This is a genomic window from Paenarthrobacter sp. NPDC091711 (assembly GCF_044756605.1).
Taxonomy (GTDB): Bacteria; Actinomycetota; Actinomycetes; order Actinomycetales; family Micrococcaceae; genus Arthrobacter.
Genome location: NZ_JBIVTF010000001.1, coordinates 55759 through 112154, shown reverse-complemented (window position 1 = coordinate 112154; position 56396 = coordinate 55759). Strand labels below are relative to the sequence as shown.

54 protein-coding genes, 2 tRNA genes, 1 pseudogene and 1 riboswitch (2 of these 58 only partly in view) are annotated in these 56396 nt (G+C 61.1%); of the genes and pseudogenes, 14 read left to right on the top strand and 43 right to left on the bottom strand.

The features are described from left to right. The 3 genes from ACIQH5_RS00585 to ACIQH5_RS00575 form a co-directional block, all read right to left on the bottom strand. On the bottom strand, positions 1-1716 hold the start of the coding sequence (locus ACIQH5_RS00585; RefSeq protein ID WP_400399375.1) for a DNA polymerase III subunit alpha. 1785 nt of this gene lie to the left of the window's left edge; the window shows 1716 of its 3501 coding nt (coding positions 1-1716); the start codon lies at positions 1714-1716; its stop codon lies beyond the left edge, outside the window. A gap of 4 nt (positions 1717-1720) precedes the next feature. After that, on the bottom strand, positions 1721-2065 hold the full coding sequence (locus tag ACIQH5_RS00580; RefSeq protein WP_400399373.1) for a DUF6504 family protein: 345 nt from the start codon (positions 2063-2065) through the stop codon (positions 1721-1723). A gap of 113 nt (positions 2066-2178) precedes the next feature. Then, a complete protein-coding gene (locus ACIQH5_RS00575; RefSeq protein WP_400399371.1) occupies positions 2179-3234 on the bottom strand; it encodes an FAD-dependent monooxygenase in 1056 nt (351 codons plus the stop codon). A gap of 52 nt (positions 3235-3286) precedes the next feature. Here ACIQH5_RS00575 and ACIQH5_RS00570 point away from each other — a divergent pair, with 52 nt between their 5' ends. Together ACIQH5_RS00570 and ACIQH5_RS00565 are read left to right on the top strand one after the other, a co-directional pair. Further along, a complete protein-coding gene (locus ACIQH5_RS00570; RefSeq protein WP_400399369.1) occupies positions 3287-3823 on the top strand; it encodes a TetR/AcrR family transcriptional regulator in 537 nt (178 codons plus the stop codon). 46 nt (positions 3824-3869) lie between these two features. Then, the gene (locus ACIQH5_RS00565; protein ID WP_024816866.1) at positions 3870-4259 is read left to right on the top strand and encodes a hypothetical protein; all 390 of its coding nucleotides are present in this window, start codon (positions 3870-3872) and stop codon (positions 4257-4259) included. 38 nt (positions 4260-4297) lie between these two features. Here the strand turns inward: ACIQH5_RS00565 and ACIQH5_RS00560 are convergent, their stop codons facing one another. Then, the gene (locus ACIQH5_RS00560) at positions 4298-5044 is read right to left on the bottom strand and encodes an SOS response-associated peptidase (protein ID WP_400400222.1); all 747 of its coding nucleotides are present in this window, start codon (positions 5042-5044) and stop codon (positions 4298-4300) included. Positions 5045-5214: 170 nt separating this feature from the next. Here ACIQH5_RS00560 and ACIQH5_RS00555 point away from each other — a divergent pair, with 170 nt between their 5' ends. From ACIQH5_RS00555 to ACIQH5_RS00545, 3 genes are all read left to right on the top strand, one after another. Beyond that, entirely contained in the window at positions 5215-5472 is a 258-nt protein-coding gene (locus ACIQH5_RS00555; protein ID WP_018777778.1) for a mycoredoxin, read from the top strand. Between the two features lie 143 nt (positions 5473-5615). After that, positions 5616-6701 carry an S-(hydroxymethyl)mycothiol dehydrogenase gene (locus tag ACIQH5_RS00550; RefSeq protein WP_400399366.1) on the top strand — a complete coding sequence of 362 codons (1086 nt, stop codon included), beginning with the start codon at positions 5616-5618 and terminating at the stop codon, positions 6699-6701. Then, positions 6698-7336 carry an MBL fold metallo-hydrolase gene (locus ACIQH5_RS00545; RefSeq protein ID WP_400399364.1) on the top strand — a complete coding sequence of 213 codons (639 nt, stop codon included), beginning with the start codon at positions 6698-6700 and terminating at the stop codon, positions 7334-7336. The genes ACIQH5_RS00550 and ACIQH5_RS00545 overlap by 4 nt, the downstream gene beginning before the upstream one ends. 40 nt (positions 7337-7376) lie before the next feature. On the opposite strand, the gene ACIQH5_RS00540 is transcribed toward ACIQH5_RS00545, so the two are convergent. From ACIQH5_RS00540 to ACIQH5_RS00530, 3 genes are read right to left on the bottom strand one after another with little or no spacing between them, the layout of a single operon-like run. Further along, the gene (locus tag ACIQH5_RS00540; protein WP_400399362.1) at positions 7377-8126 is read right to left on the bottom strand and encodes a biotin/lipoate A/B protein ligase family protein; all 750 of its coding nucleotides are present in this window, start codon (positions 8124-8126) and stop codon (positions 7377-7379) included. Then, positions 8126-8929 carry a thioesterase family protein gene (locus ACIQH5_RS00535; protein ID WP_400399360.1) on the bottom strand — a complete coding sequence of 268 codons (804 nt, stop codon included), beginning with the start codon at positions 8927-8929 and terminating at the stop codon, positions 8126-8128. The genes ACIQH5_RS00540 and ACIQH5_RS00535 overlap by 1 nt, the downstream gene beginning before the upstream one ends. Before the next feature lie 31 nt (positions 8930-8960). Then, positions 8961-9449: a DedA family protein gene (locus tag ACIQH5_RS00530; RefSeq protein WP_400399359.1), complete on the bottom strand. Its 489-nt coding sequence runs from the start codon at positions 9447-9449 to the stop codon at positions 8961-8963. A gap of 80 nt (positions 9450-9529) precedes the next feature. On the opposite strand from ACIQH5_RS00530, the gene ACIQH5_RS00525 reads away from it, so the two are divergent. Beyond that, positions 9530-10492 (top strand): hypothetical protein, encoded by a 963-nt coding sequence (locus ACIQH5_RS00525; RefSeq protein WP_400399357.1) that lies wholly within the window; start codon positions 9530-9532, stop codon positions 10490-10492. Here the strand turns inward: ACIQH5_RS00525 and ACIQH5_RS00520 are convergent. Both ACIQH5_RS00520 and ACIQH5_RS00515 read right to left on the bottom strand, forming a co-directional pair. After that, a complete protein-coding gene (locus ACIQH5_RS00520) occupies positions 10489-11994 on the bottom strand; it encodes an FAD-dependent oxidoreductase (protein WP_400399355.1) in 1506 nt (501 codons plus the stop codon). The two genes, ACIQH5_RS00525 and ACIQH5_RS00520, sit on opposite strands and share 4 nt — an antisense overlap. 75 nt (positions 11995-12069) lie before the next feature. Next, positions 12070-12552 carry a DNA alkylation repair protein gene (locus ACIQH5_RS00515; protein WP_400399353.1) on the bottom strand — a complete coding sequence of 161 codons (483 nt, stop codon included), beginning with the start codon at positions 12550-12552 and terminating at the stop codon, positions 12070-12072. Positions 12553-12625: 73 nt separating this feature from the next. Between ACIQH5_RS00515 and ACIQH5_RS00510 the strand changes: the two genes are divergently transcribed. Continuing rightward, on the top strand, positions 12626-13714 hold the full coding sequence (locus tag ACIQH5_RS00510) for a YhcG family protein (protein WP_400399351.1): 1089 nt from the start codon (positions 12626-12628) through the stop codon (positions 13712-13714). A gap of 1 nt (position 13715) precedes the next feature. On the opposite strand, the gene ACIQH5_RS00505 is transcribed toward ACIQH5_RS00510, so the two are convergent. Continuing rightward, positions 13716-14708 (bottom strand): dienelactone hydrolase family protein, encoded by a 993-nt coding sequence (locus ACIQH5_RS00505; RefSeq protein ID WP_400399349.1) that lies wholly within the window; start codon positions 14706-14708, stop codon positions 13716-13718. 145 nt (positions 14709-14853) lie between these two features. Here ACIQH5_RS00505 and ACIQH5_RS00500 point away from each other — a divergent pair. Continuing rightward, positions 14854-16367: pseudogene (locus tag ACIQH5_RS00500) on the top strand (HNH endonuclease). Positions 16368-16424: 57 nt separating this feature from the next. Here ACIQH5_RS00500 and nrdF read toward each other — a convergent pair. The 4 genes from nrdF to nrdH form a co-directional block, all read right to left on the bottom strand. Next, the gene (gene nrdF / locus ACIQH5_RS00495; protein ID WP_011775019.1) at positions 16425-17399 is read right to left on the bottom strand and encodes a class 1b ribonucleoside-diphosphate reductase subunit beta; all 975 of its coding nucleotides are present in this window, start codon (positions 17397-17399) and stop codon (positions 16425-16427) included. Positions 17400-17520: 121 nt separating this feature from the next. Further along, complete coding sequence (gene nrdE, locus ACIQH5_RS00490) at positions 17521-19662, bottom strand: class 1b ribonucleoside-diphosphate reductase subunit alpha (protein WP_337340370.1); 2142 nt, start codon at positions 19660-19662, stop codon at positions 17521-17523. Positions 19663-19673: 11 nt separating this feature from the next. After that, positions 19674-20144 (bottom strand): class Ib ribonucleoside-diphosphate reductase assembly flavoprotein NrdI, encoded by a 471-nt coding sequence (nrdI, locus tag ACIQH5_RS00485; protein ID WP_400399347.1) that lies wholly within the window; start codon positions 20142-20144, stop codon positions 19674-19676. 62 nt (positions 20145-20206) lie between these two features. Next, complete coding sequence (gene nrdH / locus ACIQH5_RS00480) at positions 20207-20449, bottom strand: glutaredoxin-like protein NrdH (RefSeq protein WP_011775022.1); 243 nt, start codon at positions 20447-20449, stop codon at positions 20207-20209. A 396-nt stretch (positions 20450-20845) separates the two neighbouring features. Between nrdH and ACIQH5_RS00475 the strand changes: the two genes are divergently transcribed. Beyond that, positions 20846-21811 (top strand): LysR family transcriptional regulator, encoded by a 966-nt coding sequence (locus tag ACIQH5_RS00475; protein WP_062069345.1) that lies wholly within the window; start codon positions 20846-20848, stop codon positions 21809-21811. A 50-nt stretch (positions 21812-21861) separates the two neighbouring features. Further along, positions 21862-22368: a DUF2004 domain-containing protein gene (locus ACIQH5_RS00470; protein WP_062069343.1), complete on the top strand. Its 507-nt coding sequence runs from the start codon at positions 21862-21864 to the stop codon at positions 22366-22368. Positions 22369-22385: 17 nt separating this feature from the next. Here ACIQH5_RS00470 and ACIQH5_RS00465 read toward each other — a convergent pair whose 3' ends face one another. From ACIQH5_RS00465 to ACIQH5_RS00440, 6 genes are read right to left on the bottom strand one after another with little or no spacing between them, the layout of a single operon-like run. Further along, positions 22386-23093, bottom strand: coding sequence for a hypothetical protein (locus ACIQH5_RS00465; RefSeq protein ID WP_400399344.1), 708 nt, complete (start codon positions 23091-23093; stop codon positions 22386-22388). Then, positions 23090-24106, bottom strand: a complete 1017-nt coding sequence (locus ACIQH5_RS00460; protein WP_400399342.1) for a VWA domain-containing protein — start codon at positions 24104-24106, stop codon at positions 23090-23092. The genes ACIQH5_RS00465 and ACIQH5_RS00460 overlap by 4 nt, the downstream gene beginning before the upstream one ends. After that, positions 24088-25059 carry a VWA domain-containing protein gene (locus tag ACIQH5_RS00455; protein ID WP_400399340.1) on the bottom strand — a complete coding sequence of 324 codons (972 nt, stop codon included), beginning with the start codon at positions 25057-25059 and terminating at the stop codon, positions 24088-24090. Before ACIQH5_RS00455 ends, ACIQH5_RS00460 begins: the two co-directional genes overlap by 19 nt. Next, positions 25050-25520 (bottom strand): hypothetical protein, encoded by a 471-nt coding sequence (locus ACIQH5_RS00450; protein WP_400399338.1) that lies wholly within the window; start codon positions 25518-25520, stop codon positions 25050-25052. Before ACIQH5_RS00450 ends, ACIQH5_RS00455 begins: the two co-directional genes overlap by 10 nt. Next, positions 25510-26439 (bottom strand): DUF58 domain-containing protein, encoded by a 930-nt coding sequence (locus tag ACIQH5_RS00445; protein ID WP_400399336.1) that lies wholly within the window; start codon positions 26437-26439, stop codon positions 25510-25512. Before ACIQH5_RS00445 ends, ACIQH5_RS00450 begins: the two co-directional genes overlap by 11 nt. A gap of 12 nt (positions 26440-26451) precedes the next feature. After that, complete coding sequence (locus ACIQH5_RS00440; RefSeq protein ID WP_400399334.1) at positions 26452-27459, bottom strand: AAA family ATPase; 1008 nt, start codon at positions 27457-27459, stop codon at positions 26452-26454. An 86-nt stretch (positions 27460-27545) separates the two neighbouring features. Here ACIQH5_RS00440 and ACIQH5_RS00435 point away from each other — a divergent pair, with 86 nt between their 5' ends. Next, the gene (locus ACIQH5_RS00435) at positions 27546-27779 is read left to right on the top strand and encodes a hypothetical protein (RefSeq protein ID WP_105692993.1); all 234 of its coding nucleotides are present in this window, start codon (positions 27546-27548) and stop codon (positions 27777-27779) included. A 7-nt stretch (positions 27780-27786) separates the two neighbouring features. Here ACIQH5_RS00435 and ACIQH5_RS00430 read toward each other — a convergent pair whose 3' ends face one another. The 5 genes from ACIQH5_RS00430 to ACIQH5_RS00410 all read right to left on the bottom strand — a co-directional run bounded on the left by ACIQH5_RS00430 (position 27787) and on the right by ACIQH5_RS00410 (position 33499). Continuing rightward, the gene (locus ACIQH5_RS00430) at positions 27787-28605 is read right to left on the bottom strand and encodes a carbohydrate ABC transporter permease (RefSeq protein WP_400399331.1); all 819 of its coding nucleotides are present in this window, start codon (positions 28603-28605) and stop codon (positions 27787-27789) included. Further along, the gene (locus tag ACIQH5_RS00425) at positions 28602-29471 is read right to left on the bottom strand and encodes a carbohydrate ABC transporter permease (RefSeq protein WP_400399329.1); all 870 of its coding nucleotides are present in this window, start codon (positions 29469-29471) and stop codon (positions 28602-28604) included. Before ACIQH5_RS00425 ends, ACIQH5_RS00430 begins: the two co-directional genes overlap by 4 nt. Beyond that, entirely contained in the window at positions 29468-30826 is a 1359-nt protein-coding gene (locus ACIQH5_RS00420; protein WP_400399327.1) for an extracellular solute-binding protein, read from the bottom strand. The genes ACIQH5_RS00425 and ACIQH5_RS00420 overlap by 4 nt, the downstream gene beginning before the upstream one ends. 131 nt (positions 30827-30957) lie before the next feature. Next, a complete protein-coding gene (locus tag ACIQH5_RS00415) occupies positions 30958-32157 on the bottom strand; it encodes an ROK family transcriptional regulator (protein ID WP_400399325.1) in 1200 nt (399 codons plus the stop codon). Between the two features lie 220 nt (positions 32158-32377). Further along, the gene (locus ACIQH5_RS00410) at positions 32378-33499 is read right to left on the bottom strand and encodes a class I SAM-dependent methyltransferase (RefSeq protein WP_400399323.1); all 1122 of its coding nucleotides are present in this window, start codon (positions 33497-33499) and stop codon (positions 32378-32380) included. A 209-nt stretch (positions 33500-33708) separates the two neighbouring features. Between ACIQH5_RS00410 and ACIQH5_RS00405 the strand changes: the two genes are divergently transcribed. Next, positions 33709-34086 (top strand): cupin domain-containing protein, encoded by a 378-nt coding sequence (locus ACIQH5_RS00405; RefSeq protein WP_400399321.1) that lies wholly within the window; start codon positions 33709-33711, stop codon positions 34084-34086. Positions 34087-34149: 63 nt separating this feature from the next. On the opposite strand, the gene ACIQH5_RS00400 is transcribed toward ACIQH5_RS00405, so the two are convergent. Beyond that, positions 34150-34222: transfer RNA gene (locus tag ACIQH5_RS00400), tRNA-Ala, on the bottom strand. Between the two features lie 385 nt (positions 34223-34607). Between ACIQH5_RS00400 and ACIQH5_RS00395 the strand changes: the two genes are divergently transcribed. Continuing rightward, entirely contained in the window at positions 34608-35198 is a 591-nt protein-coding gene (locus tag ACIQH5_RS00395) for a ScbR family autoregulator-binding transcription factor (RefSeq protein ID WP_400399319.1), read from the top strand. 383 nt (positions 35199-35581) lie between these two features. On the opposite strand, the gene ACIQH5_RS00390 is transcribed toward ACIQH5_RS00395, so the two are convergent. From ACIQH5_RS00390 to ACIQH5_RS00330, 13 genes are all read right to left on the bottom strand, one after another. Next, positions 35582-36037, bottom strand: coding sequence for a hypothetical protein (locus tag ACIQH5_RS00390; RefSeq protein ID WP_400399317.1), 456 nt, complete (start codon positions 36035-36037; stop codon positions 35582-35584). Positions 36038-38327: 2290 nt separating this feature from the next. Next, positions 38328-38403, bottom strand: a tRNA-Ala gene (locus ACIQH5_RS00385). A 116-nt stretch (positions 38404-38519) separates the two neighbouring features. Next, positions 38520-38924 (bottom strand): ribosome silencing factor, encoded by a 405-nt coding sequence (gene rsfS / locus ACIQH5_RS00380; protein ID WP_024816897.1) that lies wholly within the window; start codon positions 38922-38924, stop codon positions 38520-38522. A gap of 94 nt (positions 38925-39018) precedes the next feature. Further along, a complete protein-coding gene (locus ACIQH5_RS00375; RefSeq protein WP_400399315.1) occupies positions 39019-40239 on the bottom strand; it encodes a hypothetical protein in 1221 nt (406 codons plus the stop codon). Positions 40240-40246: 7 nt separating this feature from the next. Then, positions 40247-40867: a nicotinate-nucleotide adenylyltransferase gene (nadD, locus tag ACIQH5_RS00370; protein WP_400399314.1), complete on the bottom strand. Its 621-nt coding sequence runs from the start codon at positions 40865-40867 to the stop codon at positions 40247-40249. 55 nt (positions 40868-40922) lie between these two features. After that, positions 40923-41162 (bottom strand): hypothetical protein, encoded by a 240-nt coding sequence (locus tag ACIQH5_RS00365; RefSeq protein WP_017200576.1) that lies wholly within the window; start codon positions 41160-41162, stop codon positions 40923-40925. Positions 41163-41245: 83 nt separating this feature from the next. After that, the gene (locus tag ACIQH5_RS00360; protein WP_400399313.1) at positions 41246-42610 is read right to left on the bottom strand and encodes a glutamate-5-semialdehyde dehydrogenase; all 1365 of its coding nucleotides are present in this window, start codon (positions 42608-42610) and stop codon (positions 41246-41248) included. Then, positions 42607-43788 (bottom strand): glutamate 5-kinase, encoded by a 1182-nt coding sequence (gene proB, locus ACIQH5_RS00355; RefSeq protein WP_400399312.1) that lies wholly within the window; start codon positions 43786-43788, stop codon positions 42607-42609. The genes ACIQH5_RS00360 and proB overlap by 4 nt, the downstream gene beginning before the upstream one ends. Then, entirely contained in the window at positions 43778-45364 is a 1587-nt protein-coding gene (gene obgE, locus ACIQH5_RS00350) for a GTPase ObgE (RefSeq protein WP_062069293.1), read from the bottom strand. Before obgE ends, proB begins: the two co-directional genes overlap by 11 nt. Before the next feature lie 154 nt (positions 45365-45518). Continuing rightward, a complete protein-coding gene (gene rpmA / locus ACIQH5_RS00345; RefSeq protein WP_003803426.1) occupies positions 45519-45782 on the bottom strand; it encodes a 50S ribosomal protein L27 in 264 nt (87 codons plus the stop codon). 62 nt (positions 45783-45844) lie between these two features. After that, entirely contained in the window at positions 45845-46153 is a 309-nt protein-coding gene (rplU, locus tag ACIQH5_RS00340; RefSeq protein ID WP_024816904.1) for a 50S ribosomal protein L21, read from the bottom strand. Between the two features lie 399 nt (positions 46154-46552). Next, complete coding sequence (gene thiD, locus ACIQH5_RS00335) at positions 46553-48088, bottom strand: bifunctional hydroxymethylpyrimidine kinase/phosphomethylpyrimidine kinase (protein ID WP_400399310.1); 1536 nt, start codon at positions 48086-48088, stop codon at positions 46553-46555. Continuing rightward, a riboswitch (TPP riboswitch) is annotated at positions 48079-48177 on the bottom strand. Its footprint overlaps the gene before it by 10 nt. 183 nt (positions 48178-48360) lie before the next feature. Next, on the bottom strand, positions 48361-51525 hold the full coding sequence (locus tag ACIQH5_RS00330; protein WP_400399308.1) for an Rne/Rng family ribonuclease: 3165 nt from the start codon (positions 51523-51525) through the stop codon (positions 48361-48363). 471 nt (positions 51526-51996) lie between these two features. Between ACIQH5_RS00330 and ACIQH5_RS00325 the strand changes: the two genes are divergently transcribed. Further along, complete coding sequence (locus ACIQH5_RS00325) at positions 51997-52665, top strand: vitamin K epoxide reductase family protein (RefSeq protein WP_400399306.1); 669 nt, start codon at positions 51997-51999, stop codon at positions 52663-52665. Between the two features lie 79 nt (positions 52666-52744). Here the strand turns inward: ACIQH5_RS00325 and ndk are convergent, their stop codons facing one another. The 4 genes in view from ndk to ileS are tightly spaced (at most 56 nt apart) and all read right to left on the bottom strand, a layout consistent with a single transcriptional unit that may run on beyond the window. Next, positions 52745-53164, bottom strand: coding sequence for a nucleoside-diphosphate kinase (gene ndk / locus ACIQH5_RS00320; protein ID WP_062069281.1), 420 nt, complete (start codon positions 53162-53164; stop codon positions 52745-52747). A gap of 56 nt (positions 53165-53220) precedes the next feature. Beyond that, entirely contained in the window at positions 53221-53673 is a 453-nt protein-coding gene (locus tag ACIQH5_RS00315) for a DUF4233 domain-containing protein (RefSeq protein ID WP_062069278.1), read from the bottom strand. Between the two features lies 1 nt (position 53674). Next, positions 53675-55036, bottom strand: a complete 1362-nt coding sequence (locus ACIQH5_RS00310) for a bifunctional folylpolyglutamate synthase/dihydrofolate synthase (RefSeq protein ID WP_400399303.1) — start codon at positions 55034-55036, stop codon at positions 53675-53677. Positions 55037-55039: 3 nt separating this feature from the next. Then, positions 55040-56396, bottom strand: the 3' end of a protein-coding gene (ileS, locus tag ACIQH5_RS00305) for an isoleucine--tRNA ligase (RefSeq protein ID WP_400399301.1). It continues 1940 nt past the right edge of the window; only the last 1357 of its 3297 coding nucleotides appear in the window; the start codon falls outside the window, past its right edge; the stop codon is at positions 55040-55042.

Sequence of the window (56396 nt, the reverse complement as noted above, 5' to 3'; positions counted from 1 at the left end):
ACCCAACCCGCTGGGCTGGACGGGAGTTCGATCCAGGAGCGTGGCATCTCCCAAAATCACGCCGCAAGGATGCATGGAGATATGCCGGGGCAGGCGATCCAGCCTTTCGGTAAGATCCACCAACAAGTCCAACTGCTGGTTCTCCTCCAACGCACCTTGCTCCACCCGCCCGGCAAAATTCCGAAGCTCAGGCTTCTCCACCAGCGCTTCCCGGAACTTGCGGGCAGAGAATCTCCACAGTTGCTTGGCGATTTCACCGACCTCTTCGTCCGGCATGCCCAGGGCCATCCCTGCGTCACGGACTGCACCCCGCGCCCGGTAACCGTTTTGCATGCTCATGAGGGTGACCCGCTCGGCGCCGAATCGATCAAAGATCCGGCGGTAGACGTTGTGCCTTTCGGCACTTTCAACGTCGATATCAATGTCAGGAAGGGTTGACCGGCGTCCCGAAAGGAACCGTTCAAAAATGAGGTCATGGCTGATGGGATCAACCTGGCTGATGTCGATCAGGTAGTTGACCAGGCTGGAAGCGCCGGACCCCCTGGCAGCAACCCTGACACCCATATCAAGGATCATCCTGGACACCTCAGCCACCGTGAGGAAGTAGGAAGCAAAACCCAGTTTGGCTATGATCCCGAGCTCATGCACCAACCGCGAGCGCACCCGTTTCTCAGTTTCCCCGTTGATGCCGGGGAACCTTTTGGTGATTCCGGCTTCGCAGCGCTGGGTGAGTTCCACCATGGGGTCACGGTCGATGCCGATGATGGAGGCTTCCGGGACTACTGGTTTCTTCCATCCCATGTCCAGGATGGGATCGATGCGGCATTTGTCGGCGAGCGCCTCTGTGTTGGCGAGAAGTTTGTTGAGGTCGGCTTTCCCCTGGCCTGCCGCGTTCATGATTTCTTTGCCGAGTTGGAGCATGTGGTGTGCGTTTTTCAGCCAGCCCTGCCCCGTCGGTTGGAGCATGGGTGCGGCTGAGAGTTCTGGTAGGGATTTGAGGGTGCGTGCGGAGTCGAGGACGTCGGCGGTTGCAGCTCCGTCTTGGGCGCAGTAGCGGACGGCGTTGCTGAGAATGGCGGGGATGTTGTGTTCCAGCGCAAGCTTGAGCATTCGTACTGCCTGGGCGGTACTCAGTGATTCTCCGGGTGCGCTGAGGTGGGAAACTGCTTCGGCCACGATGGTTCCCGGTGGCATGGCGTCGATCCATTGCTTGAAAAGGGTTCTGGGCCGGAGGTATTTACGTCCACCCATGGCTTGGCCAACATCAGAGTCGGGTCCGATCAGTACGGTCAGCACTGGCTTGAGGGTTGCGGGATCAAGGGTTCTTGATGCCAGCTCTCCCCTGGTTACTGCCACGGGGACCGTTCCCCCGGCTTTTCCTGAGGTTCTTGCGTGTGCGTCGGAGACCAGGCGGCAGAGTGCCTTGTAGCCTGCACCGTTGTTGTTGCCGTGGGCGAGGACGACGACGCGGCCCGCGACTTGGGTGCGGTGGTCGCCGTCGTCGTCGAAGACTGAAAGGTCAACACCCACGATGGGGTCGATGTTTGCTTCCATGCAGGCTTTGAGGTGTTTGATGGTGCCGTACAGGCCGTCACGGTCTGTGCAGGCGAGCGCCGTGGCGCCGTCTGCTGCGGCGGCTTGGGCGAGTTCTTCGGGCCAGGAGACGCCGTAGTGTGCGCTGAAGGCTGTGGAGACGTGCAGATGGGTGAAGCTCAAGGTTTCACGCTGCTTCGTCGGGTTCTACTGCACGTGCTGGTGCGGCGTCGTGGATGCGCAGGAGTCTCCACCGTCCGCTGCCCAGGTGCCGGACCAGATCGAGGGTGATGGAGTGGCTGGTTTCCGGTTCAGCGGAGGAGGGCTGCAGTTGTACCCGCCAGATCTCGTGGTCAACCAGGCCGGCTCCGCTTCCCAGGGGTGCGCGGCTTTCTTCAAGCCACCATTGGCGTCGTTCATACCAGCGCACAGGTTCGTTGGTGACTGTGTACTGCGTGCCTTTCCATTGGACTTCCAGCGGCTGGCCGGTGTCTGTGCAGCTCACACTTACTGATTCACTGAACAGCCCCATCTCTTCACCTCTTCACGCGGAAACTATTCGAAAGTATGTTCGAATAATTCAGTTTACGCCGCGATCCGGGCAAAACCTATCCATGGTTCAAGTCGTCGCCGGCCCACGGTCCCCTACATACCGCTCCGAGCGTCGGTCCGCTTGGAACGCTTGCCCGCCTGTTTCACCAGTGCATCGCGAAACGGTTGTGCACCCTGGGCGAGGGCGACGCCACCCATGAGCGAAGAAGCAACCCGGAGGAGTTGGGTGCGCAACACCCGCTCCCGGTTATAGGCTGCGAGAGCTTCCTTCAAGGGCTGCTCGTTCAACAGCTTGCCCAGGTTCACAGCATCGATCAGGGCTTCGCAGGCACCCCGGCCGAGATTGGGGGTCATGGCGTGTGCGGCGTCCCCGAGTAACACCACGTTGCCCTGCGCATAGCGCCTAAGGGGAGGTGCAGTCCAGATCCTCTGGGCCAGCGAATTGCCCGGAGTTGCAGTGGAAAGAACACTCCGAACAGCTGGAGAGTACTGCGCATAACGCGTCCGTGCCACCTCAAGTGCTTCTGCAACATCAACCCTGTCCGGACCAAGGGAAGACCTGAAGGAGGCATACCAGTTGGTTCCATCACCCGCGGGTGCCAAGCCAAAAATCTCGCCCCTCCCCCAGTACTCGCCAACGTCTTCAGCGGACGGGGTTCCGGGAATGACTCCGCGGACAGCAAGGAATGGGGTAGGCCTGGCGGCACTCCGCTGGCCCCAGAAGTCGCGTCGGACAATACTCTTGACCCCATCCGCACCTACAGTCAGCCAGGCGCCGGACGGTAGGCGGTCCACCCGCCCGGTCTCCCTGGACACCGTGTCCGGAACTGCGGAATCCAGCAGCCTCAGCAGTTCGGGCCGGGACACCCCAACCAGCCCCTCTCCCTCCATGGAGAGCATGGGATCCCCGGAGGGGCTGCGGAGGGCGCCGGCCTTGATGATGGACCCACGACTCCTCACGGCCCCCAGGATCCCCAGCTCGGCCAAGGCCCTTTGGGCAGCCGGCCACATGGCCAGAGTTGTCCCGACTGCCGGGAGTTCGGGGCGTTGCTCATACACGGTGACGTCAAACCTGCCCGGGTCCAGCCTCCCAGCGAGCGCCAGTCCGGCAATTCCTCCACCAATGATGTCCACTCTTTCCATGAGCACACTGTACTACTACATTTGTAGTGGTGATAGGGGGTGAAGCTAGACTTTCGCCATGCCAGACCGACGCACTCAACTTGCCGATGCCGCGCTCGCCGTCGTCTCCGCCAAGGGCCTCAAGGGGCTCACCCACCGGGCCGTCGACGCCCAAGCCGGCGTCGCCGTCGGAACTACCTCGAACTATTTCCGCAACCGTGCCGCGCTGATGGGCGCCGCCGTCGACCGCGTTGAAGAACGTGACCGCCTCCTGCTGCAGCAAGGCGGAACGAACATCCCGACGTCGGTAGTGACGTTGGCGGAGCAGATCGCCGGAGCGGTCATGGGACTCGCGCGGGAAAACGCCGAACTCACCCGGGCCCGGTTCGTTTTCGCCCTCGACCAACCCGAAGTGGTCGCTGCCGGGCACGAGCGGCTGGTACAGGCCCTGGCGCAACTGCTCGAGTCGATGGGCATAGCTGAAGCACGCAGCCGGGCGGAAGCAATCTCCGACTACAGTGACGGCCTGGCCCTCCACCTGCTGACAGCCAGGAAAGGGCAGGACATTGACACCGCCGCAGTGGCACGCACCATCCTGCGCCTCTTGGAGGGCTGAAAGTCAAGGGGTGGACGGCAGCCTGTCCACAGAGCAGGATTGTGGAATGAGCACCAATGACGCACTCCTGAAGCAGGTCAACATCTCCGCCGAAGAAGACAACCTTGTGGCAAGGTTCGAAATCGACGGCAACATACCAGGCTCCGGCGCTTACGTCGTGGGCCTTGTTGCTGCCAGCGAGGACTATTCCTCACAACGCAGGCTCGGCATCGAATTCATGAACGGCGAGGCGATCTCGTTCTACTCCTTCAACCACTCCCTCAGTGCCGAGGAAAACTATGACATCAAGGGTGTGGAGCACTCGGGCAACGTCATCACGGGGAACTTTCCCATGTCGGCCATCCATGGGCTGAGCAAAGGTCACGTCATGACGGGCTTCAGCGAAGCGGACGGCCGGGAGTTCCAGTCCGGAGTACCGGTCACCGAGGCGCTCTAAGTTCTGAGCTCTGAGTTCTGAGTTCTGAGTTATGAGCTCTAGAAGAGGCCTTCCACCGGCTCAATGAGTTCCGGTGAATTGTTCCGGACATTTCCCACCGCGGCACCCACCGGGTCCAGTGTCCACGCAGCTGCGGCATCGTGTGCCCTGGAGCGGACCAGCTCCACCAGCCCTTCGGCGTCCTTCTCGCGCGGATCCAACCAGGCTTCCATTGTCTCTGTGCTCATAGGCAAAGGAACACGGTCATGGAGGGCGGTCAGTTCATCAAAAACTGAAGCGCTGCGCCGGGACCTGGCCGACTCGGCCGTAGGAGTGTCCGCGGTCAGGATGGACATGGACAACAACCAACGGGCAGGGTCATCATCAGAAGCTGACTGGTCACGCCACCACTCGTACAAGCCTGCGAAGACCAAGCCTTGGCCGTCTCCCGGGTGCACGTAATACGGCTGCTTGTTCTTGCCCTCGCCCTTCTTCCATTCGTAATAACCATCAGCAGGAACCGCGCAGCGCCTGGCCACCGCGGCCTTCTTGAAGGAAGGCTTCTCCAACAGCGTCTCGCTTCGAGCGTTGATCAGCCGGGCACCGCCCTTGGGATCCTTCGCCCACGAGGGCACCAGCCCCCACTTCGCCACATGGAGCTGCCGTTTCACGTCCTCGTCAATCAGCCTCTCCAACACGATGGGAACGGCATCAGTCGGAGCCACATTCCAGGACTTCTCCAGGGCAATTTCCTTCTCGAGTTCGGCGTCAAAATCGGCGAGCAGATCCCCCACCGCACGGGCCATCACATAACGTCCACACATGGCAACAGTCTGCCCTTTCCTCGCAGAACGCACCAGCACAGGCATGTGACGTAACCCTGCTTCGCGTCTGAACGGGAATTATTCGGACGCGGGTTACCGTTGATACCAACGAAACATCCAGTGCACAACGAACCACAACCGAGGAGAGCTCTGTGGACTTCACTCCCGACTCCGGCACCATCACCATGTTCTCGACCACCTGGTGCGGTTACTGCAACCGCCTGAAGAAGCAGCTGGACGCCAAGGGCATCGGCTACACCGAGATCAACATCGAAGAAGTAGATGGCACTGCCGAACTCGTCGAGCAGCTCAACGGAGGCAACCGCACCGTCCCCACCGTGCTTTTCCCTGACGGAACCGCGGCCACCAACCCGTCCGCTTCCGAGGTTGAGAGTCGCCTCGCCGCATAAACAGCCGCGGCCATGCTGTTGGGCCCGCACGGAATAATCCCACTCTGTCTGCCACCTGTGATAGACAGAATGGGAATCCGTAGCGGGCCCCTTTTGCTTTAAAGCAGGACCCGCTCCCCCGTTAGCCCGAAGGGAACATCTCCATGGTCCACGCAGTCAAAGGTGTCGTCGTCCGCTCCAAAGGCGCGCCCGCAACACTAGAAACCATTCTGGTTCCCGAGCCCGGCCCCGGCGAAGCCTTGGTGGACATTCTCACCAGCGGCGTCTGCCACACCGACCTCCACTACAAACTCGGCGGCATCAGCGACGATTTCCCCTTCCTCCTTGGCCATGAAGCCACCGGCGTCGTCAGCGCAGTCGGCCCCGATGTCACCGACGTAGCCCCGGGCGACCGCGTGGTCCTCAACTGGCGCGCAGTCTGCGGCAACTGCCGGGCCTGTAACCGCGGCCAGGCCCAGTACTGCTTCAACACCCACAACGCCACCCAAAAGATGACACTCGAAGACGGCACGGAACTCTCACCGGCCCTCGGCATCGGCGCGTTCATCGAAAAGACCCTGGTCGCCGCCGGGCAATGCACCAAGGTAGACCCCGACGCCGATGCCGCCGCGGTAGGGCTCCTCGGCTGCGGCGTCATGGCAGGTCTGGGCGCCGCGCTCAACACCGGCAACGTCAAGCGGGGCGACTCCGTAGCCGTGATCGGCTGCGGCGGAGTGGGCGTAGCAGCCATCGCCGGCGCCGCGCTCGCAGGCGCCACCACCATCATCGCCGTGGACATCGACGCCAAGAAGCTCGAGCGCGCCAAGGAACTCGGCGCAACACACACCGTGGATTCATCCGCAAGCGACCCCATTGAAGAAATCAGGGCTCTGACAGGTGGCTTCGGCGCAGACGTGGTGATTGACGCCGTCGGACGTCCCGAAACCTATAAGCAGGCGTTCTACGCCCGCGACCTCGCAGGCACCGTTGTCCTGGTTGGTGTCCCCACGCCGGAGATGACCTTGGAACTGCCGCTGCTGGATGTTTTCGGCCGCGGCGGATCACTCAAGTCATCCTGGTACGGCGACTGCCTGCCTTCCCGGGACTTCCCCATGCTGGTGGACCTGTACAAGCAGGGCAAGCTGGACCTGGACGCCTTCGTCACGGAGCGCATCACCATCAACCAGGTGGAAGAAGCGTTCGACAAGATGCACGATGGCGCAGTCCTCCGATCGGTGGTTGAGCTGTGAGCACCGGAAACGTCACCATCGATCGCGTTGTCACCTCCGGGACGTTCTCCCTCGACGGCGGAACCTGGGACGTGGACAACAACGTCTGGATCATCGGCGACGACTCTGAATGCATCGTCATCGACCCCGCCCACAACCCCGAAGCAATTCGCCAGGCCGTGGGCGGCCGAACCGTCAAAGCCATCTTGCTGACGCACGGCCATGATGACCACATCAGTTCCGCTGGCGCGTTTCGGGAGCTCGTCACAGCACCCATCCACCTGCACCAGGAAGACTGGATGTTGTGGAAGGCAGTGTTCCCCGACGTCGATCCGGATGTGGCGATCGTGGACGGCGACGAGTTCACTGTTGCCGGCGCAACGTTGAAAGCGATCCACACTCCCGGACACTCGCCCGGGTCCGTGTCATTCCACCTGGCCGGCGATGAAACACTCTTCAGTGGAGACACGCTTTTCCAGGGCGGACCCGGCGCGACTGGACGCTCCTACAGTGATTTCCCAACGATCATCAAGTCCATCCGGACCAAGCTGCTCGCCTTGCCGGAGGAAACCGTGGTCCTCACAGGGCACGGTGATTCCACCACCATCGGCGCTGAGAAGCCGCACCTGGATGAATGGATCGCCCGCGGGCACTGACACACCCGAGGTACCTCTGCAGTCTGGTGGGGTTTGCCCCTTACCCCATCAGACTGCGGAAGTCGCCGTCAACGACGTCCGCGTACCCGCGGTAAGCCTCAATCACGGCGTCCTCCACAGTCTGGACATCCAGATGCGGGAGCAGGTCATTGGCTGCCCCGGCCGTGGCAGGATCCCAGTCCAAGCCGAGCGCCGAGTAACTCGCTGCCAGCACCTCGCGGATGGGTTTGGAATCTTCCACCACAATCACGGAACTGAAAAGCCAGCCTCCGGAAACGACGCGCTGGGCAGTGCCGATGAGCTTGATGCGGTGCGCAGGGAAATCGGGGTCTTCGCCATGAACGCTGAACTCCCCAGGACAATACTCCCCAGGAATCTCACCGACGGCGGCATGAACACCCACACTGCGGAGTGCCCCGGCCAGCAGCTCACCAAACTCCGAAAAGCGGGCCTTGGCACGAACGATCGCGTCAGGATGGGGTTCGATGTGGTCGATCACCAAGGTCCCTTGGTGATATGCAGCAGCGCGGCCCCCGGCTTTCCGTATGAGGGGCTCGAAGCCGAGCTTCCGGCAGGCCTCCTCCGCTGCCTGAAAACCAGGCAGGTTCGCGTCGCGCTGACCGAAAGCAACGGTAGGCTGCGGCCGATACAGGCGAAGGGACGGGCCAAGCTTGCCGTTACGGGCACGCTGAAGCAACTCCAAGGCGAAATCGAGGTCTGCCGCCGCACCCATGGATTCGTTCTGGCGGTACGCCGTTAGCTGGCGGGGACCTGCTTCCGGGACGCCCATCAGCTTTTCCTCAAGGTCAGGATCTGCTCGGCCCGCCCAAAGGGTCCGTTGAGGTCATGGAGAACGGTGGAGGTCAGGCCGATGCCGTCAGCACCAAAGGACACTTTGTTGTCCAAGCCCAACCATTCGCCAGACGGCGCCCTGTACATATGGATCTGTAGGTCCACGTTCGGGAAGATATAGCTGTTTTCTCCAGGCGGAACACGGGCTGCGATCCCATTGGCCGTGTCAACCAAGCCCATCAAACGGGCCAGTTCAGTACTGTCATTTTGATCCGTGAGCGGATGGGACGTCCGGATCCACACCTTGCCTGATCCCGGACGGTGTCCCTCGCCAATGCGCATCTCCAAGGACCGGATGTAACCCCCGGGCCAGACGCTTGCGCCATCCCACGGCTTACATTCATCGGGGGCCGGCATAGACTCGTCTTCAACCGCGGCCACGGCGCTGGTGTCACTGGTGATCATTCGCCAGGCGGTGGCACGGATGGCCACTCGGCCACCTGCCGAAAGCTCTGCCTGGATGAGTTCAATGGTTCTTCCCGGCCTCAAGGTGGAACTGGTGACCTGGAAGTCACCACCAGGTATAAGCCCGAGGATCTCGTAGCTGATCCGCGCCAGGCGGACGTCTTCGCGTGGTTCATGACGGACCAGGGCATCGGCGATGATGCCCGAGGCGGGAGCCATGTGTTGTTCGTGAGGATTCCACGCACCCTGGGCGTGAATAGTGGACCGGTAGCGGCCCTCGCCCAGTGATTCGTAGTAGAAGTCGCCGTCCGCCAGTTCCGGTAATGCAGTAGTCAACCCAGGCCTTTCGCCGATCCAGCTGTAGAACTCAGACCACTGTATCCGCTGATTTGGCCCTCGCCCGACGCCGACGGAACACGACAACCCAGACTACGACTGCTGCCAAGGCCGCGACACCTACCGCAGCTCCGACTGGGGACGCCGCTGCTACCGCCAACCACGCTTCCAAAGCAGCAAGCCCAATTGTTGCGTACAGCAGTGCCCAGATGACAGAACCTGCTACGGCGGCGGGAAGGTAGCGTCGGAGCGGCATGCGGGCGGCACCGGCTGCGAGGTTAATGGCCGTCTGGAGGCCAATGGTCAAAAAAGACAGTACGACGGCGTACGGGCCCCATCGCTGAATCAGTGCCTGGGCACGGGCTGCTTTGGGCCGCTCCAAGGATCCGCCGAAGCGGGTGTGGGCGAGTCCGGCTACTGCGCCCCGCCCAATCCAGTAGGTGACGTTGACGCGGATCATGACAATGGCGAAGAGCACCGCGAGGGCGACACCGAAGGGCAAACTCATGATCTGGTCCACTCGACTTAGGCTACCCTAAGGATCCAAAGAACAAGGACTCGGTCCCCAACGCCGGCCCGGTCAAACCCTAGGATGAGTCCATGGATCTCCGCGATGCCGCCCAAGAGCTCTACGCCGTAATGCCCCGGGACTTCACGTCTGGGCGCACAGCGTTGGCACGTCAGGCCAAGGACCGCGGTGATAAGGAGCTGGCACAGGAGATTGGCAGTTTCCCCAAGCCAACCGCCGGCGCCTGGGCCATCAACATGCTGGCCGTCCACAAGCCTGAGGTGATTGACGGCGTCGTGCGTTTTGGCAATTCTCTGCGCACCGCCCAGGAGGAAGCCGACGCCGCGGCCTTTCGAGAACTCGGGCAGCAGCGCCAGGGACAACTGACATCGGCCGTTGCCGCCGCCAAGGACTTGGCGAGTGGGTTGGGAGCGCCGTTGAGCGCGGCAGCAGTAGCGGATGTCGAGCAGACCTTGAGGGCGGCGATGGCTGACGCCGGAGCCGCAGCAGCAGTGGCGACCGGCCGATTGGTACGGGGGTTGAGCGGCAGCGGGTTTGAGTCCGTCGACCTTACGGGTGCCGTAGCAGCGTCCGGGCCGGATGACACTGCTGACTCCGAAGAGAAGGCCACTGGAAAGAGTGGGATCAAACCGCCAAGGAAGGCATCGACGCCTGCCAAGGAAGCATCAGGAACCAAGAAAAAAGAACCGAAGGAGGAGGCAACATCCCTGGCCGAGCGTCGGGCCGCCAAGCAACAGGCTGCATTGGAAGAGGCCCGCAGCGACTTTGAGGCGGCCGACAAACTCGCTCAAAGCGCCGAGGAAGCAGCGTCCGAAGCATGGGAGCTGGTCAACGAGTTGGCTGATCGTCGAACAACTCTGAAGTCCGCTATTGATGAAGCCAGGAACCGGTTGGCAACGCTGGAGGCGGAGCTGATTGGCCTCACCCGGGATGCCGATGCTGCCGAATCCGGAAAGAAGCTGGCAGTACGGACCGCCGCGCAGCAACGACGCGCTGCGGATCAGGCCCAACGGCGTGTGGATCGGCTGAGTTAGTCCTTCTTACCTCCCGGTTTCTGCAGGTGATGCGTCGCCGGGCCTTCAAGATACTTGCCCTCTGGAGTGAAGCGCGAACCGTGCAGCGGGCAGTCCCAGGATTTCTCGGCATCGTTCCAGCTCAGCAGGCCGCCCAGGTGGGAGCAACTGGCGGAAACCATACAGACTTTGTGGTCGACTGTGGAGACCGCCGCCGGTTCACCCTTGTAGAGCCCGACGACGCCAGTCCCCTCCGCGGGATGGGTTTCGTCCGTGATTTCAGGGTTGCTCCTGACTTTTGCCCTGTCCTCAATCATTCGTTTGGCCGTGCCGGCGTTGAGCCGGATAGCTTGGAGGGCGCCTTGCGGTGAGGTAACCCTGTGATGGATGGTGGTTGCCCAGTCTGACTGGCCGCCCAGGATGTCCGATGTAATGGACAGCGCGACGGCGACTCCGTTGCTCATCCCCCACTTGTTATAGCCAGTGCCGAACAGGATCCTGCCATGTCCCCTGGGCAACTTGCCAAAGAAGGGCATCAAGTTGGTGGCCTGGTAGTCCTGGGCAGACCAGGTGTGGGTGACCTCTGCTCCGGGATAGTGCTGTTTGGCCCACCCGAGCAGTTCGTCCAGATGGTGTTTCGGTGATGCCGCCCGGCCACCGGTGTGCCCGTAGCCACCCACCAGGAGCAAGTCTCCCTCTGCAGTGGGGTGGGTCCGCTGGGAGCGTGTGGGGGAATCGATGGAGAGATACATGCTCTGCGGGAGGTCCGTGCCAACGTGCGGGCGGAGAGCTGCTGCGTAGGAGCGGTGAGGTTCGAGCTTGGTGAAGTACAACCCGCGGTCCAAAATAGGTGATCCGGTGGCCAGCACCACGGTATCCGCGGTGAAGGCGCCCTTGGACGTGGAGACTTCCATGGGGTGTTCCGAGCCCACATTGTGCACTTGGACACCCTCAACAATGATCCCGCCATGTGCCCGGATATCCCTGGCGAGAGTGTCCAGCACTTCCATCGGATGGATCTGCGCTTGGCCCTCCAGCTCCAACGCCTCCACCACGCGAAACGGCAACCCCGCGTCACGGCTGAAATGGACGTCGAGACCGGCGTCCCGCGAAACCGCAGCTTCTTTGCGGAGCCGCTGCCCGCCGTCGTCGGAGGTTGCGAAGGTGACCGCAGTCCGGCGCTGGAACGGAACGCCTTGCTGCTCCAGATATTGCATGAGCCACGCCTGCCCGCTCTTGTTCGCCTCAACATACGCCTTGACCACCTTCAAGGAGTATTGGCTGCGCAGCGCGGAGAGCACACCTCCCTGCAGGAGGCTGAGCTTGCCTGTGGTGTTACCGGTACTCACAGCCCCCAACGTGCGGGCTTCGAAAACCACCACACGCTGGCCGGACCGGGACAACAGCAGCGCTGTCACCATTCCTGTGAGGCCGGCCCCAACCACAATCGTGTCATGGTGCTTTTCGTCGGGAAGCGCATCAGAGGTGAACGGGGATTCGCGGTCCAACCACAGCGATTTCATCAAACAACCCGCCTCCCAATCCACTGGCATGTGTTGAGGGAAACGCTAGGCGCCTCGCTGGTGCTTATCAAGGGCTTAGGGTGCCACGGCGAGGGCTGCGGCGTGTTGCAGTTCAGGGTCGGGATCACTCGCCCAACGCTCCAAAACCCGATCGGCCCTTTCCCTCGCCAAACCTTCAAGCCGGGCCAGCAGGGGTCCCACCACATCCTTGGCCAGCGGGTCCACCAACTCCCTGGTGCCGGCGTTCCTGATGAACCCCTCGATTCGGGTCAGGTCCGTGTTGACCAGGATGCTCACCTTGGTCTGCAACAGAACCACAGCTGCGAGGCGACGCTCAAAGACCGGCTCTTCCCACAGTTCCGAACTCAGTGCGGTGATGTCGTCGTGGCTGAGGTTCTTATACCGCTTGAGCGTATCCCTCACGGTTCCCCTTATGGCGCCCACGGACGCGCCGTAGACCTTCAGGCGGCCACCCAGACGTTCATTGAGCTCTTCAGCTCTCTCCCACGTGGACTCCATCTGCAGCGTGTAGTCCACGAATTCACCGGCATCACTCACCTCACTATTTTGTCAGTGCCTCCTCGTAGTTTGTTGCCAACAGTTGATGCCAACAGCAACCGACAGGAGCCACATGCCCTCCCAAGAGCTCGCGACCGAAGCCTCGTTTCCGGGTGTCCCGGCTGCTTCATCCATGCCCGACTGGTACCCCACCCTGCTCCATACTGTTGCGCAGGAAATCCGTGGAGGCAGGACACGAGCGCAGGCAGCCGCCAACGCTGAGCTTTTGAATTCGTACTGGAGCATTGGTCGGCAACTCGCCGAGCGCGAATCCGAACAAGGCTGGGGCGCCAAAGTGGTCACACGGTTGTCTGCGGACATCCGGTCCCGTTTCCCCGAAGCGAAGGGCTTCTCCCCCAGGAACCTGCGGTATATGAAGAGCTTCGCGCAGGCGTGGCCCGACTTCCCAATGTTGCAAGCGCCGCTTGCAACATTGCCCTGGTATCACCAGATTGCACTCTTGGAAAAGCTCGACGACGCCGCCACACGGCTTTGGTACGCGGCGGCCGCTGCCCAGCACGGATGGTCCCGCAACGTGCTCACACACCAAATCGCAACCCGCTTGCACGAGCGCTCAGGACAGGCGATCACCAACTTCAAGTCCACCATGGTGCCTGCGGACTCGGACATGGCTCAGCAAGCCACCAAAGATCCCTACGTCTTTGATTTCCTGGCAATGAGTGAGCGCCACACCGAACGGGACCTGGAGCTGCAATTGGTGAAACATGTGGAGAAGTTCTTACTGGAGCTGGGGCAGGGTTTCGCGTTTGTTGGCGAGCAGGTCCGGCTGGAGATTGCTGGCGACGAGTTCTTCGCAGACCTGCTGTTCTACCACCTGAAACTGCGCTGCTACATGGTGATCGAACTCAAGGCCGTGAAGTTCGAACCTGGATTCCTTGGTCAGCTGGGTATGTACATGGCGGCCGTGGATGACCTCATGGCGCATCCGGAGGACAAGCCAACCATCGGTTTGTTGTTGTGCAAAGAAAAGAACAGCGTGGTGGCGGAGTATGCCCTGCGTGGGTTCAACGCTCCCGTGGGCATCGCCGAGTGGCGGACCTCCCTCGCGGATTCCCTGCCGGATGAATTGGTGGCCAGCCTTCCGAGTATCCAGACTTTGGAAGCGGAGTTGGCATCCGAAGCTGCGCGGTTGCAGGGGTAAGTCAGACGTTGTCCTTAAACCACGCCAGAGTGTCATTCCATGCTGCTGTGGCCTGCGCCTCGACGTAGCGTTCGCCGGTGTCGTTGTGGAACGCGTGGTCAACGCCCGGGTACACCTTGAGTTCATGCTTGACCGGTGTCCCGTCCAAGGCCTGCTGGAGTTGGGGCATCGCGCCGGTGATGCGTGCGTCGTTCTCGGCATAGACACCGAACACGGCCGGCTTGATGGTGGGCACCTTGGCCAGATCCGGCGCGGGACCGTAGAAAGCCGACGTCGCTTTGAGGGCGGGGATGTCTGTGGATGCCTGCCACGTGATGCCGCCTCCGAAGCAGAATCCAATCATGGCGATGCGGCCCTCTTCGACGAAGTCCTGGCCGTTGAGGAACTCGAAAGCGGCTTTGAAGTCGTTTACGTGTCGCTGTGCGCCTGCCTGAGTAAGTGCACCCGGGACGGCATCAGGGTCCATGTTCGACGTGCCGCCCTCCCTGCTGAGGAGGTCCAGTGCCAACGCCGCGTAGCCTTCTTTGGCGAAGCGCCGGGCAACGTCCTGGATGTGTGGTGTGAGGCCTCTGTTCTCATGGCAGATCAGGACCGCGGGTCCCTTCTGAGTTCCCTCCGGCCGGGCAAGGTAGCCGCTGATCTCAGTCCCGCCCGAGGTGAACGTCACCGTGGCAGTTACCAGTCCGGCAGCACCCTCCGGAACAGACAACGGGCTCTTCGCATTGGGAACTGCAGTTGTGGCGTTCCCAGGTGACGCCGCAGTTCCCTGCGAGGCCGCGGAAGACGTGGGCGACGGCGTGGGCATCGGGTCCGTGGTTCGGGGAACCTCTTGCGGCGTACAGCCCACCAACGTCATGGCCGCCGCAGCCGCCGTCATGCTGCCCATGATGAACGCCACCCGCCTGGTGAAGGTCTTGTGCGACATCTCCCCTGACCGGTAGTCATCGTAGAACTCCTCGATCAAGTACTTTTCGAACTTCTCAAGCTGCACCATGGCGAACCTCCCGACGATGTGGAATATCCTCCCCTGATGTGAAGACGCGGACAAGGGTGGGATGGTTCAGAACGAGATCTGCCGCACCTCCCCGGGCGAGAGCGAAGTCTCTAATAATGTCAGTGCCCCCTGCCAGAGTTATGACATGAAGCAGATTCGGGAAACGCAAGCGAAGGCAGCGGTGTCCGCTGCGCATCTTCCTGCCATCTCCCGAGGAATTGCACTGCCGGGCACCGTTAGTGGTGATTTGATTGAGCAGTTGCGGGTGTTGGAGGAGATGAAGTCGGCTATCACGGCGTTGCAGGCGCGGGTTGCTGTGGCTTTTGATCTTGCACAGCGTGCTGAGCAGGCCGAGGCCGGTGTTCCTGTGTCCGAGCGTGGCCAGGGGGTGGGTGCTCAGGTGGCGTTGGCTCGTCGCGAATCCCCGAACCGTGGGTCCAGGTTGCTTGGCTTGGCGAAGGCGCTTGTGGTGGAGATGCCCCACACGTTGGCTGCGTTGCAGTCCGGACTCTTGAATGAGTGGCGCGCCACCCTTCTTGTGAAGGAGACGGCCTTGTGAAGGAGACGGCGTGTCTCTCTGTTGAGGACCGGACTGCGGTGGACGAGGAGTTGGCTTCTGATACCGGGACGTTTGATGGGAAGGGCGATAAGGCGATTGTTGCGGCGGTGAAGGCTGCTGCGTATCGTCGTGATCCGCGCTCGGTGGCGCGTCGTGTCAGTCGCGCGGCTTCTGAGCGGACCGTGAGCCTGCGACCGGCACCGGACACCATGACCTACCTGACCGCACTGTTGCCGGTGGCTCAGGGTGTGGCTGTCTATGCTGCGTTGACCCGGGCCGCTGACTCGGCCCGTTCCAGCGGCGACGCCGGTTCGGGTGGTGCTTCCGGTTCAGGTAGCGCTGTCCCGACTCGCGGCCAGGTCATGGCCGACACGTTGGTCGAACGCATCACCGGCACCTCGGGCGGGTATGCGGGCATCAACCTGGACCTGGTCATGACCGACCGGACCCTGTTTCAGGGAGACAGCGAACCGGCCCGGCTGAAGGGATACGGAATCGTCCCGGCCGAATGGGGAAGGGAACTCCTGGGGTTGGGGCAAGCCGCAAACTCAAGGCCGCCAGCGAACTCCGAACAGGCGAACTCCGGACCAGCGAACTCCGGACCAGCGAACTCCGGGCGGGCAAACCCCGGACTGGCCACCTCTGGGCGGGCGAACACCGGCTCAGGGCCAGCGAACCCCAGTCACCTACAGACAGCACAGGAGCTCACCGTCTGGCTGCGACGGCTCTATACAGCACCGGGCACAGGTGAACTCCTCGCCACGGATTCCAAGGCCCGGCTCTTTACCGGCCGGCTCAGGCGATTCATCGAAACCCGGGACGACACCTGCCGCACCCCGTACTGCGACGCGCCCATCCGCCATATCGACCACGTAATCCCATGGCAGTCCGGCGGAAAAACGAACCTCACCAACGGCGCAGGACTATGCGAAGCCTGCAACCACACCAAAGAACACCCCGGCTGGACCACCACAACGCTCCATGGGGGCACCCACGGGGGCGCATACGGCGTGCACACCCTGGAAATCACCACCCCCACAGGGCACACTTACCAATCCAAAGCCCCACCCCTGCCAGGACACGAGCCCGCCAGAACGTGATCAGACATAAAAAGGCGGGCAGCGATTACTCGCTGCCCGCCTTTCATAAAGAGGTGCTTAGAACTCCCAGTCCTCATCCTCCGTGTTGACAGCTTTGCCAATCACGTAGGAGGAGCCCGAGCCGGAGAAGAAGTCGTGGTTCTCGTCGGCGTTCGGGGACAGGGCCGACAGGATGGCCGGGTTCACGTCGGTGACGGAAGCCGGGAACATGGCCTCGTAGCCGAGGTTCATGAGGGCCTTGTTGGCGTTGTAGTGCAGGAACTTCTTGACGTCCTCGGCCAGGCCGACTCCGTCGTAGAGGTCGTGCGTGTACTGGACTTCGTTTTCGTACAGCTCGAAGAGCAGCTCGAACGTGTAGTCCTTGATTTCCTGCTTGCGGGCTTCGGAAACCTTCTCCAGGCCCTTCTGGAACTTGTAGCCAATGTAGTAACCGTGCACGGCCTCGTCGCGGATGATGAGGCGGATGAGGTCGGCCGTGTTCGTGAGCTTGGCCCGTGAGGACCAGTACATGGGCAGGTAGAAGCCCGAGTAGAACAAGAAGCTCTCCAGCAGAGTGGAGGCCACCTTGCGCTTCAGGGGATCGTCGCCCTGGTAGTAATCCATGACGATCTGCGCCTTCTTCTGCAGGTTCTCGTTTTCGAGCGACCAGCGGAAAGCGTCGTCAATCTCCTTGGTGGAGCACAGGGTGGAGAAGATGGACGAGTAGGACTTGGCGTGCACAGACTCCATGAAGGCGATGTTGGTGTACACGGCTTCTTCGTGCGGGGTGATCGCATCCGGGATCAGCGAGACTGCGCCAACAGTGCCCTGGATGGTGTCCAGCAGGGTGAGGCCAGTGAAAACGCGCATGGTGAGCTGCTGCTCATCCGGCGTCAGTGTGTGCCACGACTGGACGTCATTGGACAGCGGCACCTTCTCAGGGAGCCAGAAGTTGTTGACAAGGCGGTTCCAGACTTCCACGTCCTTGTCGTCCTGGATCTTGTTCCAGTTGATGGCCTCGACGTGTGTCAGCAGCTTGACCTTTTCGGTCATTTCATCCCCTTTAAGCGATGGTTTCTTGAGGTAAGCCTACGACGGCGGGTGGTAACCCGCCGTCGTGCTCTTTAGTTTTGAGGGTAGCCGCGGCCACCATTAATCAACCTTTAAAGGTTGATCACAACATGCAGCTAACGCAGCCTTCCACCTCAGTGCCCTCCAGCGCGAGCTGGCGGAGACGGATGTAGTAGAGGGTCTTGATGCCCTTGCGCCATGCGTAGATCTGCGCCTTGTTGATATCGCGCGTGGTGGCAGTGTCCTTGAAGAAAAGCGTCAGGGACAGGCCCTGGTCCACGTGCTGCGTGGCAGCGGCGTAGGTGTCAATGATCTTCTCGTAGCCGATTTCGTAGGCATCCTGGTAGTACTCCAGGTTGTCGTTGGTCAGGTACGGCGCCGGGTAGTAGACGCGGCCGATCTTGCCTTCCTTGCGGATTTCGATCTTGGCGGCCACCGGGTGGATGGAGGACGTGGAGTTGTTGATGTAGCTGATGGAACCCGTCGGCGGTACGGCCTGCAGGTTCTGGTTGTAGATACCGTGCTCCATGACGGAAGCCTTCAGCTCGCGCCAGTCATCCTGGGTAGGGATGTGGTGCCCGGCGAAGAGTTCGCTGACGCGCTCCGTTGCCGGGACCCATTCCTGCTCGGTGTACTTGTCGAAGAACTCACCGGATGCGTACGTGGACTTCTCGAAGCCGCCGAACTTCTGGCCGGTCTCTATGGCAAGACGGTTCGAGGCGCGCAGTGCGTGGAACAGCACCGTGTAGAAGTAAATGTTGGTGAAGTCCAGGCCCTCTTCGGAACCGTAGTGGACGTGCTCGCGGGCAAGGTAGCCGTGGAGGTTCATCTGGCCAAGGCCGATTGCGTGGCTCTGGGCGTTGCCCTGGGCGATGGACGGCACCGAGTTGATGTACGACATGTCGGACACAGCGCTGAGGGCGCGGATGGACGTCTCGATGGAGCGGCCAAAGTCCGGCGAGTCCATGGTCTTGGCGATGTTCATGGAACCGAGGTTGCAGGAAATGTCCTTACCCACGGTCTCGTAGCTGAGGTCCTCAGCGTAAATGGACGGCGAGGAAACCTGCAGGATCTCCGAGCACAGGTTGCTCATGGTGATCTTGCCGTCAATCGGGTTGGCCCGGTTCACTGTGTCCTCGAACATGATGTACGGGTAGCCGGACTCGAACTGGATCTCCGCGAGGGTCTGGAAGAACTCGCGGGCGCTGATCTTGGTCTTCTTGATCCGGGAATCGTCAACCATCTCGTAGTACTTCTCGGTCACCGAAATATCGGAGAACGGAACACCGTAGACCTTCTCCACGTCGTACGGGGAGAAGAGGTACATGTCCTCGTTCTTCTTGGCGAGCTCGAAGGTGATGTCCGGAACCACAACGCCCAAGGAGAGCGTCTTGATGCGGATCTTCTCGTCAGCGTTCTCGCGCTTGGTGTCCAGGAAGCGGTGGATGTCCGGGTGGTGGGCGTGCAGGTACACCGCACCAGCACCCTGGCGGGCACCGAGCTGGTTGGCGTAGGAGAAGCTGTCTTCGAGGAGCTTCATCACGGGGATGACGCCGGAGGACTGGTTTTCGATCTGCTTGATCGGTGCGCCGTGCTCGCGGATGTTGGTGAGTGAAAGCGCTACACCGCCGCCACGCTTGGAGAGCTGGAGCGCGGAGTTGATGGCGCGGGCGATCGACTCCATGTTGTCTTCGATGCGGAGCAGGAAGCAGGAGACGAGCTCGCCGCGCTGTGCCTTGCCGGCGTTGAGGAACGTGGGAGTAGCCGGCTGGAAACGGCCGTCAATGATCTCGTCAACGAGGCGGTTGGCCAGGTCTTCGTCGCCGCGTGCCAGGTGCAGTGCAACCATGCAGACGCGGTCTTCGTAGCGCTCCAGGAAACGCTTGCCGTCAAAAGTCTTCAGCGTGTAGGACGTATAGAACTTGAAGGCGCCGAGGAAGGTCTCGAAGCGGAACTTCTTCTTGTACGCGCGGTTGAAGAGGTCACGGATGAAGTTCATCGTGTACTGGTCAAGGGTTTCGCGCTCGTAGTACTGGTTCTTCACCAGGTAATCGAGCTTCTCTTCCAGGTCGTGGAAGAACACCGTGTTGTTGTTCACGTGCTGCAGGAAGTACTGGTGCGCAGCTTCACGGTCAGCTTCGAACTGGATCTCGCCGTTAGGGCCATACAGGTTCAGCATGGCGTTGAGCTCGTGATAACCCAAGCCCTTGAAAGCCTCAGGCAGCGGCTTCTTAACCGTGTCCACAGCGCCCCCGGTTACTTCTGTTTCTGCGACAGTTGTGTCCAAAACTTTTCCAGCCCTTCGTTGACCCGCTGAACGTCTTCCGGCGTTCCCATGAGTTCAAATTTGTAAAGATGCGGCACGCTGCACTTGACGGAGATGATGTCCCCTGCCGCGCAATAGTTGTCCGCGAAATTAGTGTTTCCTGCTCCAATAACACCGCGGATCAGTTCCCTGTTCCTGGGATCGTTAAGAAATCTGATGACCTGCTTCGGCACGGAACCTTCACCGTTCGTTCCGCCATAAGTGGGCAGTACAAGGACGAAGGGTTCGAGTGCCCGAAGCGGGGCATCCTGGGCATAGAGCGGGATGCGTGCTGCATCCGTACCCAACTTCTGGACGAATCGTTTGGTGTTCTCGGAGGTGGAGGAAAAGTAGATGAGGTGACTCCTCGTGGTCACAGCTTCCGCAGCATCGCGTACGGGTGCCGCTGCCAGCGGTGCCATGGGAGTCACCTCTACTACATAGGAATTCTTAGAGTGCTGTGGTGGCGAAGTCTGAATGAAACTTAGGCCACGGAGGAAACGGCCTGGGCCAGTTCCTCGATTTTGTCCGGGCGGAAACCAGACCAGTGGTCCTGCTCGGTTACGACAACCGGTGCCTGCATGTAGCCCAGTGCCTTGAGGCGCTCGAGGGCCTCGGCGTCCTGGGAGATGTCCACACTCTGGTAGGCAATGCCCTTCTTGTCGAGTGCGCGGTAGGTTGCGTTGCACTGAACACAGGCCGGCTTCGTGTAAACCGTTACGGTCATGATCCCTGTCCCCTAAGTTGAAGTCTGATTCTCTTCGTATCTGGCGGGCTCAACCGGAACTAAGTACTGAATCCGATACCGGCCCGCGGGCTGCCGTGACAGCCAACACGCTCTGATTTTGTCTTGTGCTGGTTTCCCGCTCAATCCGTAAATCGATACTACATGTAGTGCAAGCGCCGAACTGGAACCCCAAGATGATGTATTACAAGTATGTCATTCAATCCACTGCTCGTCCACAGGCAAGGGTCCTCAAAATGTCCGTGATTCCGGCAAATTGAGAGATGTCATCCACACCCTGTGGACTACTTAGCCACATTTAATCTTCAGCGTGTCGCCGGGATACGGCGTGTCGTGACACTTTGAAAATGTGGCGTGGCGAACAGCTAAAATCGGCTGATGGTCAACCTTCTCCATCTCCGCACCTTGATGGAGGTCACCCGGCTGGGTTCCTTCGCAGCCGCTGCCGCCCAACTCGGCTACACAGCTTCGGCAGTCTCCCAACAGATGGCCGCGCTGGAACGCGATACCGGCGTCGAGCTCTTCCAGCGGTCAGCCCGCAGCGTTGTGCCAACGGAGGCCGCAGTGACCATGACCCGGCACGCGTCCAAGGTGTTGACCGACGTCGAGGCTCTCATGGCAGCAGCCTCAAGGACCAACGACTCCCCCGCCCAGGAGCTGAGGCTGGGTATTTTCCCCAGCCTGGCCACCTACGTGCTGCCGGACATTATCCGGAATGAACGATGGAATGGCCTGGGTATTGAGCTGAAAGTGTCCGTAGCCGAACCCGCCCAAACCATTCAGGGCCTGCGAAGCGGCGGCGAACTGGATGTGGCGCTGGTCTATCAGGTTGGCCAGTCCGGCCTGGCGTGGCCGCATTCGTTGGAACGCCAGTGGATTGGCGACGACGACTTCCGGGTGGTGCTGCCTGCGTCCTGGAAAATCCGGGAGGACGCCGAGATCGAGGCCGCACATCTGTCCGACATGCCGTGGATCATCCACCACCCCGGCACCAGCGATGCCCTGGTGATAGAACGCCTCTTCGCCAGCTGCAACCTCCACCCCCGCGTGGTGGCCTACAGCGACGACTTCCATGCGAGTTTGGAAATGACCGCCGCCGGTCTCGGTGCCTCGCTGGTACCGGAATTGGCGCTGCGGAACCGGCCACCCGGCGTCGTGGTCCTCGACGTCCCGGACATCCGGCTGGCGCGGAACGTGTTCGCCCTGCTGATCAACGAAAAACGGACAGCCCAAGTGCAGTTGTTCACACAGCTGCTTGCAGACACCCTCAGGGACACGTCGGGAAAGAGCGGCCTTCACCCCCTGAAATCCGCTCCTGTCAAGGGCCGCAACCTCCCGAGGTGAATTGGCGCGAAGTGCTGGAACCCGCCCGTTGATGGGGTTAGATTGATCACATGGGCAAGGTAGCGAGCAAACATTTTGGGGAGATCGAGCTCAACCACGGGCGTGAACATTGCTTCGTCGCGAGACACGAACTTGGCGGCAACCAGCTTGAGTTGGACCTCAATGTCACTGCGCACGACCACTTCGATGAGGCGGCCATGCGCAAGGTGGACTACAGGTTGCGCTTCCTGCCCGAACTCGTGGACCAAGTCAGGGAAATGATCGCCGACGAACTGGATCAGGACGGCACCAACCCCCAACAATTCCTCCATTTTCACTGTTCGCAGCTCAAGGAAGAGCAGCTCGAATCCGTCTTCGGTGTCACCGACAAAGGCCAGCTCACCAACGACGTCTTCCTCAAAGCACTCAAACTCGGCCACGTGGCCATCTATCCCGGCCAGCCGGAACGGTACTTCGTACTGGACTTCACCCTCGGCTCACACTTCACGGACGAACTGTTAGTGGCTGCAGCTGACGAGGACGGCGTGGTGGACGACGAAATTCTCTGGGAGTCCTAACTACTTCGTGTAACAACTCACCACGGACGGTCCACCCCCGGGGCTTTGTCCGGCCCCCGCAGGTACTCGCCCCGCTCCTGACCCTCAGAACGCTCAAGCTGTGCTTGCCGCCCGCTTTCTTCAAGCTGCTGGAGTTGCTCCTGGTTCGGGGGCGGCTGCGTGGCCTGCCCGGACGTGGATGGATCCTTGCCTGGCGACTCACCCGCGGAAATTTTGCCGTTGAGACGTTCCTGGGCCGCGTCGAGACTCTCTCCCTCTCCCGCTGCATTTGCCGGTCCCTCCGCATGGCATTGCGGCGGCGCATTTTCAGCTGCGGTCTTGGCTTCCGTGAACAAGCGAGCCGCAGCGTCCGGATCCCCGGCCGCATCCCCCAGCTTCTCGATGCTCAACACAAGATTGACACGCACCCTGCACTCATCAATGCCGGCCCCCACCTCCAACGCAGACTCAAAGTCTTTTCGCGCACCGGCAAAGTCGCCCGCCAGAACATGGGCATCCCCGGAGACGAAAAGTCCCTTGTGGGGCTCCAGCAAGTTCGCCACCTGCAACCACGACGCCGCAGTGGCCACTCCCTCATGCTCTCCAGCGTCAAAAGACTCTGCAGCGGAGGCGCCTAGCACACCAACGCTCAGGAGCTTCGCGGCAACTGCGAGCGCCAGCAGCGCAGGTGGTGCTGAGTAGAGCGCCAGCCGGCGTCGGCGCCGTCGTGCGTTGTCGTCGTTCATGGGGTGGGCTCCTTCCGCACTGCAGGCCGAAGCGATTGGAGGGCGGTGAAGTGCCGTAAAGGTTCGTTGATCGCCAGAAGGAAAGCGGCCATGGCGAGCAGCCAGTAGAGTTCCACGCGGCCCGGGCCGTTGTGGGTGATCGCGGTGATGGCTCCGGGGCGGGCTTGGCTCAACATATCCGAGGTTGGCTCGGTGCCTGTCCTGTGGGCGTAGGGGACGTGGAGCTGGTCTGCGATGGTCCGCAACTGCCCTTCGTCGATCCGTGAGACGGCATCCTGCGGGGTGTCGGAGGTTTTGTCCCTGACGTATCCGGCGTCGGCGTTGGAGGTTTCCTTCATCCGGCCACCCTGCCCGGTTCCGTACCCGAGCACCGCTCCCCCGGCCACGTTGCCGGCGTCCATGGGCGCCGGCGCTTCTGCGCTGGTGTTCTCACCGTCGCCGGCGTAAAAGACCAGTGCAGGGCGTCCTGGGTGTTGCTGCTTGGCTGTCTGGAGCCTTTCTTTCAGGAGTTGCGCCGCGCCGGTCACGCTGCTTCCTTTGGCGTACCTGCTGTTTTGGGGTTGCAGGGTGGCCATGGCCGTTTGCAGTGCTGTTGCGTCCTGTGTGAGTGGTACGCGTACGGTGGCTTTGTTGTCGAAGGTGATGAGCGAGAATTTGGCTCCGGCGAGTTCCTTGGCGATGGCCATGACGTCTTGTTGAACTCCTGAAAGCCGGGTGCTGGTTCCTTTGTAGTCTTCTGCGGCCATGCTGGTGCTGGTGTCCACCACGAAGAAGACGTCCAGGTCTGCGGTGCCGGTTTGGGCTTGGCCTCCGGCCCAACCGGGACGCAGGGCTGCAAGGAGCAGGAGGATCACGGCGGCACTGCGCAGGGCTGAGGGTATCCAGGGTTGTTGCGGCCGGCTTTGCTTGCGACGCACCAGGGTCCAGGCCGTGAAGCCCAACAGGGCCGCGCAGGCTAGAGCCAGGAGGGGCCATGGGACAAGAGGGGCGAAGGTCATGGTTCCAACCGCCATCCGAGCAGGAGCATCCCCGTACCGGCAAACACAGCAATACCCAGGGGCCATGCAGGAGCATCGTCGAGCACTACCCTGGGCGCCGCAAGGTAGCTGGTGGCTTCGGCCTCCTGCACTTTCTGGACAATGCCCTGAACTGCGTCCGGGCTATCAAGTGTGAAGTAAGTGCCGCCGGTTCGTTGGGCTGCCGCCTCGAGCTGGGCACCTGGCTGATCGGGTTGCCCGCCATAGTCCATGTCGCCGGGGTTGAGCGCGTGCACTTTCACCTTCTTCTCGGCGGCCAGGGCCGAGGCTTCTTCCAGGGTGAAGATCGGTTCCCCGGAAAGGAAGTTGTCCGTGGCCAGGACCACGGATCGCGAGCGCTCCCCTGCGTCGGTGCCAGGGAAGCTTTGTACGCAGCTTGCCAGTCCGTCGCCTATGAGCGAGGACCCTTCCCCGTTCCACGTGCCGTCAAAGAAGGACCCTGCGCCGCTGTCCAAGGCTTCTTTGGCTTGGGTGAGTTGTTCGGCTGCGTACTGGTAGTCGTCGGTGAGCGGGAAGAGTTGCACGCTGCTGCTGTCGAAGATGACCATGCCGATTCTCTCGCCATCGAATTCCTTGGCCAGGTCTTCGAATACCGCTGCGATGGCGGCATCTGTACTGGTCATGGACCCGGACACGTCCAGGCAGAGAACAATGTCCCTGTTCCTGATTTCCGGTTGCTCCGTTGATCGGTGGATGGGTCTTGCAGCTGCCGTGGCGGTGGCGGCGAGGAACACGGCGCCCAACACCACGGCAAGCGCCAAGCGGGTGCGGTGCCGGCGAAGGGCGCGTTGGTATTCAGGGAGGTCGGTGAGCCGCTCACCGTGGGCAATGGGTCGGGTCTTTGGGGTACGACGACGGCGGTACAGCCAGGCGGTGACTGTCACCGCTGCTGCGGCCAAGGGAAGGATCCACCAGTAGCTCAGTTCCATGCCAGCACCACCTGACGTGCGGCTTCTGCGGATTGCCTGACGGAATCGACCGGTTGGGGTGCGAATTCGTTGGGGTAAATGCCCGCTATTCCTGTGGCCAGTTGTTTGAGGTCGTGGCGGTGGAGGTCTTCGAGGGTCATGGAGGTCAAGGGCAGGCCCGTGGCGGCTCCGGCGAACTCCCGCACGAGGAAACTGAGTCTCTGGTGGGCGTCGCGCTGTGGCAAGCGGCCGGCGTCGGAGTCTGCTGCTGTGGCGTCGATTGCCGTCAGGCATGCGGCTCGTAGCGTGTCCAAGTTAGGTACTTGGCGGACCGGCGCAGCTTGGCGGACGGGCGCCTTCTTGCGGGTCGACAGGAGGATCCAGGCGTACCAGGACCCGATGAGGAGCACGAGCAAGATTCCGAGCCACAACCATTGCGGTTGATATTGCAGGGGCGAATAGAAGCCCGCTTCATCCTGCACGGTTGCCGCCCTTGGGAGAGGTCTTGGCAGTGAAGGCCCGGGAGCGGTGTTTTTCCAGCAGAGCGAACACTGAAGTCAGGACCTCTTCGCTGCCGGTTGTCTGCTCCTCGGCAATTCCCAGGCGGTGGAACACGTCCCGCCGCCGCTGTTCGCGTTCCAGGGTTGCTGCAGCGTAGGCGGCACCTACCTTGGCGTCCACGGCCAAGGACAGGGGAATTCCTTGCCCTGTGCCCACATCAGTGCTTTCCTGCATCCGGTTCCCTGCCACGGCAGCGAGTTCGGCGTCGCGGACTGTCAGCCACAGCACCTCGTGCCGGCCGCGCAGTCTTCGCATGAGGTTCTCGGTGCGGGCGTCCGGCAGGAATTCATCCGCCACGGCGACGATGAGTAAACGCCCTTTCAGATACCGCAACACGTAGTCCAGTTGCTCGGCGATGCCACTGGCTGGACCGTCCAAGGAAGCGCTCGCATCCACTGCTCGGAGAAGCCGTTCCAGGTGCTCTTCGCCACTGCGGGGCGGGAAATAGGTGGACGCCGTGGCGTTCCCGTGGAGGAGACCTACGTCGTCACCATGCCGGGACGCCAGGTAACCCAGTACGCCGGCAGCTTGCACGGCGATGTCTTTCTTGGGTTCCCCGGACAAGGCTTGTGCGGCCATGTTCCTGCCGGTGTCCACCAGGAGAAGGACTGTGTGTCGACGAACCGCCACATAACGCTTAACCAGGGGCGATCCGTGCCGTGCCGTGGCTTTCCAATCGATATCACGGACCTCGTCGCCAGGGACGTACGCCCGGAGTTCATCGAAGTCCAAGCTGCGGCCTTTGAACACCGAACCATACTCGCCGTCGAGAAGGGTCAGTGTCCTGCGGTGGGCGAAGATGAACATCTTCGACTTGACGCGTCGGAGGAGGCTGGGCACGCGCCGGCCCCGCTACGGCGTCTGCACGGATGCCAACACGGCATCGATGACGGTCTCCACGGAAATCTCCTCAACGACGGCATCGAATCCTAGAATGATCCGGTGACGCAGGATCCTATGTGCAAGGTTCTTGACGTCCTCAGGAATGACGTGGTCACGCCCCTTCAGCAGTGCCATGGCGCGGGCCGCCTGGCTGAAGGCGATGCTGGCCCGCGGGCTGGCCCCGAACTCCACAACGTTGGCCAGCCGTGGCTCCAAATACTGTGAAGCGTTACGGGTCACGTAGGCGAGCCCCACGATGTACCGAACGATTGCCGGATCAATATAGACCCGCCGTACCAGCTCCTGGACTTGGATCACAGCGTCAAGGGACGCCGCGGCCGGTGGCTTCTGCTCTGCACTGAAGACGCCGGCGTCAATCCGCCGGATAACCTCCGCTTCCTCCGCAGGGCTCGGATAGTCCAGGACGTCCTTGAGCATGAAACGGTCCATCTGGGCTTCGGGAAGACGATACGTCCCTTCCTGCTCGATGGGGTTTTGAGTAGCAAGCACCAGGAAGGGCTGCGGCAAAGGATAGGACTCGCCCCCTATGGACGTCTGCCGCTCCTGCATCGCTTCGAGCATGGCACTCTGCGTCTTGGCACTGGATCGGTTGATCTCATCCAACAGCACAATGTTGGCGTGAACCGGTCCCAGTTGCGTGACGAACGTACCCTTGGCGGCGTCGAAAATCTGTGTGCCGGCGATGTCGCTGGGCAACAGGTCCGGCGTGCACTGTATCCGGCGGAACTCTGCACTCACCGACTCCGCGATCGCTTGGGCCGCTGTGGTCTTGGCCAGGCCGGGGACACTTTCCAGCAGGACATGCCCGCCGGTCAGCAGACCGATGACCAACGTCTCCCGCAGCCTGGCCTGACCCACCACTTTGTTTTCGAAGCTGCGGACGATGCTGCCGACGAGTTGCTGGGCACGGGCCATGTCCGGTGCATCGATTCCCGCCATGGCTGTGATCTGTTGCACTCGTGGTCCCCTCGCTGGCATTGATGTGAAACGGCCACTCTATCCAAGCCTTCCTTGGTGCGGCACCGCAATGGGTACCCCTCCCCATGTGGACTTCAGAGGTCTATCCTTTTGCCATGCATCAGCTACCAGCCGCCTATCAGAAGTACCTCGCCTCCCAGGACCAGCACGTCATCGACGCCGTACGGCCGGTCCTGCTCCAGTCTGCAGCAGACCAACGGCACGGCGTACGCATCACCTTCAACAGGGGCCCTACCGGACACCAGGCCCACCTGGACGAGACCGTACCCTACGGCGAGATCATCGAGGACATCGACTGACGATCAGCTAGCCCTTCATGGCACCGGAGAGGGCGAATGAATTTCCCATACCACGGGATACCAGTGCGTATAGGACCAAGACGGGGACCGAATACAGGATGGAGAACGCGGCCAGCTGACCGTAGGCAATCGCGCCGTGCTGGCCGAAGAAACTGAAGATGGACACTGCGGCTGGTTGCTTGCCGGTGGACAGTAACAGGATGAAAGGGACGAAGAAGTTTCCCCATGCCTGGATGAAGACGAAGATGAACACCACTCCCAGCCCCTGCCTCATCAGCGGCAAGACGATGCTCCGGAGCGTCGCCGACGTCGATGCCCCGTCCACCCAGGCCGCTTCCTCCAACTCCAGAGGGACCGAATCCATGAAGTTCTTGGTCATCCAAATCGCCATGGGCAAAGTGGTAGTGGCCATGAAGAAGATTGTTGCCACCATGGAATCCAAAAACTGCAGCTGAACAAACAAGCCATAGACAGGCACCATGATGGCCGTCACGGGCAACGACGTCCCAAAAAGGACCGTATACATGAAGGGCTTGTTGAACCGGGACTGATACCTGGACAACGGGTACGCGGTGAGCACGGCAGCAAGCACATTGACCACAGCAGTGCCCGCCGATAAGAGGAAACTGTTGGCCAAGGGCTGGAACAACAACTCAGGTGTCATCACGGCACTGAAGTTCTCAGTGGACGGCGCCACCGGAACCTTGGTCTGGTAACCGGCTTGGGGATCAACGGAGGCCAACAGCAACCACAACAGGGGCGCAACAAAACACACCCCGATCACGGCCAAGGCGATGTCCGCACCCAGCTTCGCCCTGATAGTCATGTCTTTTGCTCCCGTAACAGCCGGACGTACACAGCACCGAAAACCATTCCCAGCAGAATCAGTACCGACGCCACAGCGGTGCCATAACCAATGTCACCGAACTTGAAGGCCTCCTGGTAGGCCAACACGGGCAACGTGGTGCTGGCGTTAGCGGGTCCGCCCGCCGTCATCACCCAGATCAGGGTGAACACTGCCAGCGTCTGAAGCGTAATCAGCATCAGGTTGGTGGCTATGCTGCTCCGGATCAGCGGGAGCGTGATAAAAGCAAGCCGTTGCCAGCCGCGGGCCCCATCCATGAGTGCCGCCTCTGTAACATCCCGGGGAACATCAGCCAGCGCCGCCCTGTAGACCAACATTGAGAACGCAGTTCCGCGCCAGGTGTTCGCCAGAACGATTGCCACCAAAGGGAACGAATACAACCAATCCGGCCCCTCGCTACCAAATGCCCCCAGTACTTGGTTGAGCGTCCCGTCCCGGTTGAAGTAGGCGTAGGCGGCAAATGCAGCCACAATTTCCGGGAGCACCCAGGCCGCCACCACTGCGGTCCCTACCCACGATGCCACCACCCGGCGCGAACGCGTCATCAGCAGGGCAATGAGCAAGCCCAACACATTCTGGCCCAGTACGGCGGACGCAGCGACGAACACCACCGTGAGCCACGCGGCCAAAGGAAAGGAATCGTCGCTGAACATCCGGACATAATTGTCCGCACCCACCCACTGCGGATCCCTCGCCGCCTTCCCCGACAACGCGACGTCCGTGAACGACGCGTAGAAGGACCACGCAACAGGAGCCAGCAGGAACACCAGCAGCAGAAGGACGGATGGAACTACCGGGAGCAGCCGCAGTAAGCGGCGAATTCTCATTTCTCCAGGACCTTGTCCTCACCTACCAGCTTCCGAACGGTGGCATCGTATTCAGCCGCTGCGTCCTCGGGACTCTGCTTACCGGTGATGACAGACTCAGTAGCTACCTGGACGGCGGTGGAAATCCTGGGGTAATCAGCCGTCGCGGGACGGTAATGCGTCACCTTCACCAAGTCTGAAACGTCCTTCACGAACGGGTTGGCCGCCAAGTACTCAGGCTCCGAGGCCACATCCGTCCGTACGGCGATCTGGGAATTGTTGATGTCGTAGGCCAACGCATTCTTTTTGTTCAGTGCAGTAGTGAGGAACTGGAAAGCCAGCTCAGGGTTCTTGCTCTTCGCCCCTACAGCCAAGGTCCAACCGCCGGACATGCTCACACCGCCGGGATCTTGTCCCTTCTGCGTGGGGAACATCGCAACGCCCATCTCCTGCTCATAGCCGGCCCATTCGTAAGCGCCGCCTTTCTGCCAGAACGACGGCGTGTAGGAACCCTCCACGGTTGCTCCAAGTTTGCCTTGTGGGAACCACTCGCCAAAAACCTTCTTCCAGACGTTGGCGTCCAGGGCTTCGGCCGGGCTCACGGCCAGCTTCTCGTCATAAAGGGTTTTCAGAAACGACAAAGAGTCGGTGAACCCCTGGGAACCCACCACCCACTTCTTTGCGTCCACGTCATACAAGCTGCTGTCGGTGCCATAAAGCAATTCATAAAAGCTCTGCATGACTGTGCCTTCGCCGGTCCCCTTACCGGCATACATGTTGAAGGGGATGACGTCGGGATTCGAGGCTTTAATGGCCCGTGCAGCAGTGAGGATCTCGTCCCAGGATTTCGGCTGCCACGGGACCGGAATTCCAGCCTTCTGCAGGACAGTCTTGTTGTACCAGATGGCCCGGGTATCGGTGCCCAGCGGAACCGCGTAAATACCGCCGTCGTCCGCCCTGCCGGCTTCCTTGGCCGCTTCGTTGAACGCCGCCCAGTCATCCCACTTCTCGAGGTAACCGTCCAACTTGAGCAAATAACCGGCGTCGACGTCGGAACGAACCTTGAAGGTGTCCTCATAGAAGACGTCCGGTGCCGTATCACCTGACCGCTGAGCCAGCGCCAGCTTGGTCCCGTAGTCGTCGTCGTTGGCCTGGATGGGTTGAAGGTCCACTGTCACGCCGGTGTTGGACGCCTCGAACTCTTTCTTGGCGTCCTGCATGACCGCGTCCAAAGCTGTGAACGAATCGGTCTTCTGATAAACGATCTTGAGGCTCTTGCTCTCCGCGGCCTCAGGCGTTGGCGAACAGGACGTCGCTGCCGCAAGGACGGCAGCGACGGAAACGAGCGTGACGGCAAACTTCACCGGCATTTGCATCACTGGCACTTTAATCACAGGGCGGCGCATGTTGCTCCATTCAGTCGAACGTGGCTTCAGCCCCCATGCTTCACCGCGACACGCCTGCGACGTGGCCGAGCCTTCTGGATATTCAGTTGTCCTGCTTCGATCTAGCCTTCCAGCAGGAGCCTTTGCGCCCTTGGCGCCAGCATGTGCTCCAAAACCAAGCACGCGGCACCAATGGCTCCAACGTCTTCACCTACACCGGAACCCACAACTTCGAGATCGTGGATCATCCGGGCCGCGTTGTTTTTGTCCAGCAATTGAGGAACGCGATCCATGAAGTAAGGTGACATGCGACCCCAGAACGGACCTCCGAAGACGACGCGCTCAACGTCCAAGGTGTTGGTCACTATGGAAACAGCACGCGCCACCAAAGTTGCGGACTTGTCCAGGATTGCAATGGCCTTGGCGTCACCAGCATCTGCTGCGTCACACAACTGGGCATACCGTTCCTGGACTTCGGGTCCGTCCGCCCCTGCCCGGTGCCCTTCGAGCACCCCAGCGGCTTCCGCCTCGGCTACCAGCACCTGCGGGATACAGGAAGACTTCACGCAGCCACGCAATCCACAATCACACTGCGGACCATTAGGGTCCACCACGATGTGGCCGATTTCGCCGGCGTTGCCCGACGTCCCGCGCACTACTTCGTCATTGAGGACAATGCCACAACCGATGCCGGTTCCCATGTACATGAACACGAAGCTGCCGGCACCGCTGGCGCCGCCGGCCCACGTTTCCGCAACGGCGGCGCTCGTCACGTCCTTGTCCACCAACGTTTCCATACCGGTGGCCTCGGCCAGCGCCTCCCGGATGCGCACACGGTTCCAGCGCGTCAGGAGCGGCGGCTCCACCACAGAGCCTTCGTCGAGGTCGATCGGGCCAGGGACCGCAACGCCCAGTCCGGCGATCTTGGAGGCATCGATGCCAGATTCTTCGATGAGGACATTGATCTGTTCGGCGATGCTGGTGATCACCCCGGCCGGGTCACCGCCAGGAGTGGCCATCCGGGAATGTTTGACGACGTCACCCAGTAAGTCCAGAACCACAAAAGTGATGACAGCCGGGTCCAGGTGAACGCCCACAGCGTACATCCCTGCCGGATTCAGCCTCAGGATGGTCCTGGGCTTGCCCGGCCCTGACCCTTCTTTGCCGGCCTCCACGATCAACTCCTGGTCCAGGAGACGCCTGGAAATATTGGAAATCGTCTGCGGGGAAAGTCCCACGATCTGAGCCAACTCAACGCGACTGAGTCCACCGGATGAGCGGCGGATCGCCTCCAGAATGACAGTCAAATTAAAGTCCCCCATGCGGGGAAGGTTGGTTCCGCGCCTCGGTGTCGGCTGCCGGATCTCAGTCACTGATGCCCCTCGTCATTGGGATGAACTTCGTCGAAGTTGGTCGTTGTCTGAATCGTACGATACCGCCGCCGTTACGGATATGAGCACACGCTGACACCTGCATCAGGGGTTGGTAACGATGCCACTGAATTGCCGGCGACGGCCATTTGCGGGCTCCTCTTGGCAGGAATCAGGACTTCCGGCTGCGGGTTACCGTGAATTTCGGATTGCGGCCTTCCTCCACGGTCGGCCCGATGTGCCGTTCCAGGGCGGCCCGGTACTGCAAGTGGCTGTTGTAGACAGTCCATAGCTCTCCACCTGGGGTCAGAACCCGGGCAGCAGCCTGAAACATCTTCAGGGCAGCGCCGGCGTGAACGCTGGCGCCCAGGTGGAACGGCGGGTTCAGCAGGATGAGGTCGACGCTGCCGGATTCCAGGGTAGACATGGCGTCATCGTGGACCACTACCAACCGCTCCCCCAGACCGTTTGCCACTGCCGTGGCCTTGGCAGAAGCAACTGCCGCTGCGGATTGGTCGGTGGCGAGCACGCGGGCATCCGGGTGGCGAAGTGCGTACATCGTGGCGAGAATTCCGGTTCCGCAACCCAGATCCACTGCCTGCCGGGCGGCGGGCATGCGGTCCATGAACGTCAGCAAGTACCGGGTACCAATGTCCAGGCGTGCACCGGAGAAAGCAGCACCATGCGCACACACTGTAATCCCCAGCTCCGGCAGGGCCTCCACCACCGGAAAGGGGCGTTCAGCCAGGGTTGTTTTGGGATTCCGCGCCACCAGGACCCGGGACTTGCGGCGGGCAAGTTGCGGTTGAACAGATGAGAAATACCGTTCCAGGACCGCATTCATGCCCAAGGACATGTGCTTGACGCGACCTCCGGCGAGCAGGACCGCATGCGGGGCTGCAAATCTGGCAACGGCGTCGGCGATTTCCTCCAACTCAGCCAGCGACTTAGGCAACTGCAATAGGACCACGCTGGCGTCGTGCAGCAATTCCCGGTCCAGTTCGTGCTCAGTGAAGCGACCCTCCAAACCGGCTGCTGCAGCATTGCGGTTCAGCGCAAGCCTTCCAGTGAAAAGGTCCTGGTTTACGCGTACATGCCCGACGCCGAGCCCAGCCAAAGCACCCAGGGTTAGGGCGCCGTAGCGGTCTCCAAGGACAACCACCTTGGAATCAGGGCCCAAGAAATCAGCAACCGTCTCCAGCAGAAGACTGTCTGTGGCATCAAAGGCCTGCAGATTGTCCGCCTCGATGTCAGGAAGCCTGCTCAACCCCTTCAACAGGGCTTCAACATCCATTGCCGTCACGGTGCGGTTCTCGCTTTCATGCTTAACTGTCTCGACTTTAGGCTGGCTTGGGAGGAACCTAGTGCTTGCAAGACGCAAACACCTGTCATGCCCTTGGTGGACGACTGCCCCCAACGGCGGCAGGCATAGGTCACGGCGACCCTTGGAGCCAGGCACCGGGATCCACCTGTTTTTGGGCTCCCCTTCCCCTGTGAGAAGCCATGAGTGTCAATGTTGTCACGAACCTTGAAGTAAAGTCCCACAACTCTCCCGATGAAACGAGGCGCCCCGATAAGACGGTGCTGGACCTCGTGACGGTGGGCGAATACACAATCGGCCGAATGACCTTCGAACCAGGCTGGACCTGGGCCGGCTGCATCAAACCTGTAGTGGGCACCGACTCTTGTGAGTTGAGCCACGTCGGATTCTGCGTTTCCGGCAATTTGGAAGTAGAAATCAACGACGGCGGCAAGATCAACATTTCAGCCGGTGATTCCTACAGCATTCCGCCGGGTCACAACGCCCGCGTGGTGGGCGACCAACCGTTCCAAGGCGTCGAGTTTGTCAGCGGCGCCGAATTCGCGCGGCCCACCGAGTAGTCCCGATTCCTCAAGAACGACAGAAAAAGACCCCGCTCAATGAGCGGGGTCTTTCAACCGAAGTGGAGCTGAGGGGACTCGAACCCCTGACCCCCTGCATGCCATGCAGGTGCGCTACCAGCTGCGCCACAGCCCCGGATGTTACTGGAAAACCATTGCCTGCAGGCGGTTTGATTTCTCTTCCCGCCGAAGCAACTCGTCAATACTAACCACAATCATGTGAGAAGCGAAATCGTCGGAACATGAGCTGCATCACCCCGCCCGGCCGTCCTGCTGACGACGGCCGCAGCCGAGGTGCGACGGATTACTCCGCCGCACCTCCCCCCAAACCAGCTGCGCCAGAGTCACCAAAAGTGCGCCGCGACTCTCCCTGAAGTCTAGAATTACTTTGAACCAAAACCAAACCGTTCAGTCGGTTTAACACACTGACCCCACCAAGCCCACCGATGATAGCGTTGTGGAGTCTCGACGGCGGTCCGCCCGTCCGTCTCCTGACCCACCTGAGAGGCCACCCACTGCCGATGCAACAACGTGCGAAAGACACCCGGCTTTCCGTCATCGAAGGAGCCGCCAGGGTATTCGCAGAGATCGGCTATGGGAACGCCAGCCTGACCGACATCACCAAGCGGGCAGGCGTGACGAAGGGTGCGCTCTACTTCCACTTCACCTCAAAGCGGGATTTGGCGTTGGCTGTCATAGAGGAACAGCACGCCATGGTTTTGGCAGCGGGGTCTGACATTGCAGCCTCTGATGCCTCCGCCCTGGACAAGCTCATAGGCCTGTGCAGGATGTTCGGCCAACAGCTCCTGGACGAACCGGTAGTTCAAGGAGGCATACGGCTCACTTTTGAAGCCTCTGCCTTCGACGCTGACGTCTCGGGCCCCTACCAGGACTGGATCAATACAGCAGAACAGCTGTTGCGGCAGGCGGCCACGGATGGCTTCGTCCGTGCCGACCTTGATGCCGCAGCCTTTGCCAGGTACCTCATTTCCTCCTTCACCGGAGTTCAGATGGTTTCCGAGGTCCTTACATCCCGTGAAGACGTCCTGCTAAGGATCGAACAGATGTGGGAGTTCATGCTGCCTGCTTTGCGCCCCACACCGAGCATCTAGCCAGAGTCCTCGAGCAGCTAGCCGGAATCCTTCGGAGAGGAATTCTCCGGCACGAAAAAGGCCCTGCCCTCTCCATGCGATTCATGAAGAAGACAGGACCTTGTTGGTGGGCGTCCTACCAACCGGCCTCTGATCCCGAAGTGATCTCTCTTCTTCGCTTGGCGTGTCCAAGCCGCGCTTAGCTGTTCTAACGTTCCATTCATGACGCTTGATTCTCGGACTTCCGAGACAGAGAGGCACCTCCAAGACCGTTTTACGGCAAGAATCCGAGCTTCCAATCGGCATTCGCTCCCCTGGCCGCATGTTTAGACGAATCCATACACGTACGTCAGTGGGATAAGGACTCCTCCGCATCAGATGTCTCTGACAACTACCTCGTCCCGCTATTGCGCCTGATCTGATGCCATATTCCTAATGGGGCTCGAGCCGTGGCGCCCGAGCAGGATCAGCACGAGCGCGGTTCCGGAGAGGACTCCGTCTGCAATCCCTGCCGGCAGCAGGAAGATCATGAGCGCGAGGGTTACGACGCAGTTGATCAGTGAAAGGGAAAAACCCCACTCCCGATTCCGCGCAAGGCCGACCGCTCCGATGATTCGCATGGCGCCAAACACGCCGCTCATCATCATAAGCAAGTAGAGGTGTTCTTGAAAGAACGGGACAATGAATTGGAACCGCATACCGACGACAGATTGTTCGATACCGAGCGCCCACAAAACGACGCCAGCTACGAAAACTCCGCCTTCCATGAACAGACCCTGAACCATGAGGAGAGCTGCTGCAAAGCGATATTTATAACTAACAGAAGTCGCTTTATCCGAGCGAGACCAACGATTACTCATATCACTAATCCTGAGATTCTTGAATTGTCGGATTGGCAGCATCTATTTTTATTCATTTGAATCTCTTGATACATAAGCACGTTTGACTATGACCCAATGTAGCGAATTTGGCAAGTCATACGACGCCGTATATTTCACAACGCGGAGCCGTCTGCCCGTCCCGGAACGCCGCTGTGGACTCCAGTGTGTCTCGCCTACCCCCGTCGTAACGCCGACCGTCACTCAGTGGGGCGATAAGCTAGCATCCACCGCGTCGGTTCGAGAATTTCTCCGTCATTCCGAGAAAACATGGTAGCCAAGACGCCCGAGGCTGTGGACCGTATGAGGATCTCGGGGTGCGATGCAACCCTGGGTGTCACTTCGAGGTATCCGTCTCCTACTGGGATCCGACATGTACGCGCCCACGTGCGCCAACCAACCCCTGCGCGACTGATACGACGCCAACCCTCCCCAGGCACCAATACCTCCACGAAAGCTGGCTGTCCTGGAGCAGCCAGGTAAACAGCCGTTTCTTCCCTGCCGGGCACACAAGGCAAAGCATCAACTTCAACGTGCAGAACAGAAGAGTCCGCAGAGGGCAAAATTCGCCAACCATCGGAAACGCGCCCAAACGGTAGCGAGTTGTCATGAAATGCCCATTCCGCGCCCTGATCCGGGTCCGTCCGGTCGTTCTGCAAGGCAACCCACAACGAACTCGACACTTCGTCGAGCGGGCCGAATCGTCGTATCTCCGGGTAGCTGGAACTGAGGAGCACCTCACCGTGGTGCTGCCACTCCACGAGTCCAGCCGAAGGTGCCACCGCAATTTTTGAAGCTGACTCATGGTGACTGATGTGAAGGACTTCTTCTCCCCCAACTGCAGTCTTCTCCCAGCCCATGTCACGGGCCAAAAACTCTGGATCGAAAAATTCGACGGCAGGCTCCGGAGCAGTGCCCTCACGCAGTTGGTATGAGTAGACAATGGGACCCCCGCCGGAAATTCGGGCAAGGTGGGGACCCTCTACGCGCCAGCTTCCTTGGGACCGTCCTTGAATCTCTAGCTCAAGTGCAGTGTGCGGATCAGTCCACCGGGCGAAGGTACCGTCAGCTCGGAACGTGAATTCGGAGCCAACAGCCGGTTCGAAATCAGTGAGGTCTGGGGGCCACATTCCACGGACAATATGCTCGGAACGCCGAATGTCTTCCGCGCTGAGAGCCAAGGCCGCTGCCCTAAAGCCAGACCATGGGAAGACCGAAACCGCCTCGGCTCCGGACGTCTCCACTGTGATACGGACGGTGTCGTCCATGAAATTTACGAAACGTGTGATGACCCCGTCGGTGGACTTCCATTGTCCCGCCTCAAGCGACGTGGTGACGTGCGAAGTGGCTGGTCGTCGAGCCCCGGCCGGTATCGATTCCGGTAATGGAAATGGGTCGACAGCGAGCCACCCGAGGTGGCGAGGGTGCGAAATCCTCAAGGCACCGGTGTTTTGATCAAGCGTGATGGTGAACTCGCCAATCCCCCGGGAGATCACCGTTTGGCGCAGTTCAGCCGGCTGTCCTCGAATGACCTTCACGCGCGGATCTATCGATCCGTCGATAGTCGCTTTCATGATGTGCCCGCTGTTCGCCTCGACTGTTGCAACTATCGCCTCTGAAGCAAAGTCCAATTCGTAGTCAACTGTCACGTGCCCCGTGGGAGAACGTCTGACCCCGGAAGTCAGTGTCTGACGCCGTGCATTTTTGATGGTCTGCGACGAATACGTTTGATCGGGCGCTGCCAGCCCACTGATGCCGCCGAAGCGTTGCCGAATGAGGTCGCTTGCGACACCAGGTAGGTGATTGACCAGTTCCAGATACCCATCCTCGTCTGGTCGCTGGTGGCCAACCATCCTAAATCCGATCCGGATGTAGAGGGGAAACGCACGCCGGTTTGCCGGATCCACTTCAACTCGCAGCGTCCGCGCCCCCAACTCGGCAAAGCACTGAAAAGATTCAGCAAAGAGACGGCCCACCAGGAAGCCAGACCGAAGGGATGGGTCAACTAAGAACATGACCGCAAAATACTGGTCTGGCTCGGCGACGCGTCGACCTGACATGCGAGTCGTCACGCTTGCAGCCGTGGATACTGGCTACAAGGCCCTGACTAGCCGAAAAAGCACTTTAGAGGCCCACGCGCAGGCCAGCGTATTCCACGGGACGCATAGGAACGAAAAAAGGAGAGCTACCAGACCTGGCAGCTCTCCTTCAAAACTTGCTACTGACCTCTTCAAAGGCAACTTTGACGCCAATGTTTCGAATAAGACCAATATGGTGGAGCTGAGGGGACTCGAACCCCTGACCCCCTGCATGCCATGCAGGTGCGCTACCAGCTGCGCCACAGCCCCATATTCTTGCTGCTTCGCGTTCAGCTTTCCGGCTACCCGCGCCGAAGCAACTCAAATATCTTAGAACAGCATTTCCGAAAATTCCAAATCGGACATACTTCCACTGGATGCTGTTCCTAGTGCTCGGAATCCTCCACGGAAACAGCCTTGGCAGAAGCGTCATCGCCCAGTTCAAGATCCACTACAGGGCAATCCTTCCAGAGCCGCTCAAGGGCGTAGAACACGCGATCCTCCGAGTGCTGGACATGGATCACGATGTCCGCATAGTCCAGAAGAACCCACCGGCCTTCCGAGCGGCCCTCACGGCGCACAGGACGAAGGTCCTGCTTCATCAGTTCTTCCTCAATACCGTCAACAATGGCGTTGACCTGACGTTCGGTGGGAGCCGATGCAATCAGGAAGACGTCAGTGAGCGCCAATCGTTCGCTGACGTCCAAGGCGACAATGTCCTCGGCAAGCTTCTCTGCCGCGGCACGCGCGGCGTGACGGGCGAGGGTGATGGATTGTTCATGTGCAGACACGGAGTACTCCTTGTTGTGGCCAGTGGCCTATGTTTGGCTGGGCCTATGTTTGGCGTGAGCCATTTTTTGCAACGCAATTCGGGGTTCAGCGGAATTAACCGCTGGTGATCATCATGATGCCGACAACGAGGGCAACGATGCCCAACGCCAGGACGCCAAACTGCAGCAACCTGTTACGTTGCGCGCGGGCCAGGCCCGCAGTGTTGGCATCCAGAGGGTCAAGGCCATACGCGGCGCTGGCCGAAACAGGTGGGCGCTGCGATTCTTCGGACGCCTCCCCCACCGGTTCAGGACGTTTACGGGCCGATTTCGCTACCGCTTCTGCACGGGCAAGAACGCCGGCCCTGCCACGTGGCCCCGACTTTTTCGCCTGAGCTTGACCGGCGTCGACCTGAGGCCCGGCTGAGGTGACCAGCGGGACAAACGTCGTGCTGGGGCGCTTCATGACAGGACGTTCAATCCCCGGCATCTTGACGAACTCCAACGGAGTCACCATCGCGAGGTTGTTGGCGGTGGACGGACCGGCATCTGCGGCCGGCGACTTCCCGTTCCCTCCGGAGGCCTTCTTGCCGGCATCCGACGTGCCCTTTGCAGAATCTGCCTGCGTCTTCTCGGCAAGCTTCTGCTTGGCAGCAGCACGTTTGTTCAGGACGGCAGCACGCTCCGCAAGGGCAATCTGCTGAGCAAGAACTTCAGGATCCACAGCCAAAGGATCCTGCTCCGCAATATGTTCCAGCTTGGCCGTCTGATTCTCAACCTGCGCGGCGATCAATTGCCGAACTGCAAGCGCCTGCTCCACGGACATTTCGGACTCCGCGGGGGCATTGCTGCTTCCCGCTCGATCCTTGGAAGTCTCGTTGGCGGACTCGGGCTGCGCTGTGTTCTTTACGGGCGCGTCCTTTACAGGCGCGTCCTTTGCTGGCGCCTCCTGTGCGGGGCTGGGCGCAGGCCCAGGAACAATGGGGTTCATGGAAGTAGCGACTTCAGCCTGAAGTTGCTGGAGGCGCAGCTGGCGACGTGTGGGGGGTCCCCCGCCGGAGAGCTGCTCCTCTTTGTCGGCCAGTTCCTTGATGGTGCGCAGAGCTGCACGATCGCGGGCGCGGATTTGGGATGACCGCTCCTGAGCTGCCAGTCCCACTGCGTCCACCGGAACATCGGCCGCACGGCGATTGCGGCCGTTGGGACGCTCGCTGTGAGGAGGGTTCTCTACTTCCGCAGCCGCGGGAGTGTCCACGGGCTGGGCGTCCGGGTGCTCTTCCCGGGCACGCCGAAGCTCACGCCTGCTGCGGATGGGTCGCTGGTCCTGGCTGCTCATTCAAAACTCATTCAGTACGTGCTTGGTCGTCTGATCCGGACAGTGCGGGTGTCAGATCCGCTGCGTTGTCGGGAGCCGCGTACAGTCCATACTTTGCGATGTACTGCACCACTCCGTCAGGCACGAGGTACCAGACCGGATTTCCCGCGCCCACGCGGGTCCTGCAATCCGTGGAGGAGATCGCCATGGCAGGAACTTCCAACAGGCTCACGTCATCCCTGCCCATATCGTGCAATTCATGCCCGGGTCGGGTGACGCCAACGAAGTGGGCCAAGGACCACAACTCGTCAACGTCTTTCCACGAAAGGATCTGAGCCAGAGCGTCTGCGCCCGTGATGAAGAAAAGGTCGGCGTCAGGACGCTCGGCACGGAGGTCGCGAAGGGTGTCAATAGTAAAGGTGGGACCCGGACGATCAACATCCACCCGGCTTACTGTAAACCTGGGGTTGGAAGCTGTGGCGATGACCGTCATGAGGTAGCGGTGTTCAGGCCTGCTCACAAGCTTGTGCGACTTCTGCCATGGCTGGCCTGTGGGAACGAAGACCACTTCATCCAAGCCGAACTTTGCTGCCACTTCACTGGCAGCAACAAGGTGGCCATGATGAATGGGATCAAACGTTCCACCCATCACGCCCAGCCGGAGCCTGCGCCCCGCCTCCCCACGCGGTGTTGCGGCGATAATGTTAGTGGCCTTGGCCGTGGGTGTGCTTGTTCGGGTGCTGGCGGTGCGGATCGGCGTGCTCTTCCACAGCCTCATGGCGATTGCCAAGGTTGGTGTAGGAAAGGGTGACGAACAAGAGAACCAGCATCAGGGCGAACATCACGACGCCGAAGACCCACGGCTCGGCCCACAGCGGAGCGAGTTCCTCGTGGCCGCCTTCAGTTTGGGCGGCAATGGACGTGGCGATCTGCTGAAACAGCATCTTCTCCCCTAGTTGGTTCTCAAAGGATTTTCGACGGCGGGACTCCCCACCGTTCCGGACTTCTGTTCTATGTTACCGCGTTGCTAGGCGCGGATCTGGCCCTCACCCTGGACGATCCACTTGGTGGTGGTCAACTCCGTGAGGCCCATGGGACCCCGGGCGTGCAACTTTTGGGTGGAAATGCCCACTTCGGCTCCGAGCCCCAGCTCGCCGCCGTCAGTGAACCGGGTGGAGGCATTGACGATTACAGCCGCTGAATCTATGTCCGCTATGAACTTCTCAGCGTTGGCCAGATTGTTCGTGAGGATAGCTTCCGTGTGGCCGGTGGTCCAGGTACGGATGTGGTTGACTGCCTCGTCCAGGCTGTCCACCATGGCTACGGCGAGATCGAGGTCCATGTATTCGGTGGCCCAGTCGTCATCGTCAGCAGGAACGGTCTCAATGTCCCTGCCCAAGGCAGCGGCAATCCGCTCGTCCACGTGAAGGGTGACTCCAGCGGAACGCAGCGCTTTGGCAACGGCGGGCAGCACCGTGGAGCGTGAATGCACCAGCAGGGTTTCCACGGTGTTGCAGACGCTGGGACGCTGCGTCTTTGCGTTGAGGAGGATCTCCACGGCCATGTCCTCGTTCGCGGACTCGTCGATGAAGATATGGACGTTGCCTTCGCCGGTTTCAATGACCGGCACGGCCGAGTTGGTCACCACAGTCTGGATGAGATCGCGCCCGCCACGGGGAATGAGGACGTCCACCCGGCCACGGGCACGCATCAGCACATTGGCCCCCTCGCGGCCGTACTGGTCAACTGTCTGCACCGCGTCTGCGGGGAGGCCTACGGAATCCAAGGCTTCGCGAAGGATCCGAACCAATGCCTCGTTGGTGTTGGCTGCGGCGGAACCTCCCCGAAGGATGACTGAATTTCCGCTCTTCAGTGCCAGGCCGGCAATATCCACCGTGACGTTGGGGCGGGCCTCATAAATGGCGGCTACAACACCCATGGGGACGTTCACCTGCCGCAAGCGCAGTCCATTGGGAAGTGTCTGACCCCGGACCACATTGCCCACGGGATCGGGCAACCCGGCCAGGTTTTCCAGGGCAGCCACCAAGCCGTCAATACGGGCGGGGGTCAAGGTCAAACGGTCCAGAAGCGCAGCTGAAGTCCCGTTGGCGCGGCCCAAGGCCACGTCCTTGGAGTTGGCTTCCAGCACATGCTTCCGGTTCTCCAACAAGGCAGTTCCGATGGCACGCAGCGCACGATCCTTCCATGCACGGTTGGCCTGCCCCATGCGGCGGGCAGCCTTACGGGAGCGGTCGGCGATGGCGTGGACGGCAGCCTGGACATCTTCGGGTGACAACGGCACACCGCCTGCCGCAGGGTTCTCCGGCGTCTGGCCGGGAGTACCGGAAACGTCGGAGATCACAGGGGCGTCAGGGGTCAGCGCTTCAGTCATGCTCCAAGTTTAGATGAGCGTGACGCCCTCAGGAGCACCAGATCATCAACATGAACAACTTCGCGGTCATAACCACGGCCCATGGCCTGACCGAGTTCCTGGGTGGTACGTCCCAACATGCGCGGGAGTTCTTCCGAAGAGTAGTTCACCAGGCCGCGTGCCAACACCGTCCCGTCGTGGGCAACCATCTCGACAGGATCCCCGGCTTCAAAGTCACCACTAATATCCGAAATGCCTGCGGGAAGGAGTGACCGGTGCCTGTCCCGCACGGCTTTCACTGCGCCGTCGTCGAGCATCAGCCGGCCGTGAACGGTCGCCAGGTGCGCCAGCCACAGGAGGCGGACGGGTTTGCGGTTTCCGTTCACGGCGAACCAGGTTCCCACATCCTCTCCCGCCAAGGCTGCTGCGGCGTTGGCCGTGGACGTGACAAGTGCATGGATGCCCGAGCCGGCAGCAATGGACGCGGCTTCCACTTTGGTCATCATGCCGCCGGTTCCTACACCGGCCTTGCCGGCCTTGCCAATGGTCACGTCCTCGAGGTCCTGCGGACCCCGGACCAGCGGAATCCGTTGGGCGCCCTGGGCCGGAGGTCCGTCGTACAGGGCGTCGACGTCGGAGAGAAGCACCAGCGCATCAGCGCGAACCAAGTGCGCCACCAAAGCTGCGAGCCGATCGTTGTCTCCGAAACGGATTTCATGCGTGGCTACGGTGTCGTTCTCATTGACTACAGGCACCACGCCGAGGTTCAACAACCTGTCCAGGGCCCGGAAAGCATTGGTGTGTTGCGTTCGGCGCATGAGGTCATCGGCGGTTAGCAGAACCTGGCTCACTGTTACACCGTGGGCGTTGAAGGCCTGCGTGTACCGTGCCATCAGCAGTCCTTGCCCAACACTCGCTGCAGCCTGCTGCGTGGCCAGGTCCTTGGGCCGCTTGGCCAGGCCCAAGGGCGCAAGGCCGGCGGCGATGGCACCCGAGGAAACCAGGATGATCTCAGTACCTGCGTTGCGCTTTTCGGCGAGGGCATTGACCAGTCCGGTAAGGGACTTTTCGGAGATGCCTCCCTTGATGCTGGTCAGTGAGGAAGACCCCACTTTGACAACAATCCGCTTGGCGGTGGCAAGGGCCTGGCGTTCCAGGCCGTCAGCAGTGTCCGGAGCGTCGACGGTCCTAGTCGTCATCACCGGAATCCAGGTGGCTTTCCTTCACTGCCTGGGCGCGGCGGCCACTGACAGACTCAGTCCAAATACCTGCCTTGCGCTCAGCTTCAAGCTCGGCCCTCGCAGCAGCCTTGGCTTCGCGGCGCTCGATCTGCTCATCGCGCTTCTGTGAACGTGTGGGGCGGTCGCCGATGTCCGCAACGCGAATGTCGGTACCGCGGGGCGTTGCCAGCAGTTCTGCCCCGGCCATCATGGTGGGCTCCCAATCGAACACCACGCCATCGTCTTCACCGATGACTACGGTGTCGCCGGGCTTGGCGCCAACCTTGAAGAGCTCAGTTTCCACACCAAGCTTGGCAAGGCGGTCGGCAAGATAGCCGATGGCTTCCTCGTTGGTGAAGTCGGTCTGCTTGACCCAGCGCACAGGCTTCTCGCCGAGGACGCGGAACAGCGGCTCGAGGTTCTTCTCTTCGCGGCGGATCTTGAAGCCGGACTCGTTGACAGCGCGCGGACGCAGGACCGGAGGAGCCACCTTGGGCGGGGCTGTCTGCACGGCATCACGTGCGGCCTTGACGATTTCAGCCATGGCAAAGCCGAGCTGGCGCAAACCTTCGTGGCTTGTTGCCGATACTTCAAAAACCCGGTATCCGCGGGCTTCGAGGTCCGGGCGGACAAACTCGGCCATGTCCTTGCCGTCGGGAAGGTCCACTTTATTGAGAACCACAAGCTTGGGACGCTCGTTAAGGGGCACCACTTCACCGTCAACGCCGGCGTAGCTCATGTCCACTGCGTACTTCTCAAGTTCGGCCTCAATGATGGCGAGGTCTGAGAGAGGATCGCGGTCCGATTCAAGGGTTCCGCAATCGAGGACGTGCACCAGTGCGGCACAACGCTCCACGTGGCGCAAGAAGTTATGGCCCAGGCCTTTACCTTCACTGGCACCTTCAATCAGGCCGGGAACATCCGCAATAGTGAAACGGACCTCGCCTGCCTGCACCACGCCAAGGTTGGGAATGAGCGTGGTGAAGGGGTAGTCGGCAATCTTTGGCCGGGCAGCAGACATGGCTGCAATCAGGCTCGACTTACCGGCTGAGGGGAAACCAACCAAAGCGATATCTGCGATGGACTTCAGTTCCAGGACGACGTCACTGGATTCACCTTCGATGCCCAGCAGCGCAAATCCCGGTGCCCGGCGCTTTTGCGATGACAGGGAGGCGTTGCCGAGGCCGCCCTGGCCTCCGGCGGCTGCAATGTACTCAGTGCCCTCGCCAACGAGGTCAGCCAGGACTTCGCCGTCCTTGGTCTTGACCACGGTGCCATCAGGCACAGGAAGAATCAGGGTTTCACCGTTTTTGCCGCCGCGCCAGTCACCCATGCCGGGGCCGCCGTTGGTGGCGTGGCGGTGGGGAGCGTGGTGGTAATCGAGCAAAGTTGTGGTCTGGGCAGACACGCGAAGAATGACATCGCCGCCATTGCCACCGTTGCCGCCGTCAGGGCCGCCGAGCGGCTTGAACTTTTCCCGCTTGACAGAGACACAGCCGTGGCCGCCGGTTCCGCCGGATACGTGCAGGACTACCCGGTCTACAAAGCTCGCCACGTGGATCTCCTCAGTTGCTGTCTTACAGCGTTTGTTGCTGTTGCCAGCGCTGTTGCAAAAACCAGTGCGCTACAGCGCCCTAGTCGATTGTAATGCGGTTAAAAGAACGGTGGAGCGGGCCGTTTGGCCCGCTCCACCGGTTCAGAACTTGTTGTTACTCTGCAGCTGCAGCAGCAACAATGTTCACTACGCGACGGCCGCGGCGAGTACCAAACTCAACCGCACCGGCCTGCAGTGCGAACAGGGTGTCGTCGCCACCGCGACCGACGCCTGCGCCGGGGTGGAAATGGGTTCCACGCTGGCGAACGATGATCTCGCCAGCGGAAACTACCTGACCACCGAAACGCTTGACGCCCAGGTACTGAGCGTTGGAGTCACGACCGTTGCGAGTGGAACTCGCGCCTTTTTTGTGTGCCATGTGAAATGCCTGCCTCTAAATTTCTGGGGAAACTGAAAAACCTGAACAGCGGGTAACGAAAGTTACGCGATGCTGGTGATCTTGATCTTGGTCAGTTCCTGACGGTGACCCTGACGCTTCCGGTAGCCGGTCTTGTTCTTGAACTTCTGGATGACGATCTTCGGACCACGGAGGTCCTCGAGGATCTCAGCCGTGACCTTGACGTTGGCCAGTTCCGCAGCTGCGGAGGTGACCTTCTCGCCATCAACCAGGAGCAATGCGGGCAGCTCAAGCGTGCTACCGGCTCCACCGGGGACGCGGTTCAGCGTTACGTAGTCTCCAACGGAAACTTTTTCTTGGCGGCCGCCTGCGCGGACAATCGCGTACACCACTTGGGTACTCACTTCTCTCGACGTTTATTACAAAATTTGCGTGCGGAACCTTGGACCGGAATCAGGCCTGGTTCGCGCTGTGCCTCAACGCCGTGGACTTCTGATCGAAGTCCGCGAGTCATCCCATGAACAATTCCAAGGGGCATAACCCAAGTGTTGGCGTAAGCACCGAAGATCAAGATTACGCTAGTTTGACCTTCAGCTGCAAATGAGGCCGGGTCCGGAGGCTACCTCGTGACTTGCGTCACTATTTGTAACGGACTCTCCCGGCACCGTGCCCATACAGCTTACAGGGTTTAGGCGAGATTAACGCGATTCGGCCACCGACGCGCGGACGTCTCCATGCAATTAACCTCTATAGGCCCTGGGAGACCTGCTGACACAGGGCCTTGGGAAAGCTCAAGCAAACAGCCTGGGCGCATCGAAGAACGCGGTCTCGTAGCGGCAAGACTGGGTGAAGGCCTCCATCATGGCGGCCCTCTCCGTGCCGGAAGCCGCGATCGCCGCAGCATCAGTGAGATTGATCGCTTTCCGCGTTGCCGCAGCGAAGTCCTCGTCGGCATAGGTCTTCAGCCAGTCCGCGTAAGAATGATCTGTGGGGGCTCCGGCATCCACATAGGCAGCATGGAGCTGCTGACCCACCTCCGCGTACAACCAGTAACAAGGCAGGATCGCGGCGAGGACCACGGCGTAACTGCCGGAAGCGGACGTTGCCAGCAAATGATCCACGTAGGACTTGGTGACAGGCCCGGTTCCCGCGGGCGCCTCGCGGGTGCTGAGCCAGTTCCTGTGTAACTCCGATTCAACCTCCAGGCACTGCTGTGATGCCTTGGCCCAGAACAGCTGTTCTTCTTCCGTGGGGGCAAGGGCGCCAGCACGTGCCAGGACCCTGGAGTAGCCGTTGAGGTAGATCGCATCCTGGGCGAGGTAGTAATTGAAATCACGTTCAGGAAGGTCGCCGGATTGGAGCTGTTGAATGAAAGCAAGCCCGTAGATGGATTCGAGTTCCGGAACGGCAGCCTTCCACATCGTCGCCGCAAAGGCGCCCGGCGCTGATACCTGCTGGAGGCCATGGAAGTGATTCACCGGCCCGTTCCCCTGCCCGACCTGAAGGTCCTCTGAGGTTGTCAACGCCCCCAGCAGCCATGGTTTTACCTCCCGCAGTGAAGCCTCCCAGTTACCCGTGCGGGCTTGGACCGTGGCCAAGGCGGAAGATAAGGAGCAACCGGTTCCGTGGCTGTTGAGCGTCGCGACGCGGGGACCCACCACCTCGACCACGTCGCGCGACAGCAGGCCGGTGGTGTTCACCAAGGCATCCGGGCATTCCGGGCCCGGCAAATGGCCGCCTTTGACCAGCACAGTGTTTCCGTACTCCGCAGCGAGCCGCTTTCCCTGCTCCAGCGCCGAAGCCCAGTCAGCGGCCTCCGGCTCCCCCAGCAACATGGCGAGCTCCGGAATGTTGGGGGTAATGAGGTCAGCCAGTGGAAGCAACGAACGCAGGGCATTCTCTGCAGACTCCCGGAGCAGCCGGTCACCACTCGTGGCCACCATCACCGGATCAAGGACCACGACGGCGGGGCGCACCTCTTCGAGCCAAGCCCGGACCTGCTCAATGACTGCAGCATCGCCAAGCATTCCGATCTTGACGGCATCGATGGTGATGTCGCCGCTGATGGCCTCCAGTTGCTGACGCAGGAAGTGCGCTGGAGGGACGTGGACGGCACTGACTCCCACAGTGTTTTGCGCGGTGAGAGCAGTTATGGCAGCCATGCCGTACCCGCCCAGCGCTGCAATGCTCTTGAGGTCCGCCTGAATTCCGGCACCGCCTGACGGATCTGAGCCGGCAATGCTCAGAACCCGTGGGATGGGCCGTGCTGTGGACTGATCGTCGGAGGCGTCCAGGGGGTACACAGATGAGTATGTTGATGCAGTCATGAGGACATCCCTTCGCCGGTGCTAACCGGACAGGTTCAACGGGTCTGGATCTCAGCCTGGCCCAACGCCCGGCACCCCGTGTCAGTCCCCAAGCCTAACCGGGAAGCAAGGAGCGCGGGAACCGGACCACGTCAGAGCCCGGATATGACCCTGGACGGGCCCGTGCCGTGAAGTGAAGGGACGCAAAAGGGCCCTGTACTCATCCGCCAAAGGCAGTTAGTACAGGGCCCTCTCAACCGCTGTTTACTGGGATTAGAGCGGCTTGTCCTTTGTTAGAGCTCCGACGCCGGGACTCCGACGCCAAGGATGATGGGCTCGTCCGCCGAAACCTTCTTGACTGGCTCAACGAGCGCCTTGGCCTCATGGGCCGTGCCTCGCGTGGCCGACGCCGTCACCTCATGGTGTTCGACGCTGGTTTCGTTGGCCGCACCCTGGGCCCTGCTGGCACTCCGGTTCCGACGGCCACGACGACCCCGCGGAGCTGAAGCAGACTCGGGGTCCTCCTCTGCAGGCCGTGCCGGAGCACTGGTCTGCGAAGACACCACGGCTTCTTCCTCAGGAGCCGGAGCAGCGCCAAGGTGGGAGAACGCTTCTGCCAAGAGATCAAGACTCATGGCCGGCTTGGCAGCCTGCGGTTCCTCGTGGTGCTCCACGAAGGGCAAGGCAACTTCTTCCCCGCCGAAGCGCAGGACTGGAGTGGACCGTGCCTCTTGGACAGCGGCTTCACGGGCAGTCGCTGCCGCTTCGTCGGTGACTGCGGTTCCGGATACGGGACTGTCCGTCTGGTGCTGGCCGGCAACTCGTGCCTGCTCTTCCGCGCGGTGAACTTCGTCGTCGTGCAGGTGTGCGGCGTGTGCTGCGGCTGCGATGGTGGCCAAGGCAGCCCTGGTGGCCTCGGCCTTGGCTTGACGGGCAGGATCCTGAGGTTCAGCCGGGGTTGCAGGGGCAACCGGGGCGGACGTCGTCGGATGGACCTGCGCAGGGGTCTCGGCAATGGCCTGTCCCCCGCCCTTACCGCGGCGGCGCTTCCGTTCGGTCCGTGCAGCGGGCTGCTGCACCTCGGTGTGCGGGCGGTGATGCTCTGCAGCTACCGCATTGGCGCGGCGGTGCTCAACGGGTTCGTCGTGCGTGACGACGCCTCGTCCGGCACAGTGCTCGCACTGCTCTCCGAAGACCTCAAGAAGGCCGGTGCCCATGCGCTTGCGTGTCATCTGGACCAAGCCCAGGGACGTCACTTCGGCCACCTGGTGCTTGGTGCGGTCGCGGCCAAGGCATTCAACCATGCGTCGCAGGACGAGGTCACGGTTGGATTCCAAGACCATGTCAATGAAGTCGATGACGATGATGCCGCCGATGTCGCGCAGGCGGAGCTGGCGAACCACTTCTTCGGCCGCTTCGAGGTTGTTTTTGGTGACCGTTTCTTCAAGGTTTCCGCCACTGCCGGTGAACTTGCCGGTGTTGACGTCCACCACGGTCATGGCCTCGGTGCGGTCAATGACCAACGAACCACCGGACGGCAGGAAGACCTTCCGTTCCAGGGCCTTATGGATCTGCTCGTCGATGCGCCATGCAGCAAAGATGTCCTGGTCCTTGGTCCACTTTTCAAGGCGTCCCACGAGGTCCGGTGCAACGTAGGTGACATAAGCCTCGATGGTGTCCCAGGCGTCGTCACCGGAGACGATCAGCTTGGAGAAGTCCTCGTTGAAGACATCGCGAACCACCTTGATGGTGAGATCGGGCTCTCCGTACAGGAGTTCAGGAGCCAGGACCTTGGTGGACGAGGCTTGCCCTTCGATGCCTTCCCATTGTGCGCGCAGACGGTTGATGTCGTGCGTCAGTTCTTCCTCCGACGCACCTTCAGCAGCTGTGCGGACAATGACACCGGCGTTTTCCGGCAAGCGGTCCTTCAGGATGCGCTTGAGGCGGTTGCGTTCGACGTCGGGCAGCTTGCGGGAGATTCCGGTCATCGAACCACCGGGAACGTAGACCAAGTAGCGGCCCGGCAGGGAGATCTGGCTGGTGAGGCGGGCACCCTTGTGACCCACGGGGTCTTTGGTGACCTGAACAAGGACGGAGTCTCCGGACTTCAGGGCGTTCTCGATCCGGCGCGGCTGGCCTTCAAGGTTGACCGCGTCCCAGTTGACTTCACCTGCGTACAGGACGGCGTTGCGGCCACGTCCGATGTCCACGAAAGCAGCTTCCATGGACGGCAGCACGTTCTGGACCTTACCCAAGTACACATTGCCGATCAGGGAGTCCTGCTGGGTCTTGGACACGAAGTGCTCAGCGAGCACACCGTCTTCCAAAACACCGATCTGGATTCTATCGTCACGCTGGCGGACGATCATTTGGCGGTCCACCGACTCGCGGCGGGCAAGGAACTCGGCCTCGGTAATGACCTGGCGGCGGCGTCCGGTTTCCCGGGACTCGCGGCGCCGCTGCTTCTTGGCCTCCAACCTGGTGGAGCCCTTGACGCCCGTCACGCGGTTGGACGGAGCCGCCTCGGTGATGGGGCGGGGTGCGCGAACGCGCGTGACCGTGTTGGGGGGATCGTCATCCGAGCCTCCGGTCAGTTCAAGATCCTGATCTCCACGACGACGGCGACGACGACGACGCGACGTCACGCCTTCTTCAAGAGCCTCAGCTGCCGGCGCTTCCTCGTCCTCCGACTCGGCGCCGTCTTCAGTCTCATTCTCGTCGCGTTCGGTTCCGCGGCGACCTCGGCGGCCACGGCTCCTGCGGCGACGACGACTACCCGCGTCTTCGAGCTCGCCCTCAGCACTGGCCTCGGCTTCTTCTTCGGGCTCTTCGGCTTTCTCTTCCACCGCGGCCACGCGGGGAACCGTGGTGAGGTCAGGTGCCTGGAAAATCATGGAGGTGATGGACACAGGCTCCATGAACAGGGAAGTGGATGCTGCGGGGGCGGCGTTTTCGGCAGGCGCCTCTTCGGACGCGGGTTCCTCGGACGCGGGCTCTTCGGCAGCTACCTCAGCGCCAGCTACCTCAACGGCAGGGGCCTCCGGCTGGGCGGCCTGTTCCGGCGTCGTGCTTTCCTCGATTGCCGCAGCTGCGGGCGCTTCGGCTGCGTCAGCTTTGGGCTTGGTAGTACGACGACGGCGGACCGGCTTTTCGAGGGCAGGCTCAGCAGCCGCTTCGGGCGCCTCTGCGGCGGCCTCGGGCTCGGCAGTGGCGTCGTCCCCCAAACCGGGCAAAGGCTCGGCAGGCTCTGCCTTCTTGCGGGAGCGGGTGCGGCGCACCGGCGCCTTGGTGGCCTCGGCGGCGACATCCGGGGTGGACGCCTCGGCAGCTGGCGCCTCAACGTCAGCAACTACCTTGGGCGCAGCCTTGCGCCGGGTCCTGGTGGTTTTCTTGGGCGCTTCCGCAGTTTCCGCGGGAGCTGCCTCGTCATTAACGGCTACAACCTGGTCATTATCCATATGTGGCAACACTCCTGCCCCAGCGACACCGCCACATCCGGCGCCCAGTGGAGCAAATATTGTCAAAACCCGCAGGCGTTGACAGAAGTCGGCAGTATTCCTTCCGGTTCGCACCAGCATTGGGGTGCGGCAGCCCTGGAAGGCCGATGGCTTTATTCTGAAACCCGTTGTTCTGCTGCCACAACCAGGTGCCGTCCATTGACATGGCGGGCCTACCGAGGATCAAACGATCCGGGCATGCCCAGCTCATACTGGCGGTCTTGGGAACAAAGTCACCGGACCGGATGTCGAATGTGGATCGACTTCCGGCCATTTTCATTCTCTCACACCCCCGCACATTCCCGGCGAAGGCCGCTGTGTCGTGGAGCTCCGCCCTCAAGCTGGGGCCGACGCCCAGTCTTCGGAGTTAGAATCCTCCCAAGAGCCCTTCCCGGCTTGCCGGGATATTCGTCGAAAAGGATCACATCCGCGATGCCAAGCACCGCCAGGGAAAACCTGGCCAATCAAGCCACACGCCAGGTGGAGGACTTGTCCGTCCATCAGGATTCCCTCCCCGCGACGGTCCGTGACAAGCCTTTTGCCATACTGCTGCTGATCACCGGAGTCATCGGCTGGTTGGCCTCCGGTGCCCTGGTACTGGAAAAACTTGAGGTCCTCAAGGACCCCAACCATGTGACCGTGTGCGATGTGAATCCCTTTGTCTCCTGCGGTGCCGTGATGCAGACGCCGCAAAGCTCGGTGTTCGGGTTCCCCAACATGTTTATTGGCATCGTTGCCTTCGCTGTGATCATCACTACGGCCATGGGCATCCTGGCCGGAGCGAAGTATTCACGGGGTTACTGGCTGGGTCTCCAAGCCGGCGTAACCCTTGGCTTTGCCTTTGTAGTGTGGCTTTGGTCGCAGGCCCTTTACGTCATCCACGTGCTGTGCCCATTCTGCATGGTGGTGTGGGCCGCCATGATCCCGCTGTTCGTCTGGGTGACTATCCGCAACGTCACCACCGGGGTCATCAAGGCGCCACCCGCAGTGGTCAAGGTGTTGTCCGGGTATGGCTGGATCATCGTCGCCCTGCTGTATGTAGCCGTGATCACCACGATCTTCTTCTCCTTCATCCACCTGTTCGTAGCGTCGTCAGCGTAAAACCACGGCTCACGAGATAACAATTAAGGCCAATGTTCGTGGTGAACATTGGCCTTAATTGTCACTTCGGTGGGGTTGTTTAGCCCTCGAACCAGATCTTGATTTCACGTTCCGCGGAGTCAACCGAGTCAGACCCGTGAACAAGGTTCTGCTGAACTGCCAAACCCCAGTCGCGGCCGAAGTCGCCGCGGATGGTGCCCGGAGCCGCCGTCGTGGGATCCGTGGTTCCGGCCAGCGAGCGGAAGCCTTCGATCACGCGGTGGCCTTCGAAGACCGCAGCAATGACCGGTCCGCTGAGCATGAACTCAACCAACGGCTCGTAGAACGGCTTGCCCACGTGTTCCTCGTAGTGCTGCTCCAGCAGTTCGCGGGTCGCGTTGACCTTCTTCAGCTCCGCCAGGGTGTAGCCCTTGGCTTCGATCCGGGCGAGGATGGTTCCGCCCAGGTTGCGGGCGACGCCGTCAGGCTTGACCAGGACAAGGGTCCGTTCAATGCTCACAGATGCTCCAATGTGATGTGTTCAGTGACTTACGTTCGGTGGTTTTCCCAGCCAGTTTACGGGGTTTGAGTGCCAGCTTCGTCACCGTGGGCCGCGTTCCATTCGGCCTGCTCGCGGTCCCTCTGTGCCACCTCACGGTCAATCCGCATGCCCGCCCTGATCCCGTACCACCAGCAAATGGCAAACAGAATCCCGACGATGAACATGGTGGGCTCGGCGAAGCCTGTGAGGATCAGCACCAGCTGCAGCCCCCAGCCAAGGGCGATGCCCCACGGCTTGGACAGCACGGCACAGGCCAGAACCAGCACCACCGTCAGAGCGATACCCACCCCCAGGATGATGCCGGGATCAACTTCTCCGCGCCTCAGGCCGAAGACGGCCAGCGTGCCGAAGAAGGCGACGAACGCTTCGAGCAAAAGCACGGTTGATGCGAACATCACCTTCGTGGACCGGCGCTTCTTGGGCATGCCGGGCCGCCATTCGCGCTGCGCCTTGGTCATTTTCGCCATACTAGGCACTCGCCTTTCCGAGCAGGATACGGGCCTCGGCCACCACCGTGATGGAGCCGGTCACCAGGACGCCCCCTGCGAGGTCATCATTGGATTCCGCGCGCTCCACGGCCCATTCAAGGGCGTCATCAAGCTTCTCCGCGATGTGAACGTTGTCCTCGCCAAAGCCGAGGTCGACGGCGAGTTCGGCCAGTTCCGCTGCGGGAACGGCACGTGCGGAGTTGGATTGGGTGAAGCAGAATTCCCCGGCGAGGCCGCCCAGCGACTCCTTGAGGGTTTTCAGGATTTCCTCGGCGTCCTTCTCGCGCAGGACACCCACCACCACGGCGAGCTTGCTGAAGCTGAAAGCTTCCTGGATCGCTTCGGCGGATACGCGGATGCCGTCCGGGTTGTGGGCAGCATCCACCACCACGGTGGGTGCAGTGCGCACAACTTCCAACCGGCCGGGCGAGGTCACGGTGCCGAAGGCCTCCTTCAGCACCTCAGCGTCGAGTTCCTTCTCTCCCCCACCGAAGAATGCTTCCAAAGCCGCCACGGCGACCGCTGCGTTTTCGGCCTGGTGGGCACCATGCAGTGGCAGCAGCAGGTCTTCGTAGCGCCCAGCCAAACCCTGGATGGTCAGAACCTGTCCCCCAACGGCAACGCTGCGGGACTCAACACCGAATTCAACGCCCTCAAAGCGGAAGGGTACGTCTACTTCGCGTGCCTTCTCCAACAGGACCTGCGCAGCATCCAACGGCTGGGCAGCACTTACCAGGAAGCCGCCCGGCTTGATGATGCCGGCCTTCTCATAGGCGATGTCCTCGGTGGTGTCGCCCAGAAGATCCGTGTGGTCCAGCGAAATCGGCGTGATGACAGAGACCTGTCCGTCGCCGACGTTCGTGGCGTCCGTGATGCCACCCAAGCCAACTTCCATCACAGCAACATCAACGGGCTGGTCCGCGAACACCGCGAAGCCCAGGATGGTCAGGCACTCAAAGTAGGTCAGGCGTGGCTGGTTCTCGGCAACCAGCTCGCTGTCCACGATTTCCAGGTAGGGGCGGATTTCGTCCCAAATACGCACAAAGGTGGCGTCAGGAACCGGCTCACCGTCAATGCTGATGCGCTCGGTGACCTTGGACAGGTGCGGGCTGGTGTACCGGCCCGTACTGAGCCCGTGGGCCCGCAGCCCTGCTTCGATCATGCGGGCCGTGGACGTCTTTCCATTGGTGCCCGTGATGTGGATGATCGGGTATGCCTTGTTGGGCTCCCCCAGGACATCCATGGCGCGGAACAGCGGAGCAAGGCGCGGTTCCATCTTGTTTTCCGGAGCGCGCCCCAGGAGTTCCGCGTAGACACTTTCCACAGAGAATTCGTCAGTCATGGTTCAGGCCCCTGCCTTCGTAACGGTGACCTTCGGTTCGTCGACGGCAGCCACTGTGGCCTCAAGTTCCAACGTCAGTGTTTCGGTCTTCACGAGCTCGGCGTTGGCTTCCAGGGCGTCGACGACGTCCTGCGCAGCTTCCACCGAGGTACGGATGCGGTCGCTGACGTTCAGGCCAGCGTCCTTGCGTGCTTGCTGGATGGCCCGGACCATATCGCGGGCCAATCCCTCGGCAGCCAGTTCCGGAGTGACCTCGGTGTTCAGGACCACGAATCCGCCTCCAGGGAGCACGGCGACCGCCTTCTTGGCGGCAGCACCGTCGTCGGCCGCTTCTGCCACCACGGTTTCCAGCGTGTATTCGTGTGGCTCAAGTTCCAGGCCACCGGCCACCACGACGCCGGCATCGCTGACGGACCAGTCGCCGGACTTTGAGCCCTTGATGGCCTGCTGCACGTTCTTTCCAAGGCGCGGCCCAGCGGCGCGGGCGTTCACCACGAGCTTCTGCTCGATGCCGAACTCCTCCGGCGAAGCAGTAGCCGCGTCGAGCAAACGGACCGACCGCAGGTTCAGCTCATCAGCGACGACGGCGGCGAAGCCTTCCAGCGCATCTGCACCGGGTGCCACCACAGTCAGTTCCTGCAGCGGCAGGCGAACGCGCAGGTTCGCGGCCTTGCGCAAGCTGGAACCGGTGGAGCAGATCTGCTGGACCCGGTCCATCGCCTCAACCAGTTCAGGGTTGGACGGGAACAGCGAAGCGTCCGGCCAGTCCGCCAGGTGCACGGAACGGCCACCCGTCAGTCCGCGCCAGATCTCTTCCGTGACCAATGGCAGCAAGGAAGCAGAGACACGGCACACCGCTTCGAGGGCTGTGTACAGGGCATCAAAGGCGTCAACGTTCTCGTCGAAGAAGCGCTGGCGGCTGCGGCGGACGTACCAGTTGGTGAGCATGTCCAAGTAGCTGCGCAGCTCATCGCAGGCGCCGGAGATGTCGTAGCTGTCCAAGCTGGCAGTGACGTTGCGGACCAAGTCCCCGGTGTTGGCCAGGAGGTACTGGTCCAGGGTGTCGGCGTAACCGTCGTAGCGCAGCTTCGCCTCGTAGCCGGAACCTGCGTTAGCGGCGTTGGTGTAGAGCGTGAAGAAGCTGTACACGTTCCACAACGGCAGGATGACCTGACGCACGCCGTCGCGGATGCCCTGCTCGGTGACCACCAGATTGCCGCCGCGGAGGATGGGGCTGGACATGAGGAACCAGCGCATGGCATCGGAACCGTCGCGGTCCAGGACCTCGGACACGTCCGGGTAGTTGCGCAGGCTCTTGGACATCTTCTGCCCATCGGAGCCCAGCACGATGCCGTGGCTG

Coding starts and splice junctions, on each gene's coding strand:
- ACIQH5_RS00325 (WP_400399306.1), top strand. CDS start 51,997: ATGCCAAGCACCGCCAGGGAAAACCTGGCCAATCAAGCCACACGCCAG.
- ACIQH5_RS00375 (WP_400399315.1), bottom strand. CDS start 40,239: ATGAGCAGCCAGGACCAGCGACCCATCCGCAGCAGGCGTGAGCTTCGG.
- ACIQH5_RS00310 (WP_400399303.1), bottom strand. CDS start 55,036: ATGACTGACGAATTCTCTGTGGAAAGTGTCTACGCGGAACTCCTGGGG.
- nrdH (WP_011775022.1), bottom strand. CDS start 20,449: ATGACCGTAACGGTTTACACGAAGCCGGCCTGTGTTCAGTGCAACGCA.
- rpmA (WP_003803426.1), bottom strand. CDS start 45,782: ATGGCACACAAAAAAGGCGCGAGTTCCACTCGCAACGGTCGTGACTCC.
- ACIQH5_RS00415 (WP_400399325.1), bottom strand. CDS start 32,157: ATGGGGGACTTTAATTTGACTGTCATTCTGGAGGCGATCCGCCGCTCA.
- ACIQH5_RS00420 (WP_400399327.1), bottom strand. CDS start 30,826: ATGCAAATGCCGGTGAAGTTTGCCGTCACGCTCGTTTCCGTCGCTGCC.
- ACIQH5_RS00550 (WP_400399366.1), top strand. CDS start 5,616: ATGGTCCACGCAGTCAAAGGTGTCGTCGTCCGCTCCAAAGGCGCGCCC.
- ACIQH5_RS00430 (WP_400399331.1), bottom strand. CDS start 28,605: ATGACTATCAGGGCGAAGCTGGGTGCGGACATCGCCTTGGCCGTGATC.
- ACIQH5_RS00580 (WP_400399373.1), bottom strand. CDS start 2,065: ATGGGGCTGTTCAGTGAATCAGTAAGTGTGAGCTGCACAGACACCGGC.
- ACIQH5_RS00360 (WP_400399313.1), bottom strand. CDS start 42,610: ATGACTGAAGCGCTGACCCCTGACGCCCCTGTGATCTCCGACGTTTCC.
- ACIQH5_RS00330 (WP_400399308.1), bottom strand. CDS start 51,525: ATGGATAATGACCAGGTTGTAGCCGTTAATGACGAGGCAGCTCCCGCG.
- ACIQH5_RS00565 (WP_024816866.1), top strand. CDS start 3,870: ATGAGCACCAATGACGCACTCCTGAAGCAGGTCAACATCTCCGCCGAA.
- ACIQH5_RS00315 (WP_062069278.1), bottom strand. CDS start 53,673: ATGGCGAAAATGACCAAGGCGCAGCGCGAATGGCGGCCCGGCATGCCC.
- ACIQH5_RS00570 (WP_400399369.1), top strand. CDS start 3,287: ATGCCAGACCGACGCACTCAACTTGCCGATGCCGCGCTCGCCGTCGTC.
- ACIQH5_RS00390 (WP_400399317.1), bottom strand. CDS start 36,037: ATGAGTAATCGTTGGTCTCGCTCGGATAAAGCGACTTCTGTTAGTTAT.
- ACIQH5_RS00510 (WP_400399351.1), top strand. CDS start 12,626: ATGCCCTCCCAAGAGCTCGCGACCGAAGCCTCGTTTCCGGGTGTCCCG.
- ACIQH5_RS00405 (WP_400399321.1), top strand. CDS start 33,709: ATGAGTGTCAATGTTGTCACGAACCTTGAAGTAAAGTCCCACAACTCT.
- nrdF (WP_011775019.1), bottom strand. CDS start 17,399: ATGACCGAAAAGGTCAAGCTGCTGACACACGTCGAGGCCATCAACTGG.
- ACIQH5_RS00505 (WP_400399349.1), bottom strand. CDS start 14,708: ATGGTGCAGCTTGAGAAGTTCGAAAAGTACTTGATCGAGGAGTTCTAC.
- proB (WP_400399312.1), bottom strand. CDS start 43,788: ATGACGACTAGGACCGTCGACGCTCCGGACACTGCTGACGGCCTGGAA.
- ACIQH5_RS00465 (WP_400399344.1), bottom strand. CDS start 23,093: ATGAACGACGACAACGCACGACGGCGCCGACGCCGGCTGGCGCTCTAC.
- ACIQH5_RS00435 (WP_105692993.1), top strand. CDS start 27,546: ATGTGGACTTCAGAGGTCTATCCTTTTGCCATGCATCAGCTACCAGCC.
- ACIQH5_RS00520 (WP_400399355.1), bottom strand. CDS start 11,994: ATGAAATCGCTGTGGTTGGACCGCGAATCCCCGTTCACCTCTGATGCG.
- ACIQH5_RS00365 (WP_017200576.1), bottom strand. CDS start 41,162: ATGCTGTTTCAGCAGATCGCCACGTCCATTGCCGCCCAAACTGAAGGC.
- nrdI (WP_400399347.1), bottom strand. CDS start 20,144: ATGGCACCGCTGGCAGCGGCACCCGTACGCGATGCTGCGGAAGCTGTG.
- thiD (WP_400399310.1), bottom strand. CDS start 48,088: ATGACTGCATCAACATACTCATCTGTGTACCCCCTGGACGCCTCCGAC.
- nadD (WP_400399314.1), bottom strand. CDS start 40,867: ATGGGTGGAACGTTTGATCCCATTCATCATGGCCACCTTGTTGCTGCC.
- ACIQH5_RS00425 (WP_400399329.1), bottom strand. CDS start 29,471: ATGAGAATTCGCCGCTTACTGCGGCTGCTCCCGGTAGTTCCATCCGTC.
- ACIQH5_RS00540 (WP_400399362.1), bottom strand. CDS start 8,126: ATGGGCGTCCCGGAAGCAGGTCCCCGCCAGCTAACGGCGTACCGCCAG.
- ACIQH5_RS00410 (WP_400399323.1), bottom strand. CDS start 33,499: ATGGATGTTGAAGCCCTGTTGAAGGGGTTGAGCAGGCTTCCTGACATC.
- ACIQH5_RS00455 (WP_400399340.1), bottom strand. CDS start 25,059: ATGGAACTGAGCTACTGGTGGATCCTTCCCTTGGCCGCAGCAGCGGTG.
- ACIQH5_RS00475 (WP_062069345.1), top strand. CDS start 20,846: ATGGTCAACCTTCTCCATCTCCGCACCTTGATGGAGGTCACCCGGCTG.
- ACIQH5_RS00395 (WP_400399319.1), top strand. CDS start 34,608: ATGCAACAACGTGCGAAAGACACCCGGCTTTCCGTCATCGAAGGAGCC.
- ACIQH5_RS00560 (WP_400400222.1), bottom strand. CDS start 5,044: ATGGCCCGTGCGGTGGGGGATCTGCTCGCCGATTTTGACGCCGAACTC.
- ACIQH5_RS00470 (WP_062069343.1), top strand. CDS start 21,862: ATGGGCAAGGTAGCGAGCAAACATTTTGGGGAGATCGAGCTCAACCAC.
- ACIQH5_RS00460 (WP_400399342.1), bottom strand. CDS start 24,106: ATGGCGGTTGGAACCATGACCTTCGCCCCTCTTGTCCCATGGCCCCTC.
- ACIQH5_RS00525 (WP_400399357.1), top strand. CDS start 9,530: ATGGATCTCCGCGATGCCGCCCAAGAGCTCTACGCCGTAATGCCCCGG.